Here is a 55713-nt window from a genome sequence, read left to right on the forward strand (position 1 = left end):
CCTGGACCAGCGTCGGCAGCGCGCCGCGGCGGTCGACCGGCTTGCCCGCCGCGATCCGGTGCATCTGCCGGGTGTGCCACTGGATCTCGAGGAGGCTGTCGGCCAGCCGGACGCCGGTCTTCGGGCAGAGCCGCTCCGCGCGGGCGTCCTCGCCGTCGAGCAGCCGCGCGGGCAGCCCGGGGTCGACGATCAGCGGCCGGCCGAGCCCGATGACGTCCAGCGCGCCCGAGCGCAGCGCGTCGGTCATCCCGCCGGGTGTCGCGAACCCGCCGGTGACCATCAGGGCGACGTCGGACACCGAACGCGCTTTCGCCGCGTAGTCCAGGAAGTACGCTTCGCGCGCCTGCGAGCTCGCCCGGCCGGAGCCCATCATGGCGGCCTTCTCGTACGTTCCGCCCGACACCTCGAGCAGGTCCAGCCCGGTTTCCCCGAGCTCGCGCACGACCTCGAGCGACTCCTCTTCGGTGAAGCCGCCGCGCTGGAAGTCCGCGCTGTTGAGCTTCACCGACACCGGGACGTCGTCCCCCACCGACGAACGCACGCGCCGCACGACCTCCAGCAGGAAGCGGCGCCGGCGGACGGCGTCGCCGCCCCACTCGTCCGTGCGCAGGTTCGTCAGCGGCGAAAGGAACTGGGACACGAGGTAGCCGTGGGCGCCGTGGATCTGCACGCCCGTGAAGCCGGCTTCGACGAACGTGCGCGCCGCGACGGCGAAGCGTTCGATGATCGCTTCGATCTCTTCGCCGGTCAACGCGCGCGGAGCGGCGAAGGCGGTACGGATGCCGCGGTTGCCGAACGGCACCGCGGACGGCGCCACCGGCTCGCGCGACAGGTACCGCGGGCTCTGCCGGCCCGGGTGGTTCAGCTGCACCCACAGCCGCGTCTCCGTGCCCTCGACCGACCGCGCCCAGGGCCGGTAACCGGCGGGATCCGGTGCGGCGGCGACGTTGCGCGGCTCGCCGAGCGCGGCCGGGTCGACCATGACGTTCCCGGTGATCAGCGCGCCGGCGCCACCGCGGGCCCAGGTGCGGTACAGCTCGGCCAGCTCACGGGTGGGTGCGTTGCGGCGGTCGCCGAGCTGCTCGCTCAGCGCCGACTTGACCAGGCGGTTCGGCAGCACCGCGCCGCAGCGCAGTTTCAGCGGCTCGGCCAGGAGCGTCATCGCGTCACCTCTCGAACTTACCCGAAGTAAGGTGACGCGACGGTAGCATACCGCCGGTATGTCATCTACCCGTCGAATGACCGTTAGGGTCGGGCGCATGACGGCGATCGTGCAGAACCTGGTGACTTCCGGCGTCTTCCGGCTCGACGGAGGCAGCTGGGACGTCGACAACAACGTGTGGCTGGTGGGCGACGACGCGGAAGTGATCGTGATCGACGCCGCCCACGACGCGAAGGCGATCGAAAACGTCATCGGCGAGCGGAAGCTGGTCGCGATCGTCTGCACCCACGCCCACAACGACCACGTCAACGCCGCACCGGAACTCGCCGACGCGACCGGCGCGCCGATCCTGCTCCACCCCGACGACCGCGTCGTCTGGGACCTCACGCACCCGGACCGCGCTCCGGACGGCGAGCTGGCCGACGGCCAGACCCTCACGATCGCGGGCACCGCGCTCCGCGTCCTCCACACACCCGGCCACGCCCCCGGCGCGATCTGCCTCTACGCGGAGGAACTGGGCGTCCTGTTCACCGGCGACACCCTGTTCCACGGCGGCCCCGGCGCCACCGGGCGGTCCTATTCGGACTACCCGACCATCGTGAAGTCCATCCGCGAGAAGCTCTTCACGCTCCCGGAATCGACGAAGGTCCACACGGGCCACGGCGAAGGCACGACGATCGGCGCGGAGAAAACGGCGTCGAGCGGCTGGGACCAGCCCTAGGAGGTGTGCTTCCGGGCGACGAGGGCGAACTCCTCGATCGCCCGGTCGAAGGCGGAACTCGCCTGCCGGACCGGCGTGGGCAGGAACTCCCGGTCGAACTTCTTGTCGTCGTCGAGCTCCCACCGGGTGCGGTGGAGTTCCATCTCCTTCATGCGGAGCAGGTTCGCCTGCTCGACCAGCTCGTCCGGCCCGCTCATCACGAGCAGCCCGTAGAACGCGCGCATGTCGGTGCGAGCCGTGTAGTAACCGTCTTCGAACTCGATCTCCCGCTGCGCGTCGGTCTCGGCTTCCTCGGCGAGAGTCCGGCGGCGGTGGATCACGTTGATGTCGATGATGTGCTTGCGTGCCCGCGTCGCGGCCTCGATCAGTCCGGCACAGCGGTCGGCCCGGTCCTGCCGCAGCTTCGCGCGCCGGGCGGCGTTGAGCTTCACCGGCTCGACGAGCGCCCCCAGCGTCACACCGATCAGCGACGCCACCGCCGCGATGGCCGCCGCCCCGACCGCCGTCAGCACGTCAGCCTCGGCGCGCTCGGCGACACCCGGACGCGCTGCTTCGCCTCTTCCGCCAGCGCGAGCGCCCACGCCTGCAGGCCGGCGACGTCGATCCCGTGCGGCGGCTCGGCCCGGAACGGCTCGATGTTCGCCGCGGCCCGCTCCAGCAGCGACACCGCGCCGACGTTGTTGCCGCGAGCCGCGTGCGTCAGCCCCACCGCGAGCTGGGCGAGGCCGCGCCAGAGTTCGCGGTCGGGGCCGTCGGTGCTCTTCCACGCGTCTTCGAAGACCTCGTGCGCGTGGAACGGCTTGCCGTCGTCGAGCAGGCGCTGGGCTTCCGCAAGCGTTTGCGCCGGGGTCCGCACGATGCCCTCCGGCTGGCGCTCGACGCCGTCGGAGCCGTACGGCAGGGGCCGCCCGAGGCCGTCGCGCGGCCGTGCGTTGCGTGCCCGTCCTTCGGTGTCCCGGTCGCGGCGGCTCATACCCTGAGATCCTGCCACGGACCCGGCAGGTAGCCTGGTGACTCGTGCGTTTCCTCGACGGCCACCGGCCCGCTCACGACCTGACCTACGACGACGTGTTCCTGCTGCCGAACCGTTCGGACGTGGAGTCCCGCTTCGACGTCGACCTCGCCACCGCGGACGGCACCGGCGCGACCATCCCGATCGTCGTGGCCAACATGACCGCGGTCGCCGGCCGGCGGATGGCCGAGACCGTCGCCCGCCGCGGTGGGCTGGTGGTGCTGCCCCAGGACGTCGACACCGACGCCGTCACCGAGATCGTCGGCTGGGTGAAGAGCCGCCACACCGTGTGGGACACCCCGCTGGTGCTCACCGGCGGCGACGCCGTCGCCGACGCGCTCAACCTGGTCCACAAGCGCGCGCACGGCGCTGTCGTGGTCGTGGACGGCGAAGGCCGCCCGGTCGGCATCGTCGACGAAGCGGCCTGCGCGGGCGTCGACCGCTTCGCGCGGCTCGCCGACGTCGCGCAGCCCGCGCACGTCGCGGTCCCGCTGGCCACGCCGGCGCGCGAGGTCTTCGAGCTGCTGCACGGCCACGGCGCGCAGCTGGCGCTGGGCCTGGACGCCGACGGCCGGCTCGCGGGCGTGCTGACCGCCGTCGGGGCGCTGCGCGCGGACATCTACACGCCGGCGGTCGACAGCGCGGGCAAGCTGCGCGTCGCCGCCGCGGTCGGCGTCAACGGCGACGTCGCGGCGAAGGCCGAGGCCGTGCTCGGCGCCGGCGTCGACGTGCTGGTCGTCGACACCGCGCACGGCCACCAGGAGAAGATGATCGCCGCGCTGAAGGCCGTCCGGTCGGTGTCGCCGAAGGTCCCGGTGGTCGCCGGGAACGTGGTCACCGCCGAGGGCACGCGCGACCTGATCCAGGCCGGCGCCGACGTCGTCAAGGTCGGCGTCGGGCCGGGCGCGATGTGCACGACCCGGATGATGACCGGCGTGGGCCGCCCCCAGTTCTCCGCGGTCGCCGACTGCGCGGCCGCCGCCCGCGAGCTGGGCAAGCACGTCTGGGCCGACGGCGGGGTCCGCCACCCGCGCGACGTCGCGCTGGCGCTGGCCGCCGGCGCGTCCGCGGCGATGGTCGGCTCGTGGTTCGCCGGCACCTACGAATCCCCCGGCGACCTGCGGTTCGACGAGCAGGGCCGGCCCTACAAGGAGTCGTTCGGCATGGCGTCGAAGCGCGCGGTGGGCGCGCGGACGCGCACGGACAACTCGTTCGACCGCGCGCGGAAGGCGCTGTTCGAAGAGGGCATCTCGTCGTCGCGGATGTCGCTCGACCCGGCCCGCCCCGGCGTCGAGGACCTGCTGGACTCGATCGGCTCCGGCGTCCGCTCGTCCTGCACCTACGCGGGCGCGCGCACCCTGGAGGAGTTCCACGAGCGCGCGCTGCTGGGCGTCCAGTCGGCGGCCGGCTTCGCCGAAGGCCGCCCCCTCCCCTCCGGCTGGTGACGGTCGTGAGTGCGTAACAGTGTCAGAACACTGTTACGCACTCACGACCCCGGGGTCAGCCGTGGTCCTCCAGCATCTCGGTCACCAGGGCGGCGATCGGCGAACGCTCGGAACGCGTAAGCGTGACGTGCGCGAACAGCGGGTGGCCCTTCAGCTTCTCGATCACCGCCGAGACGCCGTCGTGCCGTCCGACGCGCAGGTTGTCACGCTGGGCGACGTCGTGCGTGAGCACCACCCGTGACGCCGTGCCGAGCCGCGAAAGCACGGTCAGGAGCACGTTGCGCTCCAGCGACTGCGCCTCGTCGACGATGACGAACGCGTCGTGCAGCGAGCGGCCGCGGATATGGGTCAGCGGGAGCACCTCGAGCATGCCGCGGTCGAAGACCTCGTCGAGGACCTCCTGGCTGACCAGCGCGCCGAGGGTGTCGAACACCGCCTGCGCCCACGGCTGCATCTTCTCGCTCTCGGACCCGGGCAGGTAGCCGAGGTCCTGGCCGCCGACCGCGTAGACCGGGCGGAACACCACGACCTTGCGGTGCTGGCGGCGTTCCATCACGGCTTCCAGGCCGGCGCACAGCGCGAGCGCCGACTTGCCGGTGCCGGCGCGACCGCCCAGCGAGACGATGCCGACGTCGGAGTCGAGCAGCAGGTCGAGCGCGACGCGCTGCTCGGCGCTGCGGCCGTGCAGGCCGAACGCCTCGCGGTCGCCGCGGACCAGCCGGATGCGCTTGTCCGCCGTGATCCGCCCCAGCGCGCTGGAGCTGCCCGCGAGCAGCCGCAGCCCGGTGTGGCAGGGCAGCTCGGCGAGCTCGTCCATGCCCCATTCGACCGGGTCGACGGTGCTGCCGCCGAACAGCGCGTCCAGCACTTCCTGCTGGACGTCCACGTCCGCCATGCCCGTCCAGCCGGACGGCGTCACTTCCTGCGCGCGGTACTCGTCCGCCTCGAGACCGACGGCCCCGGCCTTGACCCGCAGCGGGATGTCCTTCGTCACCAGCGTGACCGCCGCGTTCTCCGCCGCCAGGTTGAGCGCGCAGGCGAGGATGCGGTGGTCGTTGGAGTCGGTCCGGAACCCGGACGGGAGCACCGACGGGTCCGAGTGGTTCAGCTCCACCTGCAACGTGCCGCCGTGGTCCCCGATCGGGAGCGGCGCGTCGAGCCGGCCGTACTGGCGGCGCAGGTCGTCGAGCATGCGCAGGGATTCCCTGGCGAACCAGCCCAGCTCCGGGTGGTGGCGCTTGGCCTCCAGTTCACTGATCACGACCAGCGGAAGCACGACGGCATGCTCGGCGAAGCGGGTGACCGCCCACGGGTCCGACAAGAGGACCGACGTGTCGAGCACGTACATGTGCTGCTGGGATTCGGGCGAGGTCGAGGCTTTCTCCGGGCCAGGAACGGCACCGGTCGAAGAACGGCCAGAGGCCTTACGGGGCAAACGCTGCGCAGTCACGACGGCATCTCCCTCGAGGGCGTGTGCACCTCACGCCCGCACTCGCTGGGCCGGGCACCTCCCTGGCTGGACCACTCCCTCTGACCGGTGGGTCAGGTGGCGCGGCCACGAGGGCCGGGTGCCGGCCCCCTCGTGCGTCTCGTGGGCGGCTGCGCCGCCCCCTCGATCACCGTCACGACCAGGGCCTCCCGCGAGGACCCGCACTGATCGCGTGTCCTCACCTCGGAAGGTACCTACGAATGCCGGATCGCGCAGGGAGCCAACACGGTGATTCGCCAGATCGTCACCTCACTGTCGGTCGTCCGACATCGACGTCCGGTGACGGCTACGGTGGGTCACCGGCCTCTCGATCGATGCACACCCGGCGGAATGATCTTGGCGGAATTGCTGACCCGTTGTATTCACAAGATCGATTGAACGCTTCTACCACGTTCGGATGCATCGCGCATTTTGCGCCACGCAGAGAGAACCGGTCCGAGTGAAAGCGCCTGCTACAGGCTCACACAATGGGCGTACAAGCCGTACGAGATGCCTGGTAAGCGAGTAATTTTCTTGCTGCGGGACACACCACCGGACCCCCGGTGCCCCGGATCCCAACAGTTCTACCTAGGAGTGTGCGAAGTGCTGAAGAAGGCTGGTTTCGTCGCCGCCACGGCTGCGGGTCTCATGATGATCGGCAGCACCGCGTTCGCCGCGACGGGCGACACGACGGGCACGCCGGACCCGACGTTCGGCGACGCCTACGCCACGTTCATCGAGGGCGGCGGCGCCCTGGGCTACGGTGCGGCCTCCCTGGTCGCCGGCGCCTACACGGGCATCGCCACCACCCCGGCGCTGATCCTGCACTCGCTGGAGCACCACCACCACTGAGTGTGGCGCGCGAAGGGCCCCGGAGTCCGCTCCGGGGCCCTTCGGCGTGTTCAGGACCCGAAACGCCGGTGCCGCCAGGCGTAGTCACGCATCGCACGCAAGAAGTCGACGCGGCGAAATGCCGGCCAATACGCTTCGGTGAACCAGAATTCCGAATGCGCGGATTGCCAGAGCAGGAATCCGGAAAGCCGCTGTTCTCCCGAAGTGCGGATGATGAGGTCCGGATCCGGCTGCCCCGAGGTGTAGAGGTGCTCGGAGATGTGGTCGACGTCGAGGATTTTCGCCAGCTCGTGAATCGACGTGCCTTCGTCGGCGTGCTGGAGCAGCAGCTTGCGCACGGCGTCCGCGATTTCCTGGCGCCCGCCGTAACCGACCGCGACGTTGACCTCGACCCCGGTCCGGCCTTCGGTGCGCGCGGCGGCTTCGCTGAGTCGCTTGGCGACTTCGCTGGGTAGCAGGTCGAGCGCCCCGACGATCCGCAGCCGCCACGGCGTCCCGGGCGCGGCGAGCTCGTCGGTGACGTCGGTGATGATCTTCAGCAGCGGCGTGAGCTCGTCCGGATCGCGGTTGAGGTTGTCGGTCGAGAGCAGCCACATCGTGACGACCTCGACGTCGGCCTCCTGGCACCAGCTCAGGAAGTCCGCGATCTTCTTCGCGCCGGCCCGGTGGCCGTCCGCGACGTCCGTGAAGCCCGCTTCACGGGCCCAACGGCGGTTGCCGTCGAGCATGATGGCGATGTGCCGGGGATGCCGGCCGGCGGCCTGCTGGATGAGGCGCCTGCCGTAGGCGCTGTACACGACGTCGGACAAGAAGGAGCGAACACTCACGTCGAAGCAGCCTACGCACCCGATGTGAGGCGCGTGACTGAGCACTGCTGGAGAACCTACGCTCCCGTAACCTGGACGGGTGAGCCTGACGACGGAACCGCGCGAGCCGGTAGTGGACCTCCGCCCCCGCCTGCGCGGGCACATCCACTTCTGGACCTTCTTCGGCGCCCTCGCCGCGGCGGCGGCCCTGATCAGCCTGGCGGCGTCCACAGTGTCCCCGGTGGCGGCCCTGGCGACGTCGGTCTACGGCCTGACGGTGCTCGGCCTGTTCGGCGTGAGCGCGCTGTACCACCGCCGGTTGTGGAGCCCCCGCGCGTACAAGTGGATGAAGCGCGCGGACCACTCGATGATCTTCCTGTTCATCGCGGGCACGTACACCCCGTTCACACTGCTGGCGATGTCCAAGCCGACGGGCTACGTGATCCTGTCGATCGTCTGGGGCGGCGCGATCGCCGGCGTGGCGTTGAAGATGTTGTGGCCGCACGCACCGCGGTGGCTCGGGGTGCCGATCTACATCGCGCTGGGCTGGGTCGCGGTGTTCGTCTTCCCGGAGCTGTTGTCGCACGCGGGAGTCGCGGCTTTGGTCCTGCTTTGCGTGGGCGGGTTGTTCTACACGCTGGGCGCGGCGTTCTACGGGTTCAAGTGGCCGAACCACTGGCCGGAGACGTTCGGGTACCACGAGTACTTCCACGCGTGCACGGTGCTGGCGGCGGTTTCGCACTACATCGCGATCTGGCTGGCCATGTACGCGTAGCTGCGGGTTTGTGGTTTTGGATCTTCCTCAGGCCGCCGCTAGGCCGTCTCTGAACAGGGCGTCTACGGCCTTGCGGGTTCGCTCGTGGCTGGTCGGGAGCAGGTGCGTGTAGACGCGCAGCGTGAAGCCCGGGTCCGAGTGGCCGAGGTAGCTGGACAACGCCTTGATGGACTCGCCCGCATCGAGCAGCACCGAGGCGTAGAGGTGACGGAGCGCGTGCATCCCGTCCGCCCGGGTCGGCTTCTCGATGCCGGCCTTCTTGAGCGCGGGTAGCCAGACGCTCAACCGGAAGCCGCCCCGCCGGAAGGGCAGCCCGTCGTAGTCAACCATCAGCAATTTCACCGTCACCGGCTTGCCCTGGGGGTGGACCCACGGGAGGGTGATCTCGGTCGCCGGGAACTGCTCGGCGTAGTCGTCCAAGGCGGACAGCAGCTCGCCACCGATCGGCACCTCACGCGTCTTACCTCGCTTCGGCGGCGCGAAGCACAGGACGTTGTCGACGATCCGGACCTGTCGCTCGATCTGGGCAATGTTCCGCTCCCGATCGACGTCATCGAGAGAGAACCCGAACACCTCACCCTGCCGCAGGCCGATCCCGGCCGGGATACGGACGACCGGCTTGAACCGGACCGGCAGCGCGTTCAGGACGGCTTGCGCGCGCTCCGGACGCCAAGGCTGCACCTGCCGCTGATTCACCCGGGGCCGAGTGACACTCGACGCTTGGGCCGGGTTGCTCACGATGAGCTTGTCCTCCTTGGCGAAGCTGAGGACGGACACGAGGTGCGTGAAGTACAGGACCCGCGAGCGCTCGCTCACCCCACGATCCTGGAGCCACCGGAGCCAGGCTTGGACGTCGCTGGGCTTGACCGCGCCGATGGTCTTCGCCTTAAAGAATGGCTTGAGGTGGTTGGCGAGACGGCTGATCACGCGTTCCCGGGTCGTGTGGTCGAAGGTCTGGGCGGCGACCCACCGATCCGCGACGACGGGGAACAGAACGCGGCCGGCCTGCGGGTCGACGTACTTGCCCTCCCGCTTGTCCGACTCGACCTCGATGAGGAAGTCTTCGGCGCGCTTCTTCTGCTTGTCCGCGAACGACTTCGAGCGTTCGTTGTTGTCTGGATCGAGATACCGCACCTTGTACCGAAGCCCGACGCCGTACAGCTCGGACCTCTCCATGACCGGCTTGCCCTTCTCGTTGAAGAGCAGCCGTCCGGTTTCCGGGTTCCGCGCTTGGCGGTACCACCGGTCCTGAATGTGTCCCACGTGGACTCTCCCTTCTCGAAGCTGGTTACGCGGCTTCGGTGGCCCAGGCCCGCACGGCGGCCGGGTTGTAGCGCAGGTGCCGGCCGATCTTCTTCACCGGTGGCCCTTCACCGCGCCATTTCCACTGGTAGAGCGTCTTCACAGGAACGCCGAGGTAGTCGGAGACGTCCTCGACAGTCCAGAGGCGTTCGATGCTGTGGACGTTGTTCATTGCTCCCCCTTGTCACGCTGCGAGCTGAGTTGCCGAAGTTTCCGGACCCTCCCCCGGCGGTCCGGCGGCCGCGAGTAGCGCCCGGTCGTACTCGGCCTTCCACGTGATCCGTTCCGCGATCGCGCGCATGACCAGGTGCGGCCGGGGCGGGACCTGCGGGTCGCCGGGCTCGACCTTCCGCCACACCAGCCGGGACGGGTCCGGTTGCGGCTTCTCGATCCCAATGGCGGCCAGCGCCTGCTGTACGAACGCCTTCCGGTCGGCCTTGTGGTCGTCGAGGGTCTTGCCCGACCACTTCCGCGACACCAGCACCCGCCGACCCGGCAGTCCGAGCGTGGTCCGCCGATGCGCCCGTCCTTTGCAGTGCCCCGGCGTGGTCTTGCTGCCCGCTCCCTTGGGCTGGACCCCGTAGAGCAGCCAGACCGCGCACCGAGGCGAGCACGGCGTCACCGACAGTTCGGCGTGCAGCCGGTCGTGGTGATCCCGCAGCCGCGCGGTATCGGCCTCGACCACTTCGCCGGTGGACTTGGTGAGGTACTTGGTCAGGTAGCCGATGTGGCGGCCGGCCTCTTCGGTGCCGCCGAGGATGCCCTTCGAGTGCACCTGCCGCCCGAACGTGACGACGTGCGCCGGATCCTCCACCTGGTCCACAGCGTCGTCCCAGCTGGTCAAAGGTTCCCGGGTGTCAGGGTAGAGGAACGCCCGGGTGTCCGGTTCCCAGACCGGCAGCCGGTCCGTGTAGACGATCTGGTCGTGGTTGGGCCACCAGACCTGGTGATAAGTCGCTTCGGTGACCTGCCGGATGACGTCGTGCGGGATCGCCCCGCGGATCGCCGCGTGCAGATGCGGAGCCGTCCGCTTCTGCGGCTCCACGGTCGCGAAGTACTGCGCGTCCCAGCCGACGACCCGGCGCAGGTTCTGCCACCACCGATCCACCAGCGCCGAGAAATGCACAGCGTCCCGGGCCGCCCGCCGGTAGTCGTACCGCGACGGATCCACCGGTGCCCCGTCACGGACGGGACCGTAGGTGTCGCAGGTCAGGGTGACGAACATCGACGGCCGGAACTTGCCCGCGTACTCCCGTCCGACCGTGGTTTTCGCGACCTTCTGCCGAGGCAGGTTCGGGGCGTCCTGCCTGCGCTTGGTCGACCGCTTCACCGGGCGCTTGGCCGGGACGTCGAGGGCGGGCAGCCGGCCGCGCATCCCGAGTTGCCGAAGTTCCGCGTCGACCCCGGCGACCTCCTCCCGCAGCTCGTCGGCTTCGGCCTGGTCGTGCTCGACTACCTCCCGATACGCCGCCACCAGATCGGCGCGGTAGGTCAGCAGCTCCGTGTGATCTTCCGAGGGCGGCTCGGCGGCGAGGACGGGTTCTTTGGTCAGGTGCCAGCCCTCGCGGCACTGGGCCTGCCGAAGCGCCTTCGCCTTCCGAGCGCACGGCAGGCACACCGACTCGACCGTGGACCCGCACGGGACCGGGACATAGCGGAGTTCGCCGGTGGCGGTGTCGCCGACTTCCATCGTGAAGGGCCGGACGCAGACGCCGTGCTTCTCCGCCGTCGCCCGGATGACATCGGCAGCCAGCGGAGTCCGCATCCGCTCGGCGCGTGTCTCGCTCATCAGGCCGCCACCTCCCCGGGCGACGACCAGCCGCGCAGCAGGTACACCGGCATGTCTTGCTTCGCTCCGGCCGGGAGGTCCGGGAACGTGCTCGGGTCGAACCGCACCACGCCGAACACGAGGACCGGGATGCCGCACGGCGTCCGTCCATTGATCGACAGGTGCACCCACTTGCCGTCGCACAAGCGCCACAGTCGAGCCGAGACGTCGTCGAGGGTCTGGGTCCACACCAGCAGCGCCCGGGAGACGTCGGGCAGGCCGTCCACGTCGAGCTGGACCGTGATCGGGCTGGACCAGGCGTTGACGTCCACCGACGCGGCTGGCGGCAGCTGGTGGGAGTCGAGGTGGTCACGGATGGCGTCGAGGAAGATCATCAGCCGGTTCACGCGGCCACCCCCTCACCGCCGTGCCGCAGATCCGCGACACCCCCATTGGTCACATACGCCTCCAGCGCCTTCACCGTGGCGTCGGAGACCCACCCAGCACGGATGCGCAGCGGCTCACGGATGCCTTCACCCCAGACGTAACCGACACCGGCCTCCGAGTCGCCGATCCGGTTCGCCCAGGCACCGCGCTCGTACGCGCCATCACCCAGCACCATGCCCACGTGCGTCTTGGACGTGACCCGCAGGCACACCCGCCGGGTGAACAGCTCCCGGACCGGGACGGTGTCCTTGGTGGGCTCCTGGACGTAGCCACGGACCGAGATCCCCAATGCCCGCCCTTGGGTGGTCAGCAGCGCGACACGTTCCACAATGGCCTCACGGGTCTTGCGGTCGGTGTACTTGGTCAGCGCGCCGATCTCGTCGAACTCCAACAGTTCCAACGGATACTCCCTCGACACCGGAATCGTCCGAAGCCGACCAGCGAACGCGCGCTTGCGCGATTCCATCTCCCCCACCAGGCCGTCAAGCAGCTCTACCGCGTCCTTGCCACCGACCGCGTACCGGGAGAAGATCCCGCGCCCGTAGGCCAGCTCCATGCCCTTGGGGTCGATCCCGGACATGCGCACCACTCCCGCGCGGATCGCTGGAGCAGCAGCGACCAGCGGGCACCACATGACGCTGTTCTTGCCCGCCCCGGAGGCACCGGCGGTCAGGCAGTGCGCGCCGGAGCCCAGCAGCGGCACCCGCCAGTCACGCCCGTACTCGGTCCGCCCGGCCCAGACATTCCGCAGATCCACACCGGTCGAGTCGACGCCGTCCGGAACCTGGGGGCCGGCCACCCCGCCGCTGAGCAGGTCACGGCGTTGGAAGTCGATCGAGACGACGTTGGGGGCCAGCTCGCGAACCTGACAGCGAGCGACCTTCCGCGCGACAGCCAAGGCACGAGCGGCGTCGTCGAAGTCCTCCGGCTTCTGCCCGGCCACCAGTTCCACCCGCACCTCGTCCCAGGAGGCACCAGAGCGGACGCCAAGCACCTTGGGCAATCGGGTGCCAGAACGAGGAGAGGTCGAGCGGGAGAGCGCGCGTCGGCGGCCGACGAGGTTAACGTTCACCACTACCGGCAGCGCCTCGTCTCGTACCGACAGGCCGCAGGCGTGCAGCCACTCCGGCAGCTTCCGGCCGTAGACCGCCCATCGGGCCCACCAGGAGCGCAGGAACCGCCCGTACCACTGGTCGAACGAGACCGAGTCAATCGCCCACCACGCCGTGAAGACGACCGCGAGACTGCCGAGGATGATCGCAAGGGAGAGCCAGCCGACCAGCGCGCACCAAGCGTAGACCGCGACGACGGCGAGGCTGGTCCGCCACCGCGTCACGACCTGCGCGAGCATCCACACCACGGCCTTGCACAGCCACCACAGCGCGACGAACACCACGGCCGCCGCAGCCAGAGCTTCCAGAATCGACGCCAGGGCGCGGCCGATCTTGTGTAGCACCCACACACCGAGCCCCAGCCCAGCCAGAGCCACCACCGCGAAGCCGGGAGACATCACCGACCACCCCGCTTCACGTCGAGGTCCAGCGGCAGCATTCCCGAGCAGGGGGCGCACTGGGTCTCGCCGGGCAGGAGTTTGGCGAAGCGTTTGCAGGAAGCGCAGCGCGTTCGGGTGACCCCCGTTGACGCTCGCCCGTTGTCGTCGTTTAGCGTTGTCATTGTTCACTTCCGCTGGTTGTGGACAGCGCAGGAGCGGCAAGGTTGGTAGCCAGGCACCGCTTCTGCGCCTTAACGGATCACACGCACCCGGAACAGGACGTGCTTCATCACCGCACGTCATAGCGTGCGTTTTTCGCTACTAATGTTGACTTTTCGGTCGTCTACATGCGACTAATCAGCGGGCGTTCCTTCCGCCTGAAGTTCCGCCGAGATCTCACCCGCATTCCGTTCCTCGTATCCTGCCCAGTACAACGCCTCGTGGTGATGACCCCGGTCGACGTCCGCGACAGCCTTGTAGAGCCGTGCGTTGCCGAGACGGAACGCCAGCCACACCGGCGGGTTCGCGTCGTTCGGTGGCCGGCGGTCCATCACGACCTCGTGGGCGTCCAGCAGCGTCTTCGGCTCACCCTTGCGCACGGTCATGCCTCTCCGCGCGGGCTTCCAGCAGGGCCGCCAGGTCCTCGGCGTGGTCGCGGAGCCGGCGAAGGAACACCGCGCACCCCACCCAGGCGGTCTGGTCCTCCGGTGGCACCAGCGTCACCACGCACAGCCCACCAGCCAGCACCAGGACCGGCGGATGCGACGCGCCCGTCCCGGTCTCCTCCACCGTCACCTCGGTCCCCGCCCCGACTGTCCAGCGCAGCCCCAGCCCGTCCCACGTTGCCGTCATGTCCTTCCCATTCCCGGGCCAGGTCGGCGAACCCCTCGGCCGCCGACTCCAACGCCGCCACACACCACCAGGGCAACCCGCGCGACTGCGCCAGCTCGTGCCACGCCCGCGACACCCGCCGAGCAGCATTCGCCGTGTTGGTTGCCGCGACCGGTGACAGGACCGCACGGCCGTGTTCCCACGCGGCCATGTAGTCCCGATACGCCTGCTCCCACGCCTCGACCCGCTCGCGGAAGCCCATCACTGTCACGCCGCCTTCGCCGTCTCACCGGACCGAGACGGCTTGCTCGCGGCCTGCTTGAAGCCGGTCGCGCGGAACACGTAGGACTGGTACTTGAACTCGCCCTGCCCCGCCACGCGCGGTTCCGCCGTCAGGCCGTCCAGCTCAATCGGCCGCATCCCCGGCAGCGCCTCCGAGGTGGTCGGCACCGGCTGGACGTCGGCGAGAAGGGTGATCTCGAACGAAGCCCGCTTCGCCCGAGTCTCCGCCGGATCGGTGACCATCACCTTCCACTGCCGCTTACCCGTCACCTCGTCGACCCGCTGCCGCACCGGGCGATTGGCGGCTCGGTCCTCCCGCGACTGGTACTCGTTGTCCGGCGACACTTCGCCCACCATCACCAGGCCCTGCGTGAACGCGTCGTCGAAGTCGATGCTGAACCGGTGTCCCTTGTCGATAGCCATGCTGAATCCCTTGTGTCGTCTGTTAGTTGGTTTCTTCGGGCGGTTCTCCGCCTCGTGCCGCTGCGGCGTCCAGTGCCGCGCTCACTTCGTCCAGTTCCCTCCGCAGTACGGCGATGGCGTCGGAGTCCACGAGCAGGACCACCGGGAACGCCTTGCCGAACCGGACTTCCGCGCGGTTTGCGTATGTCAGCGCCCGGACACGAATCGGCAGATCAGCCGTGACGTGGATCTGAACCGTGTCGCGCATGCCACGCCGCGCCTACGCCGCACGTCGGCGAGGGACCGCCCGCTTGTCCAAGCCAGCCGGCCGGACGGCGGTTTCAATGGTCACGCCTACCTCCTCGGTGTCCTGGCACCGGGCCTGCCCCGGCAACCTGACACCCAGACTCCGCCAAAAGGCGGGACGTGATCACCACGTGGCGGGACATCTTGGGACGTCCCTGGTACCGTCGAAGACGTCCCTACACGTCCCAAGGGGTGGCGATGCCGAACGAACGCCTGCGTGACGCACTGCTGCGCAACGGCCTGACGCTGGAGCAGGTCGCCAAGGCTGTCGGGGTCGATCAGAAGACCGTCGAGCGCTGGATCACCAAGAACCGGACGCCCTACCCCAAGCACCGGCACAAGATCGCCGCCATGGCACGCGAGTCGGAAACCTACCTGTGGCCGGACTCGGTCGCCCCGGAGCGCAAGGCCGAGACGGCCGCCGCCGAGCTGGTGCAGGTCTTCCCGCACCGCAACGCCGTCCCCGTCGAGCTGTGGGACCGGCTGATCAAGGAAGCATCGGAGACCGTCGAGATTCTGGTACACGCGGCGTTGTTCCTGGTCGAACGCCCGCGGTTCATCAAGGACCTGACGGCCAAGGCCGAGGCCGGCGCGAAGATCCGGCTCGTATTCGGAGATCCCGACGGCGACAGCGTCGCGCTGCGCGGCGAGGAAGAGCAATTGGGCGACGGGACGCTTGCGGCGCGCATCCGCAACGCCCTGGCGTTCTACCGGCCGCTGATCGGCGTCGACGGCGTGGAGATGCGGTTCCACAACACGACGCTCTACAACTCAATCTTCCGGTTCGACGACGAGATGATCATCAACACGCATGTATACGGGTTCCAGGGAGCCCACGCGCCATCCCTCCACCTGCGCAGACTCTCCGCCGGGGACCTCTTCGAGACCTACTCGGAGAGCTTCGAGTCAGTCTGGAACCTCGCCAAGCCGGCCACCTTCTAGGAGGCAGCATGACCCGAGTCGACTACTACAACGACCCGAACGCACCCAAGGCCAACAACATCGCAGTAGCGGTGTCAGCGTTCATCCAGGATGACGAAGGCCGGATCCTGATGATCAGGCGCACCGACAACGACCTGTACTCCATCCCCGGCGGCCAGCTCGAACTTGGCGAAACGTTGGCGCAGGCGGCCGTCCGGGAGGTCCACGAGGAGACCGGCATCCAGTGCAAGGTCACTGAGGTGATCGGTCTGTACTCAGACCCTAAGCATGTCATCGCCTACGACGATGGCGAAGTCAGGCAGGAGTTCTCAATCTGCTTCCGTGCCACCCCGGCGGGCGGAAACCTTCGAACCAGCAGCGAAAGCAAAGAAGTCTTTTGGATTAGCGTTTCGGAACTGGAGAATATTAATATTCATAAATCGATTCGACTAAGAATCGAACATGCGATCAAGAGAAAATTATTGCCTTACTTTACCTGAGAAAAGACGTTAGTCTAACTTCTTCTGTCATCTAACCCCTGGGCGTGCACGCAAATTCACCACATTACTCATCATCCATAGACGGCACCAGCGGTTGCGCTGCAGCCCAGTTGTCAACAAATTCTCTCCCGCTTTCCGTAAACTGATACACGTCAACCAAGGGCATTGGACCCACCCTCGGAGCATGACTCTCCACCTTTCTCAGGTAGCCGTCTCGCAAGAGGTAGCGTACGGAGATCTCGGAGCCGCCGCCGAGGATGAAGTAATCATACGGGTCGCCATCTTCGTCCAACAACTCACCATTCGAGCGGCGTTCCGCATACGCTTCAATCAGACGCTTTTCAATGTCCCCATAGCGATTATTTATGACGGACAAATTTGCTTTGTAGTGACGCAAAGCAACCCGATCAATCTGCCCCGGCTTGTTACCCTTTCGCCGATGACACGTGGGACAGAGGGCAATCAAGTTATCGAACTCATGCTTTCGTACTTCAGCCCAATCTACAATGTGATCTATGTCGACTGGATGCTGGCGGCAAGTTGGTACCGCACACCTATAGCCCGCCTCGATAAAAACTTGCCTGCGAAGCGCGAGAGGAATCGCCGGACGGTCGTCTGCCATGCCAGCATCCTACGCTTCACGGCTCCGCACTTCATCTTCAAAGTTAGGCGGACACGAACCAATGCGCGCACTGAGTCGTCAGTACCAGAGCTTACTGATCCTATAGGTTGCACAAGCGTGCGAGCTGACATGCACATCCGTCACCCTGACCAAGTGACCAAACAAACCTCGTACGAGATCAAGGCAATCATCGGTAAGGCGAGGTTGACCAGTCCTGCCAGTGTTCCACGAATAGGCCCTCATAGGTGCCCCGTGCGCAAAGTGATGACGTACTGTGACTATCTCGTCCACCAGGTTTTTGACTGCCGGACCACCCATGTTTCGCTGGGACCAGTTCCAGTCATTGATCGGATCGTACCCCGTAGAGGTATAGATCAGAGTTCGCGAGTTATCATATTTCGGAGTATTGAATTTTTTTAACTCGACTTCGACTTTAGGAATGAACAGATCCGCAAGGGCCGTATAGCGACTATCAAGAGGATCAGCGACGGCCGCAAGGAAGTCCTTGACGAGGTTTTCGAGATAGGTCTCCCACGCCGCAACATGTGCCGCGAGACAAGCCGCATATTGAACTTTGCGCTCATGAGTCGTAAATTTTCCACGCGTCCTTCGCACATTATTGCGCAAGGTTTCCGCATTAGATACCGATACTCGATATTTGACTCTCGCAGGGGAGGGCATCAGAATCACAACGCATCAACGAAGTCTTCGAGCGCTTCGAGGTAACTGCGCAAAGGATCAGGGTTTACCTGAACCCGCTCACCAGCCACCTGCTTTGGACCCGCAGTCATTTTATGGAGAGGAATACCCAGCATTGCTGACACAATACATGCACCATGATAATCGGGAACGGTGATAAATGCGCTCTCCGGCTTGCTTCTAGGATTCGCGAAGATTGATCGATTGTGCCGATAGATCTTACTTACTGTATCTTCAATGGTATTTGCGACCGCCTGAAATGCCTTACTTGGCTTTCCTTCATATTTTGTCACACGGTTGCTAACAAACGTGTGCAAGAGGGGAAGGTCGACCCCTTCCTCTCGCGCCCTACGCGAGAAGCTGATCCGCGAGTAAGCAGACACCTTGCTGTCGCCGACTCCGTAGACCAGCGCCACCACGTTCTCAATCGCACGACGAGAACTGTCATCCGCAGTAAACGGAATAACGATGTTCCTAGTTGCAGCAAGACCCAACTGCGTGTAAATAGCAAAGCTTGGGTTGCAGTCAAACATAAAGACAGCCGGACGATCACCACTCCTCGCCGCCAATGCGACCGTGAGATCTTTAATCCATTCCGTGACTTTCTTCCATGAATCTACAGGGATTGCCAGTTGAGACGTCTGACGTATTGCCTCAGCCAAGATTTCAAGTAGATTGTCGCCGCATACCAAATACAGATTTTCCGGGATGTTTTTGTTAACAGTCACTGGATGACTAACGTAAGGTTCTACGTTCTCAATCTGTCGAAACGGCGAACTGAGGCGAGCTTCGATGTACCCTGCAACTGTCGCGCGTTCCGGCCTGGAGATCAGCTCATGCATCGCAGTCGGACTTGTCCGATAGCCGCCCAGAAGAATCTCACTCACGTTCGCCTGCGGACACAGATCGATAACGTAGACGTCGACGTCGTCGTTTCGGTGGGCATATTCGGATGACGCAATAAAGCAGAGGTAGCTCTTGCCTACGCCACCTTTGTTGTTCCAGAACGCGTAAGACGTCACCCGAGGGCCCCAACTCTGCTCAGACTGTATTGGCGCCAAATCGTACACCGCCCGTAGTCGTATACTGCCGAACTTGGCTCTACTGGATCAAGGGCGCGCCGCCGCTGGCGGCGCGCCTGTCGCCTACGTAGCCCCTCGCCTGGGCGGCCGCATCCGCTTCCGACACGGCGGGCTGCCGCTCCGCTCCGCCCGCCGGCCGGGCGGTGCGGCCGCCAGCGGGTCACCTGGCGCAGCGCCGCACGGCGGCACACGGGTCCCCAGAGCCAACGTCGGCCTCCTCTGCGAGCGGTCGTGACATACGGGTCGTTCGTGACTCGATCTCCGTTACGCACCGTCGCAAGAGACCTCCATCCCGAAGCCGGATCGTGACAACGGCCGGTAGCACCGCGTCAAGACGATGAAGCGTGTCTTGCCCCGGCACCACCGGCCGCGTGGAGGCTTCGTATCGGGATGCAGGGCAGGGTGTGGCGTCGGTCGCCAGGCCGTCTCCAGGCCGTCAGAGGTCAGGAAGAGGCGGGCAACCGCGAGAACTGATGACAGACAAAACCGCAGCTCAGCGTACCTAAGAGGCGGAGACGCCGAGGTGCAGAAGAGGCCAGGAGCAGATCATCGCGATCTGGCTGGCCATGTACGCCTAGCTGCGGTTCACCCGCGCATGTGAGCGGTGACCGCCTCGAAGTCCAGGTTCCACGGACGTGCCGTCCCGTCCGATCCCGCGCTCAACAGGCGTCCGTCCGGCAGGAACGTCGTCGCCTGGATCGGGGCCAGGTGCCCGGACAGGGAGGCCTCCAGGCGTGGGTGGTGGGGGTTGGTCAGGTCGATGATCCGGACCGTTGTGCTGCGGTCGATCACCGCCAGCCGCCGCGCTCCGGCGTCGAAGGCCGCTGCTTGGAAGCTGCTCGGGGGCAGTGGCAGTGCACCCAGCTCGCGGGGCTCGAGGACGTTGCTCGTGTCCCACAACCGCAACTGCTCGTCCCCGTAGACGTCGGCGATCGCCATGAAGCCCTGGGCCGCGTCGAAGATCACGTTGCCGATTCCGCGCCACGTCGTGGTCAGGCGGGCCTCGTCCGTCAAGGTCCAGACCTGGATCGACGCCGTGTCCCACTCCTGCAAGCCGGTGAACACCGTGTGGCCGTCCGGGCCGAAGGCGATCGACCTGGTCGGGGGCAGCTCGGCGAGTAGCCGGGGCGCGTCGCCGTGGTCGATCGCCAGCAGGCGCGTCGGGTGCCCGTCCGCGCGAAGCGCCAAAACCCTTCCCGTGGGGTCGATGCGGGCGGCCTCGGCGTCCGGGAACGTCGCGGCCGGCGCTGCCGGGTTCGCCACGTCGAAGAGCTCGATGACGTTGTGCGGTCGCGACACCGTGAGCCAGCGGCCGTCCGGGCTGAACGCGATCGCCGGTTGGGGGCCCAGGGCGCCGGGGATGGTGGCCAGGCGGCGGTAGTGCGGCACGTCCCACACCTGCACGGCCGCCGCCGTGGTGAACGCGAGCAAACGGCCGTCGCGGCAGAGCGCGGCGTCCCGGATGGTGGTCGAGAAGTCGATGCGGTCGCCGGCCGCGGCCGCGCTCAGCACCAGGTCACGGGCCTCGTCGGTCGGGGCGATCCGGTACGCCGCCAGCGCCAGGCGCGCGGCCTCGCCGGAGTCGGTGAGGAGGAAGCCACGGCCTTGCGACACCATGCGTTGCGACGTCGCGAGCGCGGCCTGCTCCGTGGCTTGGCGCCGGGCGGACACCCCGTACGCCGTGACGGCCGCGATGAGCACGACCAGAACCGCGACGGTCGTCGTCAGCAGGCGGCGGCGGTTCGCCCGGCGTCGCTCGGCGTTCCGCTCGCCGTCCCGCAGAGCGGTCGCGGCCTCCAAGAACGCGCGCTCGACGCCGTTCAAGCTCGCCTCGTTGCCCGCGCGCCACGTCAGAGCGGCGTCCAGGCGCGCGCCGCGGTAGAGGGCGCCCGGGTCGCGGTCGAACGTCTCCCATTCGCCGGCGGCTCGGGTCAGGCGGCGGTGGACCTGCATGCCTTCGCGGTCTTCGGTGAGCCAGTCCCGCAGACGCGGCCAGTGCCGCAGCAGTGCTTCGTGGGTCAGCTCCACGCTGTCGCGGTCGAGGCTCACCAGGCGCGCCGCGGCGAGGCGGTCCAGGACCTCGCGCACCGCGGGTTCGTCGCCCAGCTCGTCGCGCGCGACCCGCCGTTTCACCACGGGGGAACCGATTTCCGACGCGACCAGGCGGCGGCACAGGTGCCGCAGCGTCTCCCGTTGCGCCGGGGTCAAACTCTCGTACGTCGCTTCCGCTGTGCGGGCCAGCGCGTGCTCGATGCCGCCGGTGCGCTCGTAGCCGTCGAGGGTCAGGCGCATGCCGCTGCGGCGCCGCCAGGTTTCCCGCAGCGCGTGCGACAGCAACGGCAGCACCGCGGGCTGGCTGGTCGCCTCGGCGACCAGCCTCGTGACGAGTGCCGTGTCGACCGCGCAGCCGGCCGCCGCGGCCGGGCGGACGATCGCTTCACGCAGCTCGTCCGGGCGCATCGGGCCGATCAGGATCTGGGCGTCGGTCAGCGCGCCGGCCAAACCCTCGTGGAAGGCGCAGTGCTCGTAGAAGTCCGCCCGGATCCCGAGGACCACGCGGGTACCGCCCACGGCCGAGCCGACCAGCTCCGAGAGGAACTCCGCTCGCTCGGCGGGATCGGTGCACAGGGTGAAGCACTCTTCGAACTGGTCGACCACGACCACGCGGTCGCGTCCCGCCGGCTGGGCTGCGTACTCACGCAGGGGATGCGCTCCCGGCGTGAAGAAGACGTGCTCGCCGGTCAGTCGCGGGATCAGGCCGGCCCGCAGCAGCGAGGACTTGCCGGCGCCCGAAGGACCGAACACCGCCACCAGCGGGCGGCGCGACAACCGGTCGAGCAGGTCGTCGACCAGCCGGTCACGACCGAAGAAGCGGTCGGCGTCCCCGGTCTGGAACGCCGCCAAGCCCACGTAGGGCGGCTGCTCCCCGGGAGCGGTCTCCGAGTCCTCGAGCGCCAGCTCCGCGGCGGTCTCGTGCCAACGCCGTTCCCAGGCTTCGACCTCCCCGCCGCACGCCCGGACGTACCCGAGGGTCACCGGCAGTGTCGGGAGCCGCTGCCCGCCCGCGGCGTCGGACAGCGTGGTGGACGAGTAGTGCGCGCGCCGCGCCAGCTCCCGGTAGGTCGGGGTGCCCGCCTGGACCCGCAAGGCCCGCAGCTCGGCCGCGAACCGGGCCAAGCCGTCTTCGGCCGGCTCCAGCGGTCGTTCTCGTCGCGGCACGAAGCTCCCCGTGGCTCGTCTTTGTCCGGGCTCCATTGTGCGCGCACAGCGAAAGGGGCTTCGCTCGCACTCCCCAGCGAACGAAGCCCCTCCTCGGCAACCGGTCTCAGCCGAACATGCCCGGCTGGTACTCGCCCGCCGGGTTCTGGACGATCACGTTCAAGCGGTTCCACGCGTTGATCATCGCCACCAGCGAGATCAGCGCGCCGATCTGCTCGTCGTCGAAGTGCTTGCGGACCTCCGACCACGTCGAGTCGCTGACGCCGGTGTGCGCGTCCGCCAGGCGGGTTGCCTCCTCTGTCAGGGCCAGGGCCGCGCGCTCGGCCTCGGTGAACACCACCGCTTCGCGCCAGGCCGCCACCATCGCCAGGCGGACCGCCGTCTCGCCGTTGGCCGCCGCGTCCTTCGTGTGCATGTCGAGGCACATTCCGCAGCCGTTGATCTGGCTCGCGCGGATCTTCACCAGCTCCTGCGTCGCCTTCGGCAGGGAGGACTCCTCGACCGGGCGGGACGCCGCGATCAGGCGCTTGACGAACTTGGCGGTGATCTCGTTCTCGAACATGTTGAGCCGCGCTTCCATCGTTCTTCCCTTCCGTCTTCCGGTTTCACAGCCATGACGAGGACGGCGGCGAGGTTGTGACAGCACGGTGAGTGGCGCCGGTCACATCCACACCTTCGCGCCAACCCCGCGGCCCCGATCACGCCGGGGACCGCCCGCCCGACCTGCGGCGACACCACGGACGTGGCCAGTCGGGGCGCCTTCAAACGATCACCTTCGGGGGTCACCCACGGGGACACCACGACGGTTGCCGTGATCGGCAGCGCGGCCGACGGTGGCTTCACCAAGGACCCAACGCGCGAAAGGAGCCGCACCGCGATGGCCAAGACCATGCAGCCCCAGGAGCTCATCGACAGTGCCGTGGTCGACCCGGACGGCAACAAGCTCGGGAAGGTCGGCACCGTCTACCTCGCCGACGCGACGCACCAGCCGGAGTGGATCACCGTCAAGACCGGGCTCTTCGGCACCAAGGAAAGCTTCGTCCCGCTCTCCGGCGCGCACACCGACCGGGACGGCGTCCACGTCCGGGTCGACAAGGACAGCGTTTCCGACGCGCCCCGCATCGACGCCGACGGGCACCTCTCCCCCGAGGAGAGCGCCCAGCTCTACCGCCACTACGGCCTGCCGGTGCCCCGCACCTCACCCGACGGCCGGATGCCCGCGGGCCGCACGGGCGAGACGGGCAAGACGGGCGAACGCGACCGGGCCGGCGACCGCCGGCAGGCCAAGGGCGAGTCCGGCATGGACGACAAGGGCAGCATGACCCGCTCCGAGGAGCGGCTGAACGTCGGGACCGAGCAGGTCGAGACCGGTCACGTGCGGCTGCGCAAGTACGTCGTCACCGAGGAGCAGCAGGTCACCGTCCCGGTGCGGCACGAAGAAGTGCGCATCGAGCGCGAGCCGATCACCGAGGCCGACGGCGAGGCCGAGATCGGCGAAGCCGAGCAGGACGTCGTCCTCCACGCCGAGAAACCCGTCGTGCGCAAGGAAACCGTGCCGGTCGAGCGGGCGCGGCTGCGGACCGAGTCGGTCACCGAGGAGCAGACCGTTTCCGGCAAGGTCCGCAAGGAGCAGTTCGAAGTCACCGACGACGAAGGCAAGCGCCGCCGGTAGAGCCGCCGCGGGGTGGCCGGTCCCCGATACCGGCCACCCCGTGGTCACGACTTCGCGTGCTCGAGGCGGGGCAGACCCGCGATCAGCTGCAGGCCCTTCTTCCGCATCGACGGCGGGAACGGCGGCATCGACAGGGTCAGGACCTGGTCCCAGCCGTGGATGCGGAGCTCGAACTTCACCAGGAAGCCGCTCTTCGGCTCGGTGATCGCGACGTGCGTGCGCGGCACGCCGAAGAGCGCCTTGCCGGGGCCGCCGGTGTGCACGTCGGCCTCGAAGAACAGCAGCTGGCGGTCGGTCAGCAGCAGGTAGAGCTCGCGCTGGGACGTGATCGAGAACATCGTCCCGCCGCTCAGGACCGCGGTCGCGATGCCGAGCGCGAAGTGCTCACCCAGCACCTTCCGCAGCGAGCCGACCTTGGCCATGGCGATCACTTCGGGCGTTTCGCCCGGTTGCATCATCGGTGCGGCGGTTTCCAGCAGACGTCTTTCGCGGCGTGCGCCCATCGCGGGTCCTTCGGGGAGTTCGGGAAGCGGACGCGCAAGGCTAGATCGCCGCCACCGCCCGGTTTCCGCCACCCCACCGAAGGATCCGCGCAAAACGTCCATTCAGGACTTGAGCATCGGCGCCGCCAGGAACTGCTCCGGGATCGCGAACGCGTCCACCAGGGTCCGCGCGTGCGGGCGCAGCTGCGCGCACAACCCGTTCACCGCCGCGGTGACGGCTTTCCCGCGCGACGCCGTCAAGCGGCCGTGGCCCAGGAACCAGGCCAGGTCCTCTTCGATCGCCGACAGCGCGTACAGGTCGCAGACGCGCTCCAGCAGCGTGCGGGCGTCCGGGTCTTCGCAGCGCTCGATCGCCGCCACGAACGCCGACAGGACCAGGCGCTCGACGTGGACGCGGCCGGCGCGCAGCACGTGGTCCTGCGCCGAGTTGAACACGCCGAACGGGTCCGAAGCCGCCTTGCGCAGGCGTTTCGCCACGCCCTCCACGACGTGTTCCTCGCGGTCCTCGAACAGCCGGAGCTGCCACTCGCGGCGGAAGAAGACCTCCGCGTCGGAGCCCTCGGTCAGCGCCTCGACGGCCTTGCGCGCCGACGTCCGCTCCAGGACCGCGCTGACCACCTGCTCGGCGAAGAACCGCGCGGTCGCCAGCGGCGAGAGGTCTTGGAAGTCCTGCTTGTAACTGGTCAGAAGCCCCTTCGCGACCAGCTGCAGCAGCACCGTGTTGTCGCCCTCGAACGTCGTGAAGACGTCGGTGTCGGCCTTCAGCCCGGGCAGCAGGTTCTCCGCCAGGTAACCCGAGCCGCCGCAGGCCTCGCGCGCCGCCTGGATCGTCGCGGTCGCGTGCCAGGTGTTGAGGGCCTTCATCCCGGCCGCGCGCGACTCCAGTTCGCGCTGCTCCTCCTCGGGCGCCGCGGAGTCGATGTCGTGCAGCTTCGACACCAGCTCCTCCTGCGCGAAGTGCAGTGCGTACGTCTTCGCCAGCGCCGGCAGCAGTTTCCGCTGGTGGGCGAGGTAGTCGAGGATGACGACCTCGTCGCCGTCCGGGGTCAGGAACTGGCGGCGGTGCTCGCCGTAGCGGATCGCCAGTGCCAGCGCGCGTTTCGTCGCGCTGCCCGCGCTGCCGCCGACGCTCACCCGGCCGCGGATCAGCGTGCCCAGCATGGTGAAGAACCGGCGGCTGTCGCTTTCGATCGGGCTCGAATACGTCCCGTTCTCGTCGACGTCGCCGAAGCGGTTCAGCAAGGCCTCGCGCGGGACGCGGACGTGGTCGAAGCTCAACCGTCCATTGTCGACACCGTTCAGCCCGGCCTTCGGGCCGCAGTCCTCGATGGACACCCCCGGCAGCGGTTTCCCGTCGCCGTCCCGGATCGGCACCATGAACGCGTGCACGCCGCGCGATTCACCGCCGGTGACCAGCTGGGCGAACACCACCGCCAGCCGGCCGTCGCGGGCCGCGTTGCCGATGTATTCCTTCTGCGCCATGTGGTCCGGCGTGTGCACGACGAACTCGCCGTCGGCGTACGTCGCCGTCGTGCGCAGGTGCTGGACGTCGGAGCCGTGACCGTGCTCGGTCATCGCGAAGCAGCCCAGCAGGTCGAGGTTCATGATCGAGCGCAGGTAGCGCTCGTGGTGCCGTTCGGTGCCGAGCAGCTGGACGGCGCCGCCGAACAGTCCCCATTGGACACCGGCCTTGACCATCAGGGAGAGATCGCCGTAACCCAGCATCTCGAACGACGTGACCGAGCCGCCGACGTCGCCGCCACCGCCGTACGCCGGGTCGAACCCCAGGCCGGGCCGGTCGGTCGCGGCGAGCGCGCGCAGTTGGTCGAGCACCTGCGCGCGGTGCGGCTCGGTGGCGAGGTCGACCGGGTCGCGGAACTCCGTGTCGGTCATCTGCGCCCGCACCCCGCGGCGCAGCTCGGCCCAGCGACCGTCGAGGACGGCGGTCAGCGAGTCCGGGTCCACTTTCGACGGCACTTCGGGGACGTCCACGGCTACCTCCGGAAAGGACTGACGGCAGGCTTCCTACTCGTTGGTAGTAAGCCTGCCGCAGCCCCGTCGGCCCCGCAGGTTCAGCACGGCGGGAAACCCCTAAACGTGGACTTCTTCACGCCAGGTCGGGGCCCTTCGAGCGCAGGTCGTCAACCTTGCTCATCGCCTCGCGCAGCTCGCCCAGCCAGCTGTCGGCGTGCTCGCCCACCAGCCGGACCGCCCACGCCAGCGCGTCCGAGCGAGACCGCGCGACACCCGCGTCCACCAGCGTGTCGAGCACCAGCCGCTCCGGCTGCCGCAGGCGCGTCATCACCGGGGCCGAATGCGTCGTGAACAGCGCCTTCGTGCCGCCGAGGCGGGCACCCCACGCGACCTTGCGCTGGTAGCGGTGCTCCGCCTGGCGCGCGATCTCGATGCGCTCGTCGCGCGTCTCCTCGCGGAACCGGCTGATCCGGCCTTCCTCCGCCGCCGCGCGGGCCGCGTCGTCGGCGTGTTCTCCGCTCAACGCCGGCAGCTCGCCGACCACGATGATCTCCTCGCGGTCGACCGTCACCTCCGGGGCTCCGGTGAACCAGCCGTCGGGCAGACGCCCGCCGAACCAGGCCGCCGCGTCTTCCGCCGAAGGCACTTCGGCCTGCTGCCAGCCTCGGCTACCTCGCCAGCCTCGTCCCATGGTCGCCACCTCCGCGATTACATGATTACAACGCTGCTGACGCTACGCCGAATGCAAGAGCAACAGGGACGCGTTCACCCAGGGCGATCAGAGCTGAGCGGTCAAGGCCGCCGCCGACGTGACCGGCCGGTCGCAGACGTACCCGCGGCAGACGTAGGCCGCCGCACCGCCGTCGACCAGGGGCCGGTCCGCCAGCAGGGGGACGCCGGGCGCGTCCGGCTCGCCGGCCAGCACGATGCCGCCGCCGTGCACCCCCCGCGCCGCGGCCAGGCGCAACGCCGGGTCCGCGCCGACCACCGCCACCTGCACCGGACCGGCCTGCAGCGCTTCGGCGACCGACAGCCAGTGCCCGGCGAACCGCGGCACCCGCGCGGCCAGCACGCCGACGCGGCGAAGCGCCTGCTCGGCGGCGTCGCGGTACCGGCCCGCGTCGGCGTGCCCCGCGAGCGCGGACGCCGTCAGCAACGCGCCGGCCAGCGCGGACGCCCCGGCCGGGCTCGCGTTGTCCCCCGGGTCGGCCGGGCGCTGGACCAGCGTTTCGGCGTCGTCGGCGGTGTCGAAGTACGCGCCGGGGACGTCCGGGGACGCGAAGTGCGCGAGCGCGAGGTCGAGCAGCCGCGTCGCCTCGGTAAGCCACTTCGCCGCGCCGGTCGCCTGGTGCACGGCGAGGAACCCGTCGGCGACGCAGGCGTAGTCCTCGAGCACCCCGGCGGACTCGCCGACGACGCCGTCGCGTGAGCTGCGCCGCAACCGGCCGTCGACGACGTGGACCCGCAGCAGCAACTCGGCCGCCTCGACCGCACCCTGGATCCACTGTGGACGATCCAGGGCGACCCCTGCCTCGGCCAGCGCCTTGATCGCCAGGCCGTTCCAGGACGCGATCACCTTGCCGTCCCGGCCCGGCTGCGGCCGCCGGTTCCGCGCCGCCAGCAGGGGAACGCGGATCGACTCCGGCAGGTCACCGAACAGGCGCAGCGTCGACGAGCCGTGTTCGAAGGTCCCTTCCTCGGTGACGCCGAACAACTCGGCGGCCGCCCCGGCGTCGTCGCCGAGCACCTCGTGCAGCTGCGACGGCGTCCAGACGTAGGTCAGGCCTTCGACGCCGTCGGTGTCGGCGTCCAGTGAGGACGCGAAGCCGCCCTCCGGTGTCCGCAGGCCCTCGAAGAGGAATTCCGCGGTCCCGGCGGTGACCCGCGCCGCCGTCGCCGAGCCGGTCCGGCGCCAGAGGTGCGCGTAGAAGCCGAGCAGCAACGCGTTGTCGTACAACATCTTCTCGAAGTGCGGCACGAGCCATTCGGCGTCCACGGAGTAGCGCGCGAACCCGCCGGCGAGCTGGTCGTACAGGCCACCGCGGGCCATTGCCTCGGCCGTCTTGTCCACCAGAGACAGCGCGGCCGGGGATCCCGTCCGCTCGTGGTGGCGCAGCAGGAATTCGAGCACCATCGACGGCGGGAACTTCGGCGCGCGGCCGAACCCGCCGTTGACCGGGTCCGCCTCCTGCGCCAGCTTCGTCACCGCGGCGTCGAGCACCGCTTCGTCCACAACGGACTCCTGGAGCGGGCCGGTCTGCTCGGCGAGGTGCGCGACGATCTGCTTCGCGCCCTCGAGGAGTTCGTCCGGCCGCTCGCCCCACGCCTCGGCAACCGCGGCCAGCAGCTGGCGGAACGACGGCATACCCGGCCGCGGCGACGGCGGGTAGTAGGTGCCGCAGTGGAACGGCTCGCCGTCCGGGGTCAGGAAGCAGGTCATCGGCCAGCCGCCCTGCCCGGTCATCGCCTGCGTCGCGGCCATGTACACCGCGTCGATGTCCGGCCGCTCCTCGCGGTCGACCTTGATGTTGACGAAGTGCTCGTTCATCACGGCCGCGGTTTCGGCGTCTTCGAACGACTCGTGCGCCATGACGTGGCACCAGTGGCACGCGGCGTACCCGACGGACAGCAGGATCGGCACGTTCCGCCGCCGCGCCTCGGCCAGCGCGTCCGGCCCCCACTGCCACCACTCGACCGGGTTGTCCGCGTGCTGGAGCAGGTACGGGCTGGTCGCGCTGGCGAGGCGGTTCATGCCTTCAGGGTCGCACCCCGGAAAAGCGGGCGCGCACGCACCGGCGGCTCGGCCACACTGTGCGGGTGCTGCTGACCATCACCACGACCCGGAACCCCGCCACCGATTTGGGCTTTCTCCTCCACAAGCACCCGGAGAAAGCGCAGTCGGTCGCGCTCTCGGCCGGCACCGCGCACGTCTTCTACCCGGAAGCCGGGCCGCAGCGGTGCACCGCCGCGCTGTTCGTGGAAATCGACCCGGTCGGGCTCGTGCGCGGCGGCGGCACGGCGCTGACCCAGTACGTCAACGACCGGCCCTACGCCGGCGGCTCGTACCTCGCGGTCGCGCTGCGGGCCGCGTTCACGACGGCGCTCGCGGGGCGCTGCGCCGCGCGCCCGGAGCTCGTCGACGAGCTCTTCGACCTCGAGGTCCGCGTGCCGTCGCTGTCCGCGCGCGGCGGGCCCGAGGCCGTGCGCAAGCTGTTCGAGCCGCTCGGCTGGCGCGTTTCGGCCGCGCCGATCCCGCTCGACCCGGAGTTCCCGCAGTGGGGCGAAAGCCGCTATGTCGACCTGACGCTGACCGGCCCCCACCGCGTCGCCGACGCGCTGCGGCACCTCTACGTGCTGCTGCCCGCGCTCGACGGCGACAAGCACTACTGGGTCGGCCAGGACGAGGCCGACAAGCTGCTGCGCGCCGGCGCCGGCTGGCTCGCCACGCACCCCGCGCGGGACCTCATCGCGAACCGCTACCTCGAGCGCCGCCGCCCGGTGGTGAACTACGCGCTTTCGCGGCTGGCCGAGGCCGACGACGTCCCGGCGGAGGCCGAAGCGCTGGTCACCGAGCTGCCTGACCAGCCGGAAAGCCTCGCCTCGCAACGCCACGGCAGCGTGCTCGCCGCGCTGCGGGCCGCGGGCGCCCGGCGCGTGCTGGACCTCGGCTGCGGCTCCGGCGCGCTGCTGCGCGTGCTCGAGAAGGAGCGTTCCTTCGTCGACATCGTCGGCGTCGACGTCTCCGCGGGCGCGCTCGCCATCGCGGAGAAGCGGCTGGGTGGCTACACCCGGGTCACGCTGCGGCAGTCCGCGCTGACCTACGCCGACCCGGCGCTGGCCGGCTACGACGCCGCCGTGCTGATGGAGGTCGTCGAACACGTCGACGAGGAGCGCCTGCCGGCGCTGGAGCACGCGGTGTTCGGGGTCGCGGCGCCGCGCACGGTGGTCGTCACGACGCCCAACGCGGAGTACAACCGGCTGTTCGAGTTCCTGCCGATGGGGCATTTCCGGCACGCCGACCACCGGTTCGAATGGACGCGAGCCGAGTTCCGCGCCTGGGCGGACGGCGTCGCGACCCGGCGCGGCTACGACGTCCGGTACCTGCCGATCGGACCGGTGGACCAGGAATCGGGACCGCCGACCCAGATGGCGGTCTTTTCGACCAGTGAGGAGGTGGCCGCGTGAAGCTGACCGTCCCCGACATGGCGCTCGTCGTGCTCGTCGGCGCTTCCGGTTCCGGCAAGTCGACGTTCGCGCGCACGCACTTCGCCCCGACGCAGGTGCTCTCCAGCGACTTCTTCCGCGGGCTCGTCGCCGACGACGAGAACGACCAGGCGGCGTCCCCCGACGCCTTCGACGCGCTGCACTACGTCGCGGGGAAGCGGCTCGCGGCCGGGCGGACGACCGTCATCGACGCCACGAACGTCCAGCGCGCTTCGCGGGCGAGCCTGGTGAAGCTCGCGAAGGAGCACGACGTGCTGCCCGTGGCGATCGTGCTCGACCTGCCGCTCGGCGTCTGCGTCGCGCGCAACGCGTCGCGGCCCGACCGCGAATTCGGCGACCACGTGGTCCGGCGGCAGCGCGGCGAGCTGCAGCGGTCGCTGAAGTCGTTGGAGCGCGAGGGGTTCCGGCGGGTGCACGTGCTGCGGTCGGAAGCCGACGTGGCCGAGGCGGAGCTCGTCGTCGAGCCGCTGCGCAACGACAAGCGCGAGCTGACCGGCCCCTTCGACGTGATCGGCGACGTCCACGGCTGCGCGGCCGAGCTCGAGGAGCTGCTCGCCGAGCTGGGCTACGTCGACGGCGTGCACCCGGACGGGCGGACCGCGGTGTTCGTCGGCGACCTCGTCGACCGCGGCCCGGACACCCCCGGCGTGCTGCGGCGGGTGATGGGGATGGCCGCGGCGGGCACCGCGCTGGTCGTCTGCGGGAACCACGAGCAGAAGCTGGTGCGCGCGCTGCACGGGCGGAAGGTCAACGCCGCGCACGGGCTCGCCGAGTCGCTGGCCCAGCTCGCGGAGGAGAGCGAGGAGTTCCGGCGGCAGGCGCACGAGTTCTGCGACGGGCTGATCGCGCACTACGTCCTCGACGGCGGTGACCTCGTCGTCGCGCACGCCGGACTGCCCGAGCGGTACCACGGGCGCGCGTCCGGGCGGGTGCGCAGCATGGCGCTCTACGGCGACACGACCGGCGAGACCGACGAGTACGGCCTGCCGGTGCGGCTGCCGTGGGCGCGTGACTACCGCGGGTCCGCGATGGTCCTGTACGGCCACACGCCGACGCTCGAGCCGGAGTGGGTCAACAACACGATGTGCCTGGACACCGGGTGCGTCTTCGGCGGGAAGCTGACCGCGCTGCGCTACCCGGAGCGGCAGGTCGTCTCGGTGAAGGCGCACCGGGTCTGGTACGAACCGGCCCGGCCGCTCGACGCGTCGCGGCCGCTGGGCGGGCGCGAGCCGGCGGTGCTGGAGCTGGCCGACGTCACCGGGAAGCGGATCGTGCAGACCGCGCACCACGGCCGGGTCGGCGTCTCGGCGGAGCAGTCGGCGGCGGCGCTGGAGGTGATGAGCCGGTTCGCGGTCGACCCGCGGTGGCTCGCGTACCTGCCGCCGACGATGGCGCCGTGCTCGACGTCGTCGCGGGAGGACTACCTGGAGCACCCCGAGGAGGCGTTCGCCGAGTACCGGGCGGCCGGGGTCGAGACCGTGGTGTGCGAAGAGAAGCACATGGGGTCGCGGGCCGTCGTGCTGGTCTGCCAGGACGGCGTCGGGGCCCGGCGGTTCGGCATCGAAGGCGGCGGCGCGGTGTACACGCGGACCGGGCGGCCGTTCTTCTCCGCCGCGCAGAACGACGAACTGCTGGCGGACGTGCGGACGGCGGCGGCCGGGCTGTTCCGCGAGCTGAACACGGGCTGGCTGCTGCTCGATGCCGAGCTGCTGCCGTGGAGCGCGAAGGCGGGCTCGCTCATTTCGGAGCAGTACGCGTCGGTGGGCGCGGCCGCCCAGGCGGTGCTGCCGGCGGCGGTGTCGGCGCTGACGACAGCGGCCGCGCGCGGCATCGACGTCTCCGGCCTGCTGGCGCGGACGGCCACCCGGTCGTCCACAGTGGACGCCTACCGGACGGCCTACCGGCGCTACTGCTGGCCGACGTCGGGCCTGGACGGCGTCCGGCTGGCGCCGTTCCAGCTGCTGGCGTCCGAAGGGGCGGCCCACCACGACCGGCCGCACGCGTGGCACCTGTCGACGCTGGCGCGGCTGGCCGGACCGCGGTTCCAGCCGACCCGGACGCTCGAGGTGGACCTGCTGGACGCCGCGTCGGTCGCCCGGGGCGTCTCGTGGTGGGAGGAGCTGACCGCCGGCGGTGGCGAGGGCATGGTCGTCAAGCCCGCGGCCAACCTGACGCGGGGGCCGCGCGGCCTGGTCCAGCCCGGCGTGAAGGTGCGCGGGCGCGAGTACCTGCGGATCGTCTACGGGCCGGACTACACGCTGCCGGAGAACCTGGACCGGCTGCGCAAGCGCGGGCTGAACCGCAAGCGCATGCTGGCGCTGCGCGAATACGCGCTGGGGCTGGAGGCCCTGGAGCGCGTCGCGCGGGGTGAACCGCTCTGGCGCGTGCACGAGTGCGTGTTCGCCGTGCTCGCGCTGGAGTCGGACCCGGTGGACCCGCGGCTCTAGCTGTCGGCCTTGGTGGCCGAGGAGTCCTTCGCGGGCTTCTCGGCCGCCGCCGGCTCCCCGGCCTTCGCCTCGGGCTGCTCCGGCGCGGCCTCGGCCGGCGGCTCGTCGAAGCTCGCCGGGACCCGCTTCAGGTGCTTCGTCATCGAGCGGACCAGGAAGGCCACCGCCACGAGGAACAGGATCAGCACCAGGAAGCCGACCGGGGAGGACTTGCCGAAGTCCTCCCCCTGCCCGCCGTTGTCGCCGTTGCCCGGCTGCTGCGTCAGGACCAGTGCCGACGCGGTCACCGGAAGCGCCACGCCGGCCGGCAGCGTCAGACTCATGTACTCACCTTCTCCTGGATGCCGGCGAACAGGTCGTCCTCCGGCAACGTGCTGTCCACCAGCGACTTGACCAGCTCGTACTCCTCGGTCGGCCAGACCTCGCGCTGGATTTCCAGCGGTACCGCGAACCAGCGGCTGGTGGGGTCGATCTGCGTGGCGTGCGCCTTGAGCGCCTCGTCCCGCACCTCGAAGTATTCACCGCACTCGACGCGGGTCGTCACCCGCTCCATGACATCGGCCTTGTCCGGGTCCCACTTGGCCAGCCACTCGGTGTACGGCGACTCGAGCCCGGCCTCCTTCAGCGCCTCGTCGAACAGCGTCATCCGGGCCCGCGAGAAGCCGTGGCCGTAGTACAGCTTCAGCGGCTGCCACGGCTCGCCGGCGTCGGGGAACCGGGCCGGGTCCGGCGCCGCGTCCCACGCCGCCATCGACACCTCGTGGGTGCGGATGTGGTCGGGGTGGGGGTAGCCGCCGTTCTCGTCGTACGTCGTGATGACGTGCGGGCGGAACTCGCGGATCACGCGGACCAGCGCCTCGGTCGACTCCTCCAGCGGCACGACCGCGAACGACCCCTCCGGCACCGGCGGCAGCGGGTCGCCCTCGGGCAGGCCCGAGTCGACGAAGCCGAGCCAGCGCTGGCTCACGCCGAGGATCTTGGCCGCGCGGGCCATCTCCTCGCGGCGGATCTCGCTCATGTTCGCCAGGACGTCGGGGCGGTCCATGGCGGGGTTCAGGATGCTGCCGGCTTCGCCACCGGTGCAGGTGACGACCAGCACCTCGTGGCCCTCGGCGGCGTAGCGCGCCATCGTGGCGGCGCCCTTGCTCGACTCGTCGTCGGGGTGCGCGTGCACGGCCATCAGGCGCAAACGCGGCTTCGCGGTCTTCGTCAGCTGGTCCACCATGCTGCGAACGACTCCTTCTCTACCCGTATTCCGCGACCCACCTGCGGGCCGCCCACCCAGCGGGCGGATACTCGAAGCCGTACCCGCCCCACCATTGTCCCCGCGGGTACGACAAGAACGAGCAGGAGGCCCCGCGTTGGCTGGCGGACCGGCGGAAACGGCAGCGCCCGCGCTGCCTGAGGGCCGGTACGGCACGCGGCAGGCCACGCCGTCGCGGCGCTGGCGCCGGTGGCTCTTCCTCGCCATCGCCCTGCTGGTCAGCGGCGTGATCGCGTGGGTCGCGTACGTCAACCTGGGTGCCACGCCGATCGACGCCGAGCGCGTGGCCTTCAGCGCCAAACCGGGCAACGCGATGGAAATCACCATCAACGTGACGCGGGACGACAACAGCAAGCCGGGTGTCTGCATCGTGCGCGCCCGCGACAAGACCGGCGCCGAGAGCGGCCGCAAAGAGCTCCTGATCCCGGCCGGCGCGAAGTACAGCAGGATGAGCACGACGATCAAGAGCATCGGGGAGCCGGTGACCGCCGACGTGTACGGCTGCTCGTACGACATACCACGGTATCTGTCAACCCCATAGCGGCCAACGGGGTGAACCGCGCGCCCAACGCCCGGGGCCAGCGGAATTAACGGGCGTCGACCTGTCGCGCCGTGATAGTCTGACCCCTCAGCACGGCCCACGACGGGCCGTGTTTTTCCTTTATCTCAGCCACGCGGGCAACTACGCCCGTGTGGGCCGGCTTGAACACGCAAGCCTGGCAGGCCCGACGAGGAGATGGTGACCGTGAGCGACACCAAGGTGACCTGGCTGACCCAGGATGCCTACGACCGGCTCAAGCACGAGCTCGACGAAATGATCGAGAATCGTCCGGTCATCGCCGCGCGCATCAACGACAGCCGCGAAGAGGGCGACCTCAAGGAGAACGGCGGCTACCACGCCGCCCGTGAAGAACAGGGCCAGGCCGAGGCGCGCATCCGGCACCTGCAGGAGCTGCTGCGCTCGGCCAAGGTCGGCGAAGCGCCCGCGAACGACGGCACCGCCGGCCCGGGCAAGGTCCTCACCGTCCGCTACGAAGGCGACGACGAAGACGAGAAGTTCCTCCTCGCCACCCGCGAAGAAGGCGCCGAGGGCGAGCTCGACGTGTACTCCCCGGAGTCGCCGCTGGGCAAGGCCCTGCTCGGCGCCAAGGAGGGCGAGTCCCGCGAGTACGAGCTGCCCAACGGCAAGCTGCAGAAGGTCACCCTCGTCAAGGCGGTTCCGTACACCGACGCCAAGTAACGCGGTTAGCGTGTCCTCCCAGGATCCACGTTCTGGGAGGACACCGCTGTGAGCACCGAACCGATCTGCCTGGCGTGCGGCACGCAGTACGCCACCGCGCGCGACGACTGCCCGATCTGCGAGGACGAGCGCCAGTACGTCCCGCAGTCCGGGCAGCGGTGGACGAACCTCGAAACCCTGCGCGCGAGCGGTGACTACACGCCGCGGATCGAAGAGCAGGGCCGCGGCATCATCGGCGTCGGCTCGAACCCCGGCTTCGCGATCGGCGAACGCGCGCTGCTCGTCCAGGCGCGCTCCGGGAACTTCCTCTGGGACTGCGCGGCGTACCTCGACGACGCGCTCGTGGCGCGGGTCCGCGACCTGGGCGGGATCACCGGCATCGCGATCAGCCACCCGCACTACTACACGACGATGGTCGAGTGGGCGCACGCGTTCGACGTCCCGATCTACCTGCACGAAGGCGACCAGGAGTGGATCGGCAGGCCCGACCCGGCGGTGAAGCTGTGGTCCGGCACGACCCTCGACGTCGCCGACGACCTGCGCCTGGTCAACCTGGGCGTGCACTTCACCGGCGGCACGGTCCTGCACTGGCCGGACGGCGAGGACGGGCAGGGCGCGCTGCTGTCCGGCGACATCGTCCAGGTCATCCCCGACCGGACGCACGTCGGCTTCATGTACAGCTACCCGAACCTGGTCCCGGAGCGCCCGCACGTCGTGCGCCGCGCGGCCGAGCTGCTGGCGGGGTACCGCTTCGAGGCGATCTACGGTGCCTGGTGGGACGCGATCGTGCGCACCGACGGCTTCGAGGTCGTCCAGCGCTCGGCCCGCCGCTATCTGGCCCACGTGACCGAAGAACGCTGAGAGCCGCACTTTCACGTGAAAGTGCGGCCCCCAGGTGGGCACTTTCACGTGAAAGTGCGGCTTGGGTCAGCCCCGCGCGGTCCGCTCCAGCAGGGGGCGGACCCGCGGTGGCACCGGGGTCGACAACGCGATCGACGTCGACGTCCGGATCACGTCCGGCACCCCCACCACCTCGTCGATCACCCGCTGCAGGTCGTCGTTGCCCCGCGCCACCATCCGCACGAACAGGTCGCCCTGGCCGGTCGTCGCGTGGACCTCGCAGACCTCGTCGATCGCCGACAGCGCCTCCGTCACCTCCGCGCGGCGGCCCTGGGCGATCTCCAGCCACGCGAACGCCGTCAGGCCGTAGCCCATCGCCGCCAGGTCCAGTTCCGGCGGGAAGCCGCCCAGGATGGCGCGCTCGGTCAGGCGGTCGAGGCGCGCCTGGACCGTGCCGCGCGCGACCCCCAGCCGGCGCGCGCACTCCAGCACGCCGAGCCGCGGCGAGTCGGTGAGCAGGAGGAGCAGTCGCGCATCCAGCGCATCGAGGTTCTCGGGCATGCACAGATTGTCCACCATGACAGCCGATGTCCGGCGAGTACTCGGCAAATTGCCCAGTGAAAATTCGGACCATTGCACATCTTGCCTCGCAGGCGTGATCCTTCGAGGTATGACCCAGACTGCCGAACCCCAGAGCGGCCTCGACGACGTCAGCTACGACCAGCTGCGTCAGCTCGTCGGGCTTGTCGACCACGACGCCTCGACCGACCCGTTCCCGGTCAAGGCCATGGACGCGGTGGTGTTCATCGCGGGCAACGCCACCCAGACGGCCTGGTACTACCAGATCGCCTTCGGGATGCAGCTCGTCGCGTACTCGGGCCCCGAGACCGGCGACTTCGAGCGCAAGTCCTACGTCCTCAAGTCCGGCTCGGCCCGGTTCGTCATCACCGGCGGCGTGAAGCCGGACTCGCCGCTGCTCGACCACCACCGCAAGCACGGCGACGGCGTCATCGACCTGGCGCTCGAGACCACCGACGTCGACAAGTGCGTCGAGCACGCCCGCGCGCAGGGCGCGACCATCCTCGAGGAGCCGCACGACGTCTCCGACGACCACGGCACCGTGCGCGTCGCCGCGATCGCGACCTACGGCGAAACCCGCCACTCGCTGGTCGACCGGTCGCGCTACCAGGGCATCTACCTGCCCGGCTACGAGCCGCGCGAGAGCACGGTCAAGCGGCCCGAGGGCGCGCCGAAGCGGCTGTTCCAGGCCGTCGACCACTGCGTCGGCAACGTCGAGCTCGGCAAGATGGACTACTGGGTCGACTGGTACCACCGCGTCATGGGCTTCGTGAACATGGCGGAGTTCGTCGGCGACGACATCGCGACCGAGTACTCGGCGCTGATGAGCAAGGTCGTCTCGAACGGCAACCACCGGGTCAAGTTCCCGCTGAACGAGCCCGCCGTGGCGAAGAAGAAGTCGCAGATCGACGAGTACCTCGAGTTCTACGACGGCGCGGGCTGCCAGCACATCGCGCTGGCCACCAACGACATCATCGCGACGGTCACCGCGATGCGCGCCGCCGGCGTCGAGTTCCTGGACACCCCGGACTCCTACTACGACGACCCCGAGCTGCGCGCCCGGATCGGCGAGGTCCGCGTGTCGATCGAGACGCTCAAGGAGCACAGCATCCTGGTCGACCGCGACGAGGACGGCTACCTGCTGCAGATCTTCACGAAGCCGATCGGCGACCGCCCGACCGTCTTCTACGAGCTGATCGAGCGCCACGGCTCGCTGGGCTTCGGCAAGGGCAACTTCAAGGCCCTGTTCGAGGCGATCGAGCGCGAGCAGGAGCGCCGCGGCAACCTCTGACACATCTCGGCCAAGGCCACCATCGGGAACCTGCGGGTCCCCTATGGTGGCCTTTGGCGCGTTTGGGGGGCACAGTCGGGGAACCGCGAGCGGCCCGGGACCGTCAGTGTGGTGGAGCAGAGAGAAGGGGCCGGGATGCCGGACAGCATCGACGCCAGCGACGCGATGATCGACAACTGGACCAAGCGGCTCGAGGAGAACGCCGCGCGGTACCAGGCGCTGGCCGATCGCGTGCAGGGCCAGTCGGTCACCGAGCGGTCGAAGGACGGCACCGTCCAGGTGACCGTCGATTCGCGCGGGCTGCTGAAGAACCTCGTCATCGCCGAAGCCGCGGCGGGCAAGCGGATGGCCGAGGTGTCGGCGCAGGTGATGCAGCTGGTGCAGCGCGCGCAGGCGCGGATCCCGGAGCTGCTGCAGCAGGCCATGGCGGAGACCACCGGCACCGGCGACCAGGCCGCGGCGGAGATCGTCCGCGAGGCGCAGAGCACCTTCCCGGAGCCGCCGCCGGAGCCCGAACCCGCGTTCCCGGAGCCCGACCGCGTCCGCCGGTTCCTGCCGGAGGACAACGAGGAGCAGCCACCGGCGCCGCCGCGCACCCCGCCGCCGCCTCCCGCGCCGCCGCAACCGCCGCGGCGCCGTCGTCCGGTCGACGACGATGACGACGACTTCGGCGGACCGATCCTTTCCTGAGGGGGAACCGATGACGGATGTGGAACTCAGCACCGACCTGACGGCGCACGCCCACCAGCTCGACGCCATCGGTGACGGGCTGCAGCAGGCCGTCGACGCGGCGAACCAGGTCAGCATGCCGACGGACGCGTACGGCATCCTCTGCCAGCCGTTCCGGATGATGCTGGACCCGGTGGAGCAGTACGGGATCGACGCGCTGAAGGACGCGGTGGAAGCGATGACGGCGGTGTCCGGCAAGGTCCGCGAAGCCGCGGCGGCGTACCACAAGTACGAAACCGGCGTCGCCGACGACCTGAACAAGTCCGCCGGCGGCGCGTGATGCCGGAGGGGAATCCGCTCGTCGCGGAGTCGAAGCAGGACCCGGACGGCCCGGGCGCGTTCACCGCCGGCAACGGCGACTACGGCTGGGCCGGCGGCATCGGCATCGCCGAATCCTCGATGGACGCCTTCAACGGCATCAAAGACGGCGACTGGGTCTCCGGCGGCCTCGGCATGCTCTCCCTGGCCGGCGAAATCGCCGGCGCGGCGATCGACCCGTTCGGCTACCTGATGTCCTCGGTCGCCTCGTTCCTGATGGAACACATCCAGCCGCTCAAGGACATGCTCGACTCCGTCGCCGGCAACCCCCCGGTCATCCAGTCCTACGCCGACACCTGGAGCAACGTCTCCAAAGCCCTCGGCGAACGCAAAACCGACTTCGACAACGCGGTCAAGAACGGCACCACCGGCTGGACCGGCGCCGGCGCGGACGCCTACCGCAAGTTCGCCGCCGAGCATTCGGAGGCGCTGTCGGGCGCGGCGACGGTGGCCGGGGCGATCAGCACGGTCACGATGATCATGGGCCAGGTCGTGTCGTTCGTCCGGGAAACCGTGCGGCAGCTGATCGCCGACCTGGTCGGCAAGCTGATCGCGTGGGTGATGGAGGAGGTCTTCTCCCTCGGCTTCGGCACCCCGGTCGTGGTCGCGCAGGCGTCGGCGGCGATCGCCAAGTGGGGCAAGAAGATCGGGGAGCTGCTCAAGAAGCTGACCGACACGATCCGGAAAGTGTCGCCGCTGCTGTCGAAGCTGGTCGACGTCTTCGAGAAGATCGCGAAGGTGTTCGGGAAGGTACTGGGCAAGGTCTCCGGCCTGGACGGGTTGAAGGTCAAGGAGGGCGGGTTCGTCCGCAAGATCCCCAAGGGGGAGGGTGGCGGGGTCCACGCCCGCGCCCACGGCGGGGACGGCGATTCCCCGGACGGGGATGGCTCGTCCGGCCGCGCGGACGGGGATTCGCCGAGTTCGGACCCGATGAACACCGACTCCACGCCCGATCCGGGATCCCGCCGCAGCTCGGGCCGGGACGGGGACAGCTCCCCGTCCCACGCCGGGGACGATTCACCGGACGGCAGCCCCTCGACGGCACGCTCGGACGACGGCACGCCCTCGCACACCGGGGACAACAGTCCCGCGCCGACTCGATCGCCGTCCCACACGGGCGATTCCAGCCCCTCGGCGACCCGCGGCAGCGAGACCTCCCACGCAGGAGACAGCAGCCCCTCACCCACCCGTGGCACCGACGGCACACCGTCGCACACCGGCGACAGCACGCCGTCGCGGGCGAGCGACAACAGCCCCTCACCCACCCGCGGCAGCGACAGCACGCCCTCCCACACGGGCGACTCCAGCCCCGCACCCACCCGCAGCGGCGAGCCCTCGCACACCGGGGACAGCAGCCCGTCGCCGACCCGGGGCAGCGACAGCACACCGTCGCACACCGGGGACAACACCCCGGCCCGGGCGAGCGACAACAGCCCCGCACCGACGCGCGGCAGCGAACCCTCCCACACCGGCGGGGACTCCAGCCCGTCACCGACACGAGGCAGCGACAGCACTCCCGCTCCCGCGCACTCCGGCTCTTCCCCCGCCGCACGGACCGACGGGACCGGCTCGCACGCCGGCACCGACACCCCCAGCAGCGCCGCGCCTGCCCGCGCCGACGGGACCACCTCCGCCAGCGGCACCGCACCCACCACACCCCGCACCACCGACCCCGGCACCGTCCCCGCACCCCGCGGCGCCGAGACCCCCGGCGTCCCGCCCCAAGGCGGGGCACCCATGGCCGGGGGGATGCCACCCGGCGGCGCACCCGCCGCCGGCGGTGGCGGGCTCGGCGGGGGTTCCCCGCGCACCGGTGGTGGGGGCTGGACCGGCACCCCCGGCAGTCCCGGCGCGCACGTCGACGCGCCCGGCCGTCCCCGCCCCGGCGGCGACCTGCCCGGCCGGCCTCGCACGCCCGAGGCGCCCGCCCCGGCCGCCCGCGGCGGCTACGGGCCCGGCACCCACGCACCCGACATCCCCGGCACCCGGCCCCGACCCGACGGCGGCACCCCCGGCACCCGCACGCCCGGCGCCGACACCCCGGCCACCCGGCCCGGCAACGCCGGCCACGGCCCCACCGGCAACGGCCACGGCACCCACCGCCCTGATGGCACCGGCCACACCCCGGACAGTCACGGCAACGGCCCGCACGACAACACCCCGAGCAACCACGACCCCGCCGACCCGGACGCCAACACCCCCCACCACGACCCCCTCACCCCCGAGGAGGTCAACACCCGCCACGCCGAACACACCCCCTCCGGCAGCTCCTACCACGCCGGCGACCCCGACATGGGCGACCTCCCCCACCGCGTCCACCCCGACCCCGACGGCCGCTACACCGTCGACGTCCACGTCACCCCCGACGGACACGCCCGCATCGGCGACCGCCTCTACACCCCCGAACAATTCGCCGACATCCTCCGCCGCAACGCCGACTACGACGGCCGCCCCGTGCGGCTCATCGGGTGCGACGCCTCCTCCAACGACTTCGCCCACCGGCTCTCCCGCGAACTCGACACCGAAGTCCTCGCCCCCACCAAACCCGCCTGGACCGACTCCCACGGCCGCGTCTTCTCCTCCGACTACGAAATCGGCCCCGACGGCCGCATGCGACCCCGCATCCCACCCGACGGCGAATGGAACACCCACCACCCCGACGGCTCCGCCCACCGCGCCGGCGACAACGGGTTCGCGCCGGACAGCCACCACGGGGACGCGCACGACGTCGACGCCGACAGCGCGCTCGCCCGGGGCAAGGACCACCCGGACATGCACGACCTCGGGGAGGGGTGGCAGGAGCCGGAGTTCAAGCGGCACGAGGACGTCACCCTCGGGCGGAACGAACGGTTCTACGACCCGGCGAACCCGCGGCACCTCGAGCCGAACACGCGGTACGAGGTCACCGATCCGGACGGGCGGTTCACGCGCGTCTACACGAACGGCGAGACGCCGCCGCGGATCACGCACATCGATGCCGACGTGCCGAACACCCGGGTCGGGAACAACAGCGTCGAGGTCGGCAACCCGGACGCCTCGCACCTGCACGGCGACGTCGACTACCGGGTCAACACCGGCGAGGGGCAGTTCGAGTTCCACACCGACGCGGACGGCCGTCCCGAGCTGGACATCGACCACTTCGACCCGCCGATGACGCCGCCGCCCGTCGAGCGCCGGATCACCGGTTACGACCCGAGTCACAACGGCGACGGCCCGTTCGGCGCCACGCCGCCGGAGGACCTCAAGCCGAACAGCCGGTACGAGGTCTACTCGAAGGCGCCCGACGGCACCGACCAGTGGCACGGCACCTTCTACACCAGTGGCGACAACCCGCCGGAGTTCACGCACATCAAGACGTGGCACGACAACGAGCGCGGCATGATCAACCCGGAGACGGGTGACCAGCACACGATGCACGACCAGCACGCCGGCCGGCCCGACGGCATGCCGGTGCGCGGCGCCAAGTACGAGATCGGCGCCGAAAACATGCACTACCACGTCGACGAGCACGGCAACGCCGCCGTTTCCTGGGAGCCGGACTACTCCAGCCCGGCGACGAAGCGGGTCGGCCTCGGCCCGCAGGAACGCACCGGCCACGTCGGGCTGGAAGACCACCCGGGCACCACCGTCAACCGCGGCGGGCACACCGCCGACCACCGGTCGGGTGGGCTGCAGGGCCGGATGGGCATGGTTCCCCAGCTCTACGAGCAGAACCACAGCGTCGGCAACCCGGACAACTGGCGGCAGATGGAGATCGACCGCCAGACGTTCGAGCGGGGCGGTGGCGACCACGGCACGACACGTGTCTACGCCGACGCGCCGTCGACGCCGAACACCGAGACACCCGAGCGGCTGCACGTGATGTCCGAAAGAATCCACCCCGACGGCACCCGCACGTACAACTACAGGAGCTTCCCGAATGTCCCGAACCCAGCCCCCGTGGTACCCCCCACCCGGACCTGATCTCCGGGAGGCGGACGAGGACCAGGTGGTCCGCTGGATCGGCGGCTGGCTGATGGACGCCGCTCCCGAAGGGTGGCGGCGGATCGACATGACCGTCCGGCTGACAGCGGCGGTCGAGGAGATCGCGCTGGCCGTCGTCATGCCCGACGGCGCGGCCGCGCGCATGGAGCCGCCGCCCGACGTCAGTCCGCTGCTGTTCGAGCTGCGGAACAAGAAGTACGTGCGGGACCGCGGCACCTGGCTGTCGCTGCGGCTGGTCATCGAGCCGGACGGCGAGTACCGCGTCTCCTACAACTTCGACCTCGACCCGCTGTGGGACCCGCCGCTCGAGGCCGACGTCTGGCAGCAGGACTTCGAGGCCTACTTCCGCGACGAGGAGTGGACGCCCGCCTGGTACCGGGAGGGCATCAAGGGCGAGGCCGGCGGGGAGCGGCCGCCCGACGACCCCAACGCGCTGCTGAAGAACGTCGCCGACTACCTGAAGTTCACCCTCCCGGCGGGCTGGGACTACGTCCAGCTGCAGTACCGGGCGGTCGGCGACCACGAGGAGTCCGGCGCGGTCGTCCACTCGATCACCGGCACGGTCTACCCGTGGACCCCGCCGGAGCAGGTGCTCGACCTGCTCCGCCGCCACCGCGCCGCCTCGCTGTCCGACGGCCGGGGCACCTGGGTGAGCCTGAAGTACGAAATGCGCTTCCCCGACTCGGTCAAAGCGCAGTTCAACGCGACCGAAGACCCGGGTTTCCGTGAGCGGCCGCCCGCCGCGGCGTTCGCCGAAGAGCTGCGGCGCTACCCGCGCTCCGAACGGCGCACGCCCGACTGGCTGCGCCAAGGCGCCGAAGGAGCCTGACCATGACCCAGTCACCGGGGCCGTTGCGGCCGGAGCAGCAGCAGGAGCTCGTCCGCCAGATCGGCGCGGTGCTGGCCGCGCAGGGGCCGCCGGGGTGGGGGCAGCTGCGGGTCGAGTACCGCGCCGCGGGCCGGCACGTCGAAGCCGACCTGCTGGTGACCGGCCCGGACGGGCGGCCCCGTGCGGTGCCGCCCCCGCCGGAGGTCGTGCGCCTGCTCGGCGTGCTGCGCTCGGGCATGTACCAGCCCGGCCTCGGCACGTGGCTGGGCGCGATCCTGGTCTTCGAACCGGGGCAGCCGCCGGACGTCGACTTCGTGCGGCCCGACCTGGAGCCGCCGTTCCGGCAGCAGCCGCCGCCGATCGGGTTCCAGGACGAGCTGCGGTTCTTCCCGCGCGCCGAGGAGAACATCCCGGCCTGGCTGCGGGAGAAGGCCGGGCTGACCCCGCCGCCGGGTGACGGTGAAGTGCGCACCCCGCGCATCTACGACGGTGTCGACGCCGCCGGGCGCCCGCTCATCCGCCGTCAGCCGCTCCTGCCCGCCGAGATCGAGCGGGTGCTCGGCTACCTCGACGCGGCACCGGTCATCCTGGCCTCGCGCAGCAACGGCCCGGACGCGTTCGCGCCCGACCGCGCGGACGCGGTGCCGATGAACTTCCGCACCGACGGCGTCTGGGCGTGGCCCGGGGCGGTCGCGTACTACCTGCGCGAACACGGCGTGCCACCGGACCCGGAGCTGGTCGCCCACATCCGGGCCCGGCGCTTCACCGCGCCGACGGAGGTGCCGGAAGCCGCGAAGGACCTCGCGCTCACCGCGATCACCGGCGAGCAGCCTCAGACGACCGTGTAGCCCGCGTCCGTCAGCGCGCGCTCGACGTCCTTGCAGTGCTCGGGACCGCGGGTCTCCAGCGCCAGCTCGACGTCGGCCTCGCCGAGGTCGAGCGTGCCGGAGATGCGCGAGTGCTCGACGTCGAGCACGTTCGCGCCGAGCTCGCTGACGCAGGCCAGCACGCCGACCAGGGAACCGGGGCGGTCCGGGACGCGCAGCCGGAGCCGCAGGTAGCGGCCGCCCGCGGTCATGCCGTGCTGGATGATCTGCAGGAGCAGCACCGGGTCGACGTTGCCGCCGGAGAGGATGGCGACGACCGGCGGCTCGAAGGCGCCGGGGTGCTGCAGCAGCGCCGCGACGGGCGCCGCGCCGGCCGGCTCGACCACCAGCTTCCGCCGTTCCAGGCAGAGCAGGACCGCGCGGGACAGGAACTGCTCGGACACCGTCACGACGTCGTCGACCAGCGACTCGACGTGCGCGAAGCTGACCAGGCCCGGCTCGCCGACGGCGATCCCGTCGGCCATGGTCGAGGTCTGGCTCAGCCGCACCGGCGCGCCCGCGGCCAGCGAAGGCGGGTACGCCGCGGCTTCCTCGGCCTGGACGCCGACCACGCGGACGTCCGGGCGCAGCGCCTTGACCGCCGAGGCGACCCCACCGACCAGCCCGCCGCCGCCGGTGGCGACCAGGACGGTCTTCACGCCCGGCACCTGCTCGAGGATCTCGAGGCCGACCGTGCCCTGGCCGGCGATGACGTCCGGGTGGTCGAAGGGGTGGATGAACACCGCGCCGGTCCGCTCGCCGAACTCGACCGCGGCCCGGAGCGTCTCCTCCAGGAGCGCGCCGTGGAGGTGGACGTCGGCGCCGTAGCCGCGGGTCGCGGCCAGCTTCGGCAGCGGGGCCCGCAGCGGCATGAAGACGGTGGACTTGGCGCCGAGCAGCGACGACGCCAGCGCGACGCCCTGCGCGTGGTTGCCGGCACTGGCCGCGACGACCCCCCGCTCGCGCTCGGCCGGGGTGAGGCCGGCGATGCGGGTGTAGGCGCCGCGGATCTTGAACGAGCCGGTGCGCTGCAGGTTTTCGCACTTCAGGTGGACCGGACCGCCGTGGAGCTTCCGCAGGTCGCGTGCGTGCTCCATCGGCGTCACCCGGGTCACTCCTTTTAGGAGCTCCCGGGCGGCTTGGATGCGCTCGAGGGTGACGAGTTCCATGGGCCGGACTATGCCACTCAGGAGATCCACAGGTTGACCGGACCGCGGGCCGGGTACCCTGGGACCCGTCAACACGCGGTAAACAGGGAGCAACTCATGGCACGGGGGAACGACGCTCGACGGGCTCGAGCCACCCGGTCCGCCGGGCTGGTCCCGCTCGTGATCGGGCTGGCCTCGGCCGCGGCGCTCACCGGAGCCGCGTACATCACGGTGGACAGCGCTTCGTGCGGCTCGCCGGCCCAGTACATCCGCCACGACAGCCACGTCGAGCTGGTCGGCGGCTGCGTCGACGGCTCCAAGCTGCCGGCCACGGGCACTTCGAAGCCCGGTGGCGTGGTGCACGGCAACTACAACCCCTGAGGAACCCCGTTGGCGCTCAAGCGGATGGACAACATCCTCATCGTCGTCGAAGACCTGGACGCCGTGATCGCGTTCTTCGTCGAACTCGGCATGCAGCTCGAAGGCAAGGGTCCGCTCGAAGGGCGCTTCGCGGAGCGCGTGATCGGCCTCGAGGACGTCAAGCAGGACATCGCCATGCTGCGGATGCCGGACGGCAACGGCGGCATCGAGCTGGCGCAGTTCCACCAGCCGAAGGCCGTCGTCCCCGAGCCGAAGCTCGCGCCGTCGAACACGCTGGGCTACCGCCGGATCATGTTCGCGCTCGACGAGAACCTCGACGACGTCCTGGACCGCCTGCGCCCGCACGGCGCCGAGCTCGTGGGCGAGATCGAGCCGTACGGGGGCGTCTACCGGCTGTGCTACGTCCGCGGTCCCGAGGGGATCGTCGTCGGGCTCGCCGAAGAGCTGGACTGACGCCTCAGCCGAGCGCCGCCAGCAGGTCGGCGACCAGGTCACGGCCGTCTTCGATGCCGACCGAGAGGCGCAGCAGGTCGGCCGGGACCTGCAGGGTCGAGCCCGCCGTGCTCGCGTGCGTCATCTTGCCCGGGTGCTCGATCAGCGACTCGATGCCGCCCAGCGACTCCGCGAGGATGAACAGCTTCGTGCGCGAAGCGACTTCCAGCGCCGCCTGCTCGCCGTCCGCGTGGCTGAACGAGACCATGCCGCCGAAGCGGCGCATCTGCTTCGCCGCGACCTCGTGGCCCGGGTGCTCCGGCAGGCCCGGGTAGTAGACCTTCGCCACCTTCGGGTGGTTCACCAGCGCCTGGACGATGCGCTCGGCGTTGTCGCTGTGCCGCTCCATGCGCAGGGCCAGCGTCTTGATGCCGCGCAGCGTCAGCCAGGCGTCGAACGGGCCGGGTACCGCGCCCGCGGAGTTGCGGAGGAAGAAGAACTGCTCGCGCAGCTCGTCCTCGTTCGTGATCACCGCGCCGCCGACGACGTCGGAGTGGCCGCCGAGGTACTTCGTCGTGGAGTGCAGGACGATGTCCGCGCCCAGCGCGAGCGGGTTCTGCAGGTACGGCGTCGCGAAGGTGTTGTCGACGACCAGGCGGGCGCCGGCGTCGTGCGCGACCCCGGCCAGGCCCGCGATGTCGGCGATGCCGAGCATCGGGTTGGTGGGCGACTCGCACCAGATCAGCTTCGTCTCGGGGCGGATCGCCGCGCGCACCTCGTCGAGGTTGGCCAGGTTCGCGACGGTGTGCTCGACGCCCCAGAGGCTGAGCACCTTGTCGATCAGGCGGAACGTGCCACCGTACGCGTCGTTGCCGAGCACGAGGTGGTCACCGGGGCGCAGGGTACTGCGCAGCACCACGTCGGACGCGGCCATGCCGGACGCGAAGGCCAGCGCGTGCCGGCCGCCTTCCAGCGAGGCCAGCGCCTCCTCCAGCGCCGAGCGGGTCGGGTTCGCGGTGCGCGAGTACTCGAAGTCGCCCTCGCGGGTCCCGCCCACGCCGTCCTGCGCGTAGGTCGAGGTCTGGTAGATCGGCACGATCACCGCGCCGGTGCGGGGGTCGGGCTTCTGCCCCGCGTGGATCGCGCGGGTCTCGAAGCCCAGTTCGGAGTAGTCGTCCACCATCTGTTCAGCGTAAGGCCTGGCGTGAACATTCCCGTCAGGTGGGATGGGTCTCAGTCCGACCGGCCGGTCGGACCGAGGCCAGGTCACCGGGCCCGCCGCGATCGACACCGCCGGAATCGAACTCCGCACGGCCGGAGATCAGGCCGGCGCCACCCCGACCCAGCGAGCGGCCGGCCGCGAAGCCGCCAGCGCCAGGGTGGCGGCCGCCGGCGGCAGCACCAGCGCGAGCGCGGCCAGCCCGCCCGCGGCCAGGTCGCCGGGGCCGCCGAGGTCGACCACGGCGAGGCCGGTGGCCGCCAGGACCAGCGACGTCAGCGTCGCGAGCAGCGCCGCCGAACTACCGGCCACGCAGCCGATCCGGCCGATCGGGTGCCGGCGCAGCAGCAGGACGCCGCCGGGCAGGAGGACCGAAGCCAATACCGCGTCGACCGCCGCGTGGACGCCGACGCGGGCCGCGTCGGCCGGGAAGCGGGCGAGCGTACCGACGTCCAGGACGAGCCCCGCCGCGTAGAGCAGGCCGCCGAGCAGGGCCAGCACCGCCGCGGCGAGCGCTGTGCGGCCTTCAGTGGAGGTGGTCATGCGGCACCAGCCCGGGGGTCGGCCGCCCTGCCGGCGGGGCGGGTACGCCCGAGGATACGACCGGTTACTGTTCGTGATCAGCGGGGGCGGCCTGCCGGTCCCGTGGGGCGGAACTCACCAGCTCCGCGACGACGACGGGTACGCACCCGGACCGGCCATGGCGGGCAGCGCGGCGCGGTAGCGCAGGTAGCGGAACGTCGGCGGCAGGAGGGCCAGGACCAGCACGAGCACCGAAAGCGTGGCGAGGCCGACCCGGTCGACCATGGCGAGCCCGCCGTGGGTGAACATCGCGTCGGCGAAGCGGCCGAGCGGCACGCCCATCGACAGCGGCTCGGTGAGCAGCGCCCCGATGGCCAGCAGCGCGCCGATGCCGAGCAGGACCGCGCCCGCCGTCGCGCGGAACAGCGTCGCCAGCGAGCCGAGGAGCAGGACGAGCCCGGCGAGGAGGTAGCCGGCGAAGTCCACGAGCACCAGACCCGGCAGCGCGCCGAGGCTGAATTCGGCCGGCATGTCGAGGAAGATCTTGACCGGTACGTATCCCGCGGCGACCGCGGCCGGAATACCGAGCAGACCGGCGAGCACCGCCGTTACTCCGGATGGCCGAGTCGATGAATACGAATGCGAACGCGCTACCGGATATCCGGTCACCAGTCCCCCATCAGGCAAGCCAAGTACGACTGCGCTCACCTTAGACCGGAATGGGGGAAGCAGTCCGGAATCGGAACGGAATTCGGCCGGACGGCGGAACCCAAGATCATTATTGTGCGGTACCGGCAGAAATCACGTCACGCGACCTTTTGTCCTCTTCGGACAATTGCGAATTCGACCATGAATGCAGCGTGCCCCGGAGCCGAATGGGCTCCGGGGCACGAAAGGCGCTCAGTTCACCACTGCTGCGGCGGCTGGCCGGGCTGGCCGAACCCGCCGCTCGGCGGGCCCTGCTGGCCCGGCGGCTGGCCGTAACCCTGCGGCGGCTGGCCCGGCTGCTGCGGGTAGCCGTGCGGCGGCTGACCCGGCTGGCCGTACCCGCCCTGCTGCGGCGGCTGGCCCGGCTGACCGAAGCCCCCGCTCGACGGCTGCGGGAACCCGCCGCTGGACGGGTTGGGGCCGCCCGGCTGGCCGTAGCCCGGAGGCGGGCCGTAACCCTGCGGCGGCTGGCCGTAGCCCTGCGGCGGCGGACCGGGCTGGCCCGGCTGGCCGAAGCCGCCCGGCTGCTGCGGGCCACCGAAGCCCTGTGGCGGACCGCCGAAGCCCTGCGGCCCGGCCGGCGCGGCACCGCCGCCACCGCCGAGACCGACGAACTGCGCGGTCGCCGGGACGAGGCCGAGCACACCCGCGATGAGGATGAGGACGCCGAGGATCAGCGGCGGGAGACCGAGGCCGAAGGTGTCCTTGGCGGACGCGGAAACCTGCGCGAGCGCCTCGGCGTTCGGGGTCATCCCGATCTTGAGCAGCAGCGCGAACACCGTGAGCAACGCACCGCCCGCGACGACCACGATCGGGACGAACTTCTTGATGCCGCCCAGCTTGCCCGCGAGCGCCAGGCCGACGCCTCCGGCGAGGGAGAGCAGCGAGCCCACCAGGATCATGATCACGTAGAACCACACGGTGCCCGGACCGACGATGCCCAGCCGGTCGAGGACGTCCTTGATCGCTTCCTGGCTCGGCGCGCTGTCGAAGAGCTTCGAGTAGTCGCTCGCGTCGCTCATGTAGCCGAACGAGATGATCAGCGCGATCAGGCCCAGCACCGCGACGATGCCGCCGGCGATGTAGCCGAACAGGCCGTTGCCGCCCGCCGCCGGAGCGGCTCCGAACGGCTGCGGCGGCTGCCCGCCGAAGCCCGGCTGCTGCGGGCCGCCGAAACCGGGACCGCCGAAGCCCTGCGGGGGCTGGCCCGGCTGGCCGAAGCCGCCCGGCTGCTGCCCGAACCCGCCCGGCTGACCGGGCTGGCCGAAACCACCCTGCTGCTCCGGCTGACCGAACCCGCCCGGCTGCTGACCGAAGGCCGCGGCCGGGTTGTCGGCCGCGCTCGGCGGCGGGGTGTACGGGATCGCCGGCGGCGGCTGGGAGCCCGGGGGCACCAGCTGCGTGGAGTCCGCGACCGGGGCATCGCCGCCACCGACCGGGTTCACCATCTGGGTCGCGTTCGCGTCGACCGGTGGCATCGCCTGGGTCGCGCCCGCCCCGCCGTCACCCGGCTGGGCAGGCTGGACGACCTGGGTCGGTTCCGGCGTCTCCCCGAACGGGGAACCACCCTGCTGGGGCTGGGCGGGCTGGACGACCTGGGTCGGTTCCGGGCTGCCGAACGGGTCCTGCTGCGGCTGGGGGCCACTCGGCGGGCCCTGAGGTGGCTGGCCGCCACCCCACGGCTGGTTCGGTGGCTGCGGTGCACTCATGTGGGTCTTGAACCCCCTTGACGAGGACGCGAAAGTGTTCTACTCGCGCTCACGCTATCGGATCACCCGGCAGGGCGCTCGTAACGCCCCTGCCGGGTCCGCCGATTAAGACACTTCTCAGGCTGTGTTCAGCGCCCGGCCAGGAAACCCAGGAGGTCGTGCCGGGTGACCACGCCCGCGGGCTTGCCGTCGATCAGCACGAGGGCACCGTCGGCGCTCTCCAGCGCCGTCATCGCGGAGCTCACCTGCTCGCCGCCGCCGATCGTCGGCAACGGCGGGGACATGTGCCGGTCGAGCCGGTCGGCCAGCTGCGCCTTGCCGGTGAACAGCGCGTCGAGCAGGTCGCGCTCGTTGACCGCGCCGACGACCTCGGCGGCCATCACCGGCGGCTCCGCGCTGACCACGGGCATCTGGCTGACGCCGAACTCGGCCAGGATCGCGATGGCCTCGGCGACCGTCTCGTTCGGGTGCGAGTGCACCAGGTTCGGCAGCGAGCCGCTCTTCTTCGTGAGCACGTCGGCGACCGTCGCGCCGGAGGAGTCGGGCGGCAGGAAGCCGTAGGAGGACATCCAGGTGTCGTTGAAGACCTTCGTCAGGTAGCCGCGGCCGCCGTCGGGCAGCAGCACGACCACGACGTCGTCCTCGGTGAGCCGCTCGGCGAGCTTGAGCGCGGCCGCGACGGCCATCCCGCACGAGCCGCCGACCAGCAGGCCTTCTTCCAGCGCGAGCCGGCGGGTGACCTGGAACGAGTCGGCGTCGGAGACCGGGATGATCTCGTCGGCGATGCCGCGGTCGTAGGTGTCCGGCCAGAAGTCCTCGCCGACGCCCTCGACCAGGTACGGCCGGCCGCTGCCGCCGGAGTAGACCGAGCCCTCCGGGTCGGCGCCGACCACCTGCACCCGGCCGTCGCTGACCTCCTTGAGGTACTTGCCGGTGCCGGAGATCGTGCCGCCGGTGCCGACGCCCGCGACGAAGTGCGTGATCTTGCCGTCGGTCTGCTTCCACAGCTCCGGGCCGGTGGAGAGGTAGTGGCTCTCCGGGTTCTGCGCGTTGGCGTACTGGTTGGGCTTCCAGGCGCCGTCGATCTCGCGGACCAGGCGGTCGGAGACGTTGTAGTAGGAGTCGGGGTGCTCGGGCGCGACCGCCGTCGGGCACACCACGACGCGGGCGCCGTACGCCTTGAGCACGTTGCGCTTGTCTTCGCTGACCTTGTCCGGGCAGACGAACACGCACTGGTAGCCCTTGCGCTGCGCGACCATGGCGAGGCCGACGCCGGTGTTCCCGGACGTCGGCTCCACGATCGTGCCGCCCGGGCGCAGTTCGCCGGAGGCTTCGGCGGCTTCGATCATGCGCAGCGCGATGCGGTCCTTGACCGAGCCACCCGGGTTCAGGTACTCGACCTTGGCCAGCACGAGCGGCTTGAGCCCCTTGGTCAACGAGTTCAGCTTGACCAGCGGGGTGTTGCCCACGAGGTCTGCGATGTGCTCTGCATACTCCACGCCCGTCAGCCTACTGTGCCGATCGTCGCCAATCCGACCACAGCCACGGCCGATGGCTTCGCAGCACCGGTTGCGTGCCGCTTGGGGGCGGCCTGCTTCCAGGCCGGATTGGCGAATGGCCGGCCGGTGGCGTTGTCCACCTCACGCGCGATCGGGGTCCGGGGGCCTCCGGGTGCGCGTCGGTGATTCCGGGCAGCGATGGCGAGGTCGGACCGCCCGGCGAGGACTCCTCAGGCAGCCACCAAGCCGCTCGTCCACGTCGGTTCCGGCCCGAGGGCCGCCGCACGCTGAGCCGTCATCCCGTCCCGGAGGATCCGCCCGGCGCCGATCAGCGGGCGGCAGTCCATCCGCAAAACCAGGGACGCCCAGAAGGCGGCCCGACCGGTAATCATCGCCAGTTCACCTCCCGTGTCGCGGAACGGCGACTTCACTGAAGACACGATCCTATCGGCCCGCCGGTTGCCCCGGCTCGTCCTTTCGTGTCAATTCCGCCCAGCCCGGCCGGTCGGCGCTCGGCCGTTCTTGCCAGCCCGGCGGCCAGGTCCTGGGAAATCCCCGTTGCGCCGTCGCGCCCGCGAGCCGGGCCGCGGACTTGCTCCCGAAATCGGCCGGACCAGCGAAAACAGCGCCGTTGAAGGAATCGCGTTCACCGCCGAAAACGGTTCCGCGGAAATCGACGCGGTCCTTGAACTCGGCTCTGTTGAAGTCCGCTTTGGTGCGGAATTCGGTGCCGCGCAGCGAGGTCAGCTCGAAGAACTTCGTGCCGTGGCAGACGATCGACCGGATCGAGCAGTGGGTGAGCGTCAGCCCGACGAGCTTCGCCCCGGAGAAGTCGAGGTCGATGTCGGGCCAGAAGTCGCCGTTCGGTGTCTCGGGCTTGCCGGGCCGCAGGTGCAGCATGAGGATGCGCTGCGCGGTCTTGCGGACCTGCAGCTCTTCGAGGGTTTCGTCGCCGGGCTCGTACGGCATCCGCAGGTAGGCGCAGAGCACGTTGACGATCGTCTGCCGGTGCTCGGCGTACCCGGTGGCGAGCCGTTCGAGCGAGTACAGCCCGGCGAGCCGCACGGGCGCCTTGTCGCTGCCGAGCTGGTCGGCGGCCTTCCCGTAGATCTCGGTGACCCGCCGCTCGGTGGCGTCGTGGTCCTTCTGCACCAGGTCCAGCTCGGCGGACCGCTGCCGCCGCGCGGCGAGCAGCAGCGCGGCGGCACCCCCGGTCCCGACGACGATGTTCGCGGCGGTCTTGAGCGCGTCGAGCCGGGCGGAGTCCTCCGGGCGGCCGCCGCCCAGCAGGGTGAGCAGCAAGGTGGCCGCCAGCGCGGCGAGCACCAGGAGCCCGGCGCCCCACAGCAGGATCGTCCTGGTCCGCAGCACGCGCTCGGGTTCGTTCGCCACGGGACCCGATCCTGCCAGTCACCGGGCGGTCGCACACCGGGTTCAGCAGCGCCGGCCCGGGTGTGCGAACGACCGGCGCGGGTTACCGCCCGCACGCCGAACCCGGCAACCGCGCCTCCGGCGCAGGCCGGGTCCGAGCCGACCGGACTCGCCGCACAAACCGGCGGCGCGGACAGGGGCCGGGCTGCCGGGCCGGCGACCGCTCGCACTCCACTTCCGAGCAGCCGCCGCCGAACCCGCCGCACGAAGCACCGGCGTGGGCGGGAGTCCAGGCAGCCGGGCCGACCGCCGCCCGCGCCCGGCTTCCGGAACAGCCGCCGCAGCGAACGACCGGCGCCGGCTACCGCAGTTCGGCGGCGCTCGCCACCACCACGCCGTACAGGTCGGCGATGGTCGCCAGCGCGCTGTGGTGCAGCTGCTCCGCAGTCACCTCCGCGACCGCGGTCGCCAGCGGCCGGGTCGCGCACGCCTCCGCGACGACCGTCGGGGTGTTGCCGCGCAGGAACGCGCCCTCGGCGGTGAACGTGACGCACATGTTCGTCATGAACCCGGCGACGACCACCGTCTCGTTGCCGGCGGCGTCGACCCGCTCGCCCAGGTCGGTGCCCACGAAGGCGTTCGGGGCCGCCTTGACGACCACCGGCTCGCCGTCGGCCGGGGCGACGTCCGGGTGGATGCCGCCGATGTCGGCCCGCACGTCGTACGCGCTGCCCGCGCCGCCGTCGTGGACGACGTGGATCACCTTCGTCCCGGCGGCTCTGGCCCGGGCGAGCAGGTCCTTGGCGGCGGTCAGCGCGGGCCGCCAGCCGTCCAGTTCCATCACGCCGCGCGTGTAGGTGTTCTGGTAGTCGACCAGGATCAGCGTCGACCCGGCCAGTGCGGCGGGGGTCCGGTCGAGCCCGTTCAGCTCCCGCAGCGTCGTCCTCGGCATGGTTGTCCTTCCACTTGTCGGTACCACCGACGCTAAAGTCGGTCGTGCGTGTCGGCAATGACATGCAAGACGCAGAAACCGACATCGAGCGGAGCAACCGTGGAACGGCTGATCGTCGTGGTCCTCTTCGACGGGGCCGACCTGCTCGACGTGACCGGCCCCGCCGAGGTTTTCTCGCTGCTGCACCGGGAACTGGACCGGCCGTCCGGCTACCGGGTCGTCCTCGCGGCCGGGGCGGCGGGCCCGGTCACCACGTCCGCCGGCGTGCGCGTGCTGCCGGACACCACCTTCGGGGAGCTGGCCGGCCGGGCGATCGACACCCTGGTCGTGCCGGGGGCGGTCACCGTCGGGGAACACCGGGAGATCGTCGCCGAGTGCGACCCGGCCGTGGTCGAGGCGGTCCGCGGGCTGGCCGGGCGCGCGCGGCGGGTGGCGTCCGTCTGCGTCGGGGCGCACGTGCTCGCGGCGGCCGGGCTGCTCGACGGCAAGCGCGCCACCACGCACTGGTCCACCGCCCGGCAGCTCGCCGAGGAACACCCGGGGGTCGCCGTCGACGCCGACCCGATCTTCATCCGCGACGGCGAAGTGTGGACCGGGGCCGGCCTGACCGCCTGCCTCGACCTCTCGCTGGCGCTGGTGGAGGACGACTTCGGCCCGGAGGCGGCCTCCCGCGTCGCCCGCCAGCTCGTCATGTTCCTCCGGCGCCCCGGCGGGCAGAGCCAGTTCAGCGTGTCCCTCGAACCGGCGTCCGCGACCCGGCGGGTCGAGGAGCTGCGCCACCACATCGCCACCCACCTCGCCGAACCGCTGACCGTCGCCGACCTGGCCGCGCACACCCACCTCACCGACCGGCAGCTCACGCGCGTGTTCAAGGCGGAGCTGGGCATGACACCGGCGG

56 protein-coding genes (2 of these 56 cut by a window edge) are annotated in these 55713 nt (G+C 70.2%); 21 read left to right on the top strand and 35 right to left on the bottom strand.

What is annotated here, in order from left to right; genetic code table 11:
* Positions 1-1162 carry the 5' portion of an NADH:flavin oxidoreductase/NADH oxidase family protein gene (locus tag AB5J73_RS05230; protein ID WP_370968570.1) on the bottom strand. The gene continues 47 nt to the left of window position 1, outside the view, so 1162 of the gene's 1209 nt are visible here — the first part of the coding sequence; it begins with the start codon at positions 1160-1162; its stop codon lies off the left edge, out of view.
* A 97-nt stretch (positions 1163-1259) separates the two neighbouring features.
* Here AB5J73_RS05230 and AB5J73_RS05235 point away from each other — a divergent pair, with 97 nt between their 5' ends.
* Positions 1260-1883 (top strand): MBL fold metallo-hydrolase, encoded by a 624-nt coding sequence (locus tag AB5J73_RS05235; RefSeq protein WP_370968571.1) that lies wholly within the window; start codon positions 1260-1262, stop codon positions 1881-1883.
* On the opposite strand, the gene AB5J73_RS05240 is transcribed toward AB5J73_RS05235, so the two are convergent.
* Positions 1880-2395 (bottom strand): hypothetical protein, encoded by a 516-nt coding sequence (locus AB5J73_RS05240; RefSeq protein ID WP_370968572.1) that lies wholly within the window; start codon positions 2393-2395, stop codon positions 1880-1882. The two genes, AB5J73_RS05235 and AB5J73_RS05240, sit on opposite strands and share 4 nt — an antisense overlap.
* The gene (locus AB5J73_RS05245; protein ID WP_370968573.1) at positions 2389-2856 is read right to left on the bottom strand and encodes a DUF309 domain-containing protein; all 468 of its coding nucleotides are present in this window, start codon (positions 2854-2856) and stop codon (positions 2389-2391) included. The genes AB5J73_RS05240 and AB5J73_RS05245 overlap by 7 nt, the downstream gene beginning before the upstream one ends.
* Before the next feature lie 44 nt (positions 2857-2900).
* Between AB5J73_RS05245 and AB5J73_RS05250 the strand changes: the two genes are divergently transcribed.
* Positions 2901-4340 carry a GuaB1 family IMP dehydrogenase-related protein gene (locus tag AB5J73_RS05250; protein WP_370968574.1) on the top strand — a complete coding sequence of 480 codons (1440 nt, stop codon included), beginning with the start codon at positions 2901-2903 and terminating at the stop codon, positions 4338-4340.
* 55 nt (positions 4341-4395) lie between these two features.
* Here the strand turns inward: AB5J73_RS05250 and AB5J73_RS05255 are convergent, their stop codons facing one another.
* Entirely contained in the window at positions 4396-5688 is a 1293-nt protein-coding gene (locus tag AB5J73_RS05255; protein ID WP_370968575.1) for a PhoH family protein, read from the bottom strand.
* A gap of 723 nt (positions 5689-6411) precedes the next feature.
* Here AB5J73_RS05255 and AB5J73_RS05260 point away from each other — a divergent pair.
* Positions 6412-6660 (top strand): hypothetical protein, encoded by a 249-nt coding sequence (locus AB5J73_RS05260; protein ID WP_086683841.1) that lies wholly within the window; start codon positions 6412-6414, stop codon positions 6658-6660.
* 50 nt (positions 6661-6710) lie between these two features.
* Here AB5J73_RS05260 and AB5J73_RS05265 read toward each other — a convergent pair whose 3' ends face one another.
* Positions 6711-7487 carry an isoprenyl transferase gene (locus AB5J73_RS05265; protein WP_370968576.1) on the bottom strand — a complete coding sequence of 259 codons (777 nt, stop codon included), beginning with the start codon at positions 7485-7487 and terminating at the stop codon, positions 6711-6713.
* 112 nt (positions 7488-7599) lie between these two features.
* Here AB5J73_RS05265 and AB5J73_RS05270 point away from each other — a divergent pair, with 112 nt between their 5' ends.
* Positions 7600-8241, top strand: coding sequence for a hemolysin III family protein (locus tag AB5J73_RS05270; protein ID WP_125313536.1), 642 nt, complete (start codon positions 7600-7602; stop codon positions 8239-8241).
* A 27-nt stretch (positions 8242-8268) separates the two neighbouring features.
* On the opposite strand, the gene AB5J73_RS05275 is transcribed toward AB5J73_RS05270, so the two are convergent.
* From AB5J73_RS05275 to AB5J73_RS05315, 9 genes are all read right to left on the bottom strand, one after another.
* Positions 8269-9504 (bottom strand): tyrosine-type recombinase/integrase, encoded by a 1236-nt coding sequence (locus AB5J73_RS05275; RefSeq protein ID WP_370968577.1) that lies wholly within the window; start codon positions 9502-9504, stop codon positions 8269-8271.
* Positions 9505-9529: 25 nt separating this feature from the next.
* Positions 9530-9715: a helix-turn-helix domain-containing protein gene (locus tag AB5J73_RS05280; RefSeq protein ID WP_348951093.1), complete on the bottom strand. Its 186-nt coding sequence runs from the start codon at positions 9713-9715 to the stop codon at positions 9530-9532.
* Positions 9716-9727: 12 nt separating this feature from the next.
* Positions 9728-11332, bottom strand: a complete 1605-nt coding sequence (locus AB5J73_RS05285) for a replication initiator (protein WP_370968578.1) — start codon at positions 11330-11332, stop codon at positions 9728-9730.
* The gene (locus tag AB5J73_RS05290; RefSeq protein WP_370968579.1) at positions 11332-11718 is read right to left on the bottom strand and encodes a hypothetical protein; all 387 of its coding nucleotides are present in this window, start codon (positions 11716-11718) and stop codon (positions 11332-11334) included. The genes AB5J73_RS05285 and AB5J73_RS05290 overlap by 1 nt, the downstream gene beginning before the upstream one ends.
* Positions 11715-13268, bottom strand: a complete 1554-nt coding sequence (locus tag AB5J73_RS05295; protein WP_370968580.1) for an FtsK/SpoIIIE domain-containing protein — start codon at positions 13266-13268, stop codon at positions 11715-11717. The genes AB5J73_RS05290 and AB5J73_RS05295 overlap by 4 nt, the downstream gene beginning before the upstream one ends.
* 335 nt (positions 13269-13603) lie before the next feature.
* Positions 13604-13855, bottom strand: a complete 252-nt coding sequence (locus AB5J73_RS05300; protein ID WP_370968581.1) for an AMED_5909 family protein — start codon at positions 13853-13855, stop codon at positions 13604-13606.
* Positions 13836-14102: a hypothetical protein gene (locus tag AB5J73_RS05305; RefSeq protein ID WP_370968582.1), complete on the bottom strand. Its 267-nt coding sequence runs from the start codon at positions 14100-14102 to the stop codon at positions 13836-13838. The genes AB5J73_RS05300 and AB5J73_RS05305 overlap by 20 nt, the downstream gene beginning before the upstream one ends.
* A gap of 246 nt (positions 14103-14348) precedes the next feature.
* Positions 14349-14786, bottom strand: a complete 438-nt coding sequence (locus AB5J73_RS05310) for a hypothetical protein (protein ID WP_370968583.1) — start codon at positions 14784-14786, stop codon at positions 14349-14351.
* Between the two features lie 22 nt (positions 14787-14808).
* On the bottom strand, positions 14809-15033 hold the full coding sequence (locus AB5J73_RS05315) for a hypothetical protein (protein WP_072476542.1): 225 nt from the start codon (positions 15031-15033) through the stop codon (positions 14809-14811).
* Between the two features lie 236 nt (positions 15034-15269).
* On the opposite strand from AB5J73_RS05315, the gene AB5J73_RS05320 reads away from it, so the two are divergent.
* Together AB5J73_RS05320 and AB5J73_RS05325 are read left to right on the top strand one after the other, a co-directional pair.
* The gene (locus tag AB5J73_RS05320; RefSeq protein WP_370968584.1) at positions 15270-16013 is read left to right on the top strand and encodes a DUF5919 domain-containing protein; all 744 of its coding nucleotides are present in this window, start codon (positions 15270-15272) and stop codon (positions 16011-16013) included.
* A gap of 8 nt (positions 16014-16021) precedes the next feature.
* A complete protein-coding gene (locus tag AB5J73_RS05325) occupies positions 16022-16492 on the top strand; it encodes an NUDIX hydrolase (protein WP_370968585.1) in 471 nt (156 codons plus the stop codon).
* Positions 16493-16556: 64 nt separating this feature from the next.
* Here AB5J73_RS05325 and AB5J73_RS05330 read toward each other — a convergent pair whose 3' ends face one another.
* The 5 genes from AB5J73_RS05330 to AB5J73_RS05350 form a co-directional block, all read right to left on the bottom strand.
* Complete coding sequence (locus AB5J73_RS05330; protein WP_370968586.1) at positions 16557-17114, bottom strand: HNH endonuclease; 558 nt, start codon at positions 17112-17114, stop codon at positions 16557-16559.
* 78 nt (positions 17115-17192) lie between these two features.
* A complete protein-coding gene (locus tag AB5J73_RS05335; protein WP_370968587.1) occupies positions 17193-17795 on the bottom strand; it encodes a HEPN domain-containing protein in 603 nt (200 codons plus the stop codon).
* Positions 17796-17800: 5 nt separating this feature from the next.
* Complete coding sequence (locus AB5J73_RS05340) at positions 17801-18835, bottom strand: ParA family protein (RefSeq protein ID WP_370968588.1); 1035 nt, start codon at positions 18833-18835, stop codon at positions 17801-17803.
* A 645-nt stretch (positions 18836-19480) separates the two neighbouring features.
* On the bottom strand, positions 19481-22114 hold the full coding sequence (locus AB5J73_RS05345) for an XRE family transcriptional regulator (protein WP_370968589.1): 2634 nt from the start codon (positions 22112-22114) through the stop codon (positions 19481-19483).
* A 106-nt stretch (positions 22115-22220) separates the two neighbouring features.
* Positions 22221-22694, bottom strand: coding sequence for a carboxymuconolactone decarboxylase family protein (locus AB5J73_RS05350; RefSeq protein ID WP_370968590.1), 474 nt, complete (start codon positions 22692-22694; stop codon positions 22221-22223).
* 297 nt (positions 22695-22991) lie between these two features.
* On the opposite strand from AB5J73_RS05350, the gene AB5J73_RS05355 reads away from it, so the two are divergent.
* Positions 22992-23786, top strand: a complete 795-nt coding sequence (locus AB5J73_RS05355) for a PRC and DUF2382 domain-containing protein (protein ID WP_370968591.1) — start codon at positions 22992-22994, stop codon at positions 23784-23786.
* A 44-nt stretch (positions 23787-23830) separates the two neighbouring features.
* On the opposite strand, the gene AB5J73_RS05360 is transcribed toward AB5J73_RS05355, so the two are convergent.
* The 4 genes from AB5J73_RS05360 to AB5J73_RS05375 all read right to left on the bottom strand — a co-directional run bounded on the left by AB5J73_RS05360 (position 23831) and on the right by AB5J73_RS05375 (position 29015).
* Positions 23831-24289 (bottom strand): hypothetical protein, encoded by a 459-nt coding sequence (locus AB5J73_RS05360; protein ID WP_370968592.1) that lies wholly within the window; start codon positions 24287-24289, stop codon positions 23831-23833.
* A gap of 102 nt (positions 24290-24391) precedes the next feature.
* Entirely contained in the window at positions 24392-26281 is a 1890-nt protein-coding gene (locus tag AB5J73_RS05365) for an acyl-CoA dehydrogenase (RefSeq protein WP_370968593.1), read from the bottom strand.
* Between the two features lie 115 nt (positions 26282-26396).
* Complete coding sequence (locus AB5J73_RS05370; RefSeq protein WP_370968594.1) at positions 26397-26954, bottom strand: hypothetical protein; 558 nt, start codon at positions 26952-26954, stop codon at positions 26397-26399.
* Between the two features lie 87 nt (positions 26955-27041).
* Positions 27042-29015 carry a thioredoxin domain-containing protein gene (locus AB5J73_RS05375; RefSeq protein ID WP_370968595.1) on the bottom strand — a complete coding sequence of 658 codons (1974 nt, stop codon included), beginning with the start codon at positions 29013-29015 and terminating at the stop codon, positions 27042-27044.
* A 65-nt stretch (positions 29016-29080) separates the two neighbouring features.
* On the opposite strand from AB5J73_RS05375, the gene AB5J73_RS05380 reads away from it, so the two are divergent.
* Positions 29081-30448 carry a 3' terminal RNA ribose 2'-O-methyltransferase Hen1 gene (locus AB5J73_RS05380; protein ID WP_370968596.1) on the top strand — a complete coding sequence of 456 codons (1368 nt, stop codon included), beginning with the start codon at positions 29081-29083 and terminating at the stop codon, positions 30446-30448.
* A complete protein-coding gene (locus tag AB5J73_RS05385; protein WP_370968597.1) occupies positions 30445-32934 on the top strand; it encodes a polynucleotide kinase-phosphatase in 2490 nt (829 codons plus the stop codon). Before AB5J73_RS05380 ends, AB5J73_RS05385 begins: the two co-directional genes overlap by 4 nt.
* Here AB5J73_RS05385 and AB5J73_RS05390 read toward each other — a convergent pair.
* Positions 32931-33257, bottom strand: a complete 327-nt coding sequence (locus AB5J73_RS05390; RefSeq protein WP_370968598.1) for a hypothetical protein — start codon at positions 33255-33257, stop codon at positions 32931-32933. The two genes, AB5J73_RS05385 and AB5J73_RS05390, sit on opposite strands and share 4 nt — an antisense overlap.
* Positions 33254-34159, bottom strand: a complete 906-nt coding sequence (gene mca / locus AB5J73_RS05395) for a mycothiol conjugate amidase Mca (protein WP_370968599.1) — start codon at positions 34157-34159, stop codon at positions 33254-33256. Before mca ends, AB5J73_RS05390 begins: the two co-directional genes overlap by 4 nt.
* 136 nt (positions 34160-34295) lie before the next feature.
* Between mca and AB5J73_RS05400 the strand changes: the two genes are divergently transcribed.
* The 3 genes from AB5J73_RS05400 to AB5J73_RS05410 all read left to right on the top strand — a co-directional run bounded on the left by AB5J73_RS05400 (position 34296) and on the right by AB5J73_RS05410 (position 36299).
* Positions 34296-34739 carry a DUF4307 domain-containing protein gene (locus tag AB5J73_RS05400; protein ID WP_370968600.1) on the top strand — a complete coding sequence of 148 codons (444 nt, stop codon included), beginning with the start codon at positions 34296-34298 and terminating at the stop codon, positions 34737-34739.
* A gap of 195 nt (positions 34740-34934) precedes the next feature.
* Positions 34935-35438: a transcription elongation factor GreA gene (greA, locus tag AB5J73_RS05405; protein WP_086857442.1), complete on the top strand. Its 504-nt coding sequence runs from the start codon at positions 34935-34937 to the stop codon at positions 35436-35438.
* Between the two features lie 48 nt (positions 35439-35486).
* Positions 35487-36299 carry an MBL fold metallo-hydrolase gene (locus AB5J73_RS05410; RefSeq protein WP_370968601.1) on the top strand — a complete coding sequence of 271 codons (813 nt, stop codon included), beginning with the start codon at positions 35487-35489 and terminating at the stop codon, positions 36297-36299.
* A gap of 66 nt (positions 36300-36365) precedes the next feature.
* Here AB5J73_RS05410 and AB5J73_RS05415 read toward each other — a convergent pair whose 3' ends face one another.
* Positions 36366-36839 carry an Lrp/AsnC family transcriptional regulator gene (locus tag AB5J73_RS05415; RefSeq protein ID WP_247018660.1) on the bottom strand — a complete coding sequence of 158 codons (474 nt, stop codon included), beginning with the start codon at positions 36837-36839 and terminating at the stop codon, positions 36366-36368.
* A 109-nt stretch (positions 36840-36948) separates the two neighbouring features.
* On the opposite strand from AB5J73_RS05415, the gene hppD reads away from it, so the two are divergent.
* The 6 genes from hppD (at position 36949) to AB5J73_RS05445 (ending at position 44856) form a co-directional block, all read left to right on the top strand.
* Positions 36949-38148, top strand: a complete 1200-nt coding sequence (gene hppD / locus AB5J73_RS05420) for a 4-hydroxyphenylpyruvate dioxygenase (RefSeq protein ID WP_370968602.1) — start codon at positions 36949-36951, stop codon at positions 38146-38148.
* Positions 38149-38283: 135 nt separating this feature from the next.
* Positions 38284-38838 (top strand): YbaB/EbfC family nucleoid-associated protein, encoded by a 555-nt coding sequence (locus tag AB5J73_RS05425; RefSeq protein ID WP_370972948.1) that lies wholly within the window; start codon positions 38284-38286, stop codon positions 38836-38838.
* A 10-nt stretch (positions 38839-38848) separates the two neighbouring features.
* A complete protein-coding gene (locus AB5J73_RS05430; protein WP_086857447.1) occupies positions 38849-39157 on the top strand; it encodes a type VII secretion target in 309 nt (102 codons plus the stop codon).
* Complete coding sequence (locus tag AB5J73_RS05435; protein WP_370968603.1) at positions 39157-43158, top strand: hypothetical protein; 4002 nt, start codon at positions 39157-39159, stop codon at positions 43156-43158. The genes AB5J73_RS05430 and AB5J73_RS05435 overlap by 1 nt, the downstream gene beginning before the upstream one ends.
* Before the next feature lie 25 nt (positions 43159-43183).
* Positions 43184-44008 (top strand): hypothetical protein, encoded by an 825-nt coding sequence (locus AB5J73_RS05440; protein ID WP_370968604.1) that lies wholly within the window; start codon positions 43184-43186, stop codon positions 44006-44008.
* 2 nt (positions 44009-44010) lie between these two features.
* Positions 44011-44856, top strand: coding sequence for a ferredoxin (locus tag AB5J73_RS05445; protein ID WP_370968605.1), 846 nt, complete (start codon positions 44011-44013; stop codon positions 44854-44856).
* Here the strand turns inward: AB5J73_RS05445 and ilvA are convergent.
* Positions 44841-46043, bottom strand: coding sequence for a threonine ammonia-lyase (gene ilvA / locus AB5J73_RS05450; RefSeq protein WP_370968606.1), 1203 nt, complete (start codon positions 46041-46043; stop codon positions 44841-44843). The two genes, AB5J73_RS05445 and ilvA, sit on opposite strands and share 16 nt — an antisense overlap.
* 96 nt (positions 46044-46139) lie before the next feature.
* Here ilvA and AB5J73_RS05455 point away from each other — a divergent pair, with 96 nt between their 5' ends.
* Both AB5J73_RS05455 and AB5J73_RS05460 read left to right on the top strand, forming a co-directional pair.
* The gene (locus AB5J73_RS05455; RefSeq protein ID WP_370968607.1) at positions 46140-46403 is read left to right on the top strand and encodes a hypothetical protein; all 264 of its coding nucleotides are present in this window, start codon (positions 46140-46142) and stop codon (positions 46401-46403) included.
* Between the two features lie 9 nt (positions 46404-46412).
* Entirely contained in the window at positions 46413-46856 is a 444-nt protein-coding gene (locus tag AB5J73_RS05460) for a VOC family protein (RefSeq protein WP_370968608.1), read from the top strand.
* A 4-nt stretch (positions 46857-46860) separates the two neighbouring features.
* Here AB5J73_RS05460 and AB5J73_RS05465 read toward each other — a convergent pair whose 3' ends face one another.
* The 8 genes from AB5J73_RS05465 to AB5J73_RS05500 all read right to left on the bottom strand — a co-directional run bounded on the left by AB5J73_RS05465 (position 46861) and on the right by AB5J73_RS05500 (position 54815).
* Positions 46861-48018 (bottom strand): cystathionine gamma-synthase, encoded by a 1158-nt coding sequence (locus tag AB5J73_RS05465; protein ID WP_370968609.1) that lies wholly within the window; start codon positions 48016-48018, stop codon positions 46861-46863.
* Positions 48019-48156: 138 nt separating this feature from the next.
* The gene (locus AB5J73_RS05470) at positions 48157-48597 is read right to left on the bottom strand and encodes a hypothetical protein (protein WP_370968610.1); all 441 of its coding nucleotides are present in this window, start codon (positions 48595-48597) and stop codon (positions 48157-48159) included.
* A gap of 114 nt (positions 48598-48711) precedes the next feature.
* Complete coding sequence (locus tag AB5J73_RS05475) at positions 48712-49179, bottom strand: hypothetical protein (protein WP_370968611.1); 468 nt, start codon at positions 49177-49179, stop codon at positions 48712-48714.
* A gap of 302 nt (positions 49180-49481) precedes the next feature.
* Positions 49482-50993, bottom strand: coding sequence for a hypothetical protein (locus AB5J73_RS05480; protein WP_370968612.1), 1512 nt, complete (start codon positions 50991-50993; stop codon positions 49482-49484).
* 128 nt (positions 50994-51121) lie between these two features.
* Complete coding sequence (locus AB5J73_RS05485) at positions 51122-52492, bottom strand: cystathionine beta-synthase (protein ID WP_370968613.1); 1371 nt, start codon at positions 52490-52492, stop codon at positions 51122-51124.
* A gap of 230 nt (positions 52493-52722) precedes the next feature.
* Entirely contained in the window at positions 52723-52923 is a 201-nt protein-coding gene (locus AB5J73_RS05490) for a hypothetical protein (RefSeq protein ID WP_370968614.1), read from the bottom strand.
* Between the two features lie 13 nt (positions 52924-52936).
* Positions 52937-53884, bottom strand: a complete 948-nt coding sequence (locus AB5J73_RS05495; RefSeq protein WP_370968615.1) for a pentapeptide repeat-containing protein — start codon at positions 53882-53884, stop codon at positions 52937-52939.
* A gap of 340 nt (positions 53885-54224) precedes the next feature.
* On the bottom strand, positions 54225-54815 hold the full coding sequence (locus tag AB5J73_RS05500; RefSeq protein WP_370968616.1) for a cysteine hydrolase family protein: 591 nt from the start codon (positions 54813-54815) through the stop codon (positions 54225-54227).
* Between the two features lie 99 nt (positions 54816-54914).
* On the opposite strand from AB5J73_RS05500, the gene AB5J73_RS05505 reads away from it, so the two are divergent.
* Positions 54915-55713 carry the 5' portion of a GlxA family transcriptional regulator gene (locus AB5J73_RS05505; RefSeq protein ID WP_370968617.1) on the top strand. Its footprint extends 179 nt past the window's final position, so 799 of the gene's 978 nt are visible here — the first part of the coding sequence; the start codon lies at positions 54915-54917; its stop codon lies off the right edge, out of view.

This window comes from Amycolatopsis sp. cg9 (assembly GCF_041346945.1).
Taxonomy (GTDB): Bacteria; Actinomycetota; Actinomycetes; order Mycobacteriales; family Pseudonocardiaceae; genus Amycolatopsis.

What these genes read in the sequence shown, in the direction of transcription:
- AB5J73_RS05325 (WP_370968585.1), top strand. Translation starts at nt 16,022, where the DNA reads ATGACCCGAGTCGACTACTACAACGACCCGAACGCACCCAAGGCCAAC.
- AB5J73_RS05370 (WP_370968594.1), bottom strand. Translation starts at nt 26,954, where the DNA reads ATGGGACGAGGCTGGCGAGGTAGCCGAGGCTGGCAGCAGGCCGAAGTG.
- AB5J73_RS05455 (WP_370968607.1), top strand. Translation starts at nt 46,140, where the DNA reads ATGGCACGGGGGAACGACGCTCGACGGGCTCGAGCCACCCGGTCCGCC.
- AB5J73_RS05375 (WP_370968595.1), bottom strand. Translation starts at nt 29,015, where the DNA reads ATGAACCGCCTCGCCAGCGCGACCAGCCCGTACCTGCTCCAGCACGCG.
- AB5J73_RS05330 (WP_370968586.1), bottom strand. Translation starts at nt 17,114, where the DNA reads ATGGCAGACGACCGTCCGGCGATTCCTCTCGCGCTTCGCAGGCAAGTT.
- AB5J73_RS05430 (WP_086857447.1), top strand. Translation starts at nt 38,849, where the DNA reads ATGACGGATGTGGAACTCAGCACCGACCTGACGGCGCACGCCCACCAG.
- AB5J73_RS05310 (WP_370968583.1), bottom strand. Translation starts at nt 14,786, where the DNA reads ATGGCTATCGACAAGGGACACCGGTTCAGCATCGACTTCGACGACGCG.
- AB5J73_RS05305 (WP_370968582.1), bottom strand. Translation starts at nt 14,102, where the DNA reads ATGACGGCAACGTGGGACGGGCTGGGGCTGCGCTGGACAGTCGGGGCG.
- AB5J73_RS05255 (WP_370968575.1), bottom strand. Translation starts at nt 5,688, where the DNA reads ATGTACGTGCTCGACACGTCGGTCCTCTTGTCGGACCCGTGGGCGGTC.
- AB5J73_RS05465 (WP_370968609.1), bottom strand. Translation starts at nt 48,018, where the DNA reads ATGGTGGACGACTACTCCGAACTGGGCTTCGAGACCCGCGCGATCCAC.
- ilvA (WP_370968606.1), bottom strand. Translation starts at nt 46,043, where the DNA reads ATGGAACTCGTCACCCTCGAGCGCATCCAAGCCGCCCGGGAGCTCCTA.
- AB5J73_RS05285 (WP_370968578.1), bottom strand. Translation starts at nt 11,332, where the DNA reads ATGAGCGAGACACGCGCCGAGCGGATGCGGACTCCGCTGGCTGCCGAT.
- hppD (WP_370968602.1), top strand. Translation starts at nt 36,949, where the DNA reads ATGACCCAGACTGCCGAACCCCAGAGCGGCCTCGACGACGTCAGCTAC.
- AB5J73_RS05480 (WP_370968612.1), bottom strand. Translation starts at nt 50,993, where the DNA reads ATGAGTGCACCGCAGCCACCGAACCAGCCGTGGGGTGGCGGCCAGCCA.
- AB5J73_RS05295 (WP_370968580.1), bottom strand. Translation starts at nt 13,268, where the DNA reads ATGTCTCCCGGCTTCGCGGTGGTGGCTCTGGCTGGGCTGGGGCTCGGT.
- AB5J73_RS05315 (WP_072476542.1), bottom strand. Translation starts at nt 15,033, where the DNA reads ATGCGCGACACGGTTCAGATCCACGTCACGGCTGATCTGCCGATTCGT.
- AB5J73_RS05500 (WP_370968616.1), bottom strand. Translation starts at nt 54,815, where the DNA reads ATGCCGAGGACGACGCTGCGGGAGCTGAACGGGCTCGACCGGACCCCC.
- AB5J73_RS05280 (WP_348951093.1), bottom strand. Translation starts at nt 9,715, where the DNA reads ATGAACAACGTCCACAGCATCGAACGCCTCTGGACTGTCGAGGACGTC.
- mca (WP_370968599.1), bottom strand. Translation starts at nt 34,159, where the DNA reads ATGGTGGACCAGCTGACGAAGACCGCGAAGCCGCGTTTGCGCCTGATG.
- AB5J73_RS05235 (WP_370968571.1), top strand. Translation starts at nt 1,260, where the DNA reads ATGACGGCGATCGTGCAGAACCTGGTGACTTCCGGCGTCTTCCGGCTC.
- AB5J73_RS05470 (WP_370968610.1), bottom strand. Translation starts at nt 48,597, where the DNA reads ATGACCACCTCCACTGAAGGCCGCACAGCGCTCGCCGCGGCGGTGCTG.
- AB5J73_RS05320 (WP_370968584.1), top strand. Translation starts at nt 15,270, where the DNA reads ATGCCGAACGAACGCCTGCGTGACGCACTGCTGCGCAACGGCCTGACG.
- AB5J73_RS05445 (WP_370968605.1), top strand. Translation starts at nt 44,011, where the DNA reads ATGACCCAGTCACCGGGGCCGTTGCGGCCGGAGCAGCAGCAGGAGCTC.
- AB5J73_RS05390 (WP_370968598.1), bottom strand. Translation starts at nt 33,257, where the DNA reads ATGAGTCTGACGCTGCCGGCCGGCGTGGCGCTTCCGGTGACCGCGTCG.
- AB5J73_RS05435 (WP_370968603.1), top strand. Translation starts at nt 39,157, where the DNA reads ATGCCGGAGGGGAATCCGCTCGTCGCGGAGTCGAAGCAGGACCCGGAC.
- AB5J73_RS05360 (WP_370968592.1), bottom strand. Translation starts at nt 24,289, where the DNA reads ATGGGCGCACGCCGCGAAAGACGTCTGCTGGAAACCGCCGCACCGATG.
- AB5J73_RS05300 (WP_370968581.1), bottom strand. Translation starts at nt 13,855, where the DNA reads ATGACCGTGCGCAAGGGTGAGCCGAAGACGCTGCTGGACGCCCACGAG.
- AB5J73_RS05245 (WP_370968573.1), bottom strand. Translation starts at nt 2,856, where the DNA reads ATGAGCCGCCGCGACCGGGACACCGAAGGACGGGCACGCAACGCACGG.
- AB5J73_RS05355 (WP_370968591.1), top strand. Translation starts at nt 22,992, where the DNA reads ATGGCCAAGACCATGCAGCCCCAGGAGCTCATCGACAGTGCCGTGGTC.
- AB5J73_RS05415 (WP_247018660.1), bottom strand. Translation starts at nt 36,839, where the DNA reads ATGCCCGAGAACCTCGATGCGCTGGATGCGCGACTGCTCCTCCTGCTC.
- AB5J73_RS05425 (WP_370972948.1), top strand. Translation starts at nt 38,284, where the DNA reads ATGCCGGACAGCATCGACGCCAGCGACGCGATGATCGACAACTGGACC.
- AB5J73_RS05335 (WP_370968587.1), bottom strand. Translation starts at nt 17,795, where the DNA reads ATGCCCTCCCCTGCGAGAGTCAAATATCGAGTATCGGTATCTAATGCG.
- greA (WP_086857442.1), top strand. Translation starts at nt 34,935, where the DNA reads ATGGTGACCGTGAGCGACACCAAGGTGACCTGGCTGACCCAGGATGCC.
- AB5J73_RS05350 (WP_370968590.1), bottom strand. Translation starts at nt 22,694, where the DNA reads ATGGAAGCGCGGCTCAACATGTTCGAGAACGAGATCACCGCCAAGTTC.